General features: G+C 41.6%; 31 protein-coding genes, 1 pseudogene and 1 riboswitch (1 of these 33 running past the window's edge). Of the genes and pseudogenes, 19 read left to right on the forward strand and 13 right to left on the reverse strand.

The window, feature by feature from the left end; all coding sequences use genetic code 11:
* Positions 1 to 132 precede the first annotated feature (132 nt).
* Positions 133 to 1,467 (reverse strand): voltage-gated chloride channel family protein, encoded by a 1,335-nt coding sequence (locus HWQ44_RS16325; protein ID WP_292720392.1) that lies wholly within the window; start codon positions 1,465 to 1,467, stop codon positions 133 to 135.
* Between the two features lie 113 nt (positions 1,468 to 1,580).
* A riboswitch (Fluoride riboswitch) is annotated at positions 1,581 to 1,664 on the reverse strand.
* 27 nt (positions 1,665 to 1,691) lie between these two features.
* Positions 1,692 to 2,879 (reverse strand): MFS transporter, encoded by a 1,188-nt coding sequence (locus tag HWQ44_RS16330; RefSeq protein WP_292720395.1) that lies wholly within the window; start codon positions 2,877 to 2,879, stop codon positions 1,692 to 1,694.
* Between the two features lie 378 nt (positions 2,880 to 3,257).
* On the opposite strand from HWQ44_RS16330, the gene HWQ44_RS16335 reads away from it, so the two are divergent.
* The 4 genes from HWQ44_RS16335 to HWQ44_RS16350 all read left to right on the forward strand — a co-directional run bounded on the left by HWQ44_RS16335 (position 3,258) and on the right by HWQ44_RS16350 (position 6,191).
* Positions 3,258 to 3,770: a Chromate resistance protein ChrB gene (locus HWQ44_RS16335; RefSeq protein ID WP_292720397.1), complete on the forward strand. Its 513-nt coding sequence runs from the start codon at positions 3,258 to 3,260 to the stop codon at positions 3,768 to 3,770.
* Positions 3,771 to 4,045: 275 nt separating this feature from the next.
* Complete coding sequence (locus tag HWQ44_RS16340; RefSeq protein ID WP_292720399.1) at positions 4,046 to 4,915, forward strand: zinc metalloprotease HtpX; 870 nt, start codon at positions 4,046 to 4,048, stop codon at positions 4,913 to 4,915.
* 116 nt (positions 4,916 to 5,031) lie between these two features.
* On the forward strand, positions 5,032 to 5,460 hold the full coding sequence (locus tag HWQ44_RS16345; protein ID WP_292720400.1) for a hypothetical protein: 429 nt from the start codon (positions 5,032 to 5,034) through the stop codon (positions 5,458 to 5,460).
* A 35-nt stretch (positions 5,461 to 5,495) separates the two neighbouring features.
* Positions 5,496 to 6,191 (forward strand): DUF305 domain-containing protein, encoded by a 696-nt coding sequence (locus tag HWQ44_RS16350; protein ID WP_292720402.1) that lies wholly within the window; start codon positions 5,496 to 5,498, stop codon positions 6,189 to 6,191.
* A gap of 133 nt (positions 6,192 to 6,324) precedes the next feature.
* On the opposite strand, the gene HWQ44_RS16355 is transcribed toward HWQ44_RS16350, so the two are convergent.
* The gene (locus HWQ44_RS16355; protein ID WP_292720404.1) at positions 6,325 to 6,918 is read right to left on the reverse strand and encodes a hypothetical protein; all 594 of its coding nucleotides are present in this window, start codon (positions 6,916 to 6,918) and stop codon (positions 6,325 to 6,327) included.
* Positions 6,919 to 7,693: 775 nt separating this feature from the next.
* On the opposite strand from HWQ44_RS16355, the gene HWQ44_RS33590 reads away from it, so the two are divergent.
* The 5 genes from HWQ44_RS33590 to HWQ44_RS16375 all read left to right on the forward strand — a co-directional run bounded on the left by HWQ44_RS33590 (position 7,694) and on the right by HWQ44_RS16375 (position 14,380).
* Positions 7,694 to 7,885 carry a phage integrase N-terminal SAM-like domain-containing protein gene (locus HWQ44_RS33590; RefSeq protein WP_366931387.1) on the forward strand — a complete coding sequence of 64 codons (192 nt, stop codon included), beginning with the start codon at positions 7,694 to 7,696 and terminating at the stop codon, positions 7,883 to 7,885.
* A gap of 129 nt (positions 7,886 to 8,014) precedes the next feature.
* Positions 8,015 to 10,840 carry a DUF3131 domain-containing protein gene (locus HWQ44_RS16360; protein ID WP_292720406.1) on the forward strand — a complete coding sequence of 942 codons (2,826 nt, stop codon included), beginning with the start codon at positions 8,015 to 8,017 and terminating at the stop codon, positions 10,838 to 10,840.
* Positions 10,841 to 11,096: 256 nt separating this feature from the next.
* On the forward strand, positions 11,097 to 13,097 hold the full coding sequence (locus HWQ44_RS16365) for a glycosyltransferase (protein ID WP_292720409.1): 2,001 nt from the start codon (positions 11,097 to 11,099) through the stop codon (positions 13,095 to 13,097).
* 135 nt (positions 13,098 to 13,232) lie between these two features.
* A complete protein-coding gene (locus HWQ44_RS16370) occupies positions 13,233 to 13,946 on the forward strand; it encodes a PIG-L deacetylase family protein (protein ID WP_292720411.1) in 714 nt (237 codons plus the stop codon).
* A gap of 107 nt (positions 13,947 to 14,053) precedes the next feature.
* Positions 14,054 to 14,380: an STAS domain-containing protein gene (locus HWQ44_RS16375; protein WP_292720412.1), complete on the forward strand. Its 327-nt coding sequence runs from the start codon at positions 14,054 to 14,056 to the stop codon at positions 14,378 to 14,380.
* A 42-nt stretch (positions 14,381 to 14,422) separates the two neighbouring features.
* On the opposite strand, the gene HWQ44_RS16380 is transcribed toward HWQ44_RS16375, so the two are convergent.
* Positions 14,423 to 15,613: a SpoIIE family protein phosphatase gene (locus HWQ44_RS16380; RefSeq protein WP_292720414.1), complete on the reverse strand. Its 1,191-nt coding sequence runs from the start codon at positions 15,611 to 15,613 to the stop codon at positions 14,423 to 14,425.
* Between the two features lie 150 nt (positions 15,614 to 15,763).
* On the opposite strand from HWQ44_RS16380, the gene HWQ44_RS16385 reads away from it, so the two are divergent.
* Entirely contained in the window at positions 15,764 to 16,180 is a 417-nt protein-coding gene (locus tag HWQ44_RS16385) for an anti-sigma regulatory factor (RefSeq protein ID WP_292720417.1), read from the forward strand.
* 52 nt (positions 16,181 to 16,232) lie between these two features.
* Here HWQ44_RS16385 and HWQ44_RS16390 read toward each other — a convergent pair whose 3' ends face one another.
* The 8 genes from HWQ44_RS16390 to HWQ44_RS16425 form a co-directional block, all read right to left on the reverse strand.
* Entirely contained in the window at positions 16,233 to 18,662 is a 2,430-nt protein-coding gene (locus HWQ44_RS16390; RefSeq protein WP_292720420.1) for an ATP-binding protein, read from the reverse strand.
* A 5-nt stretch (positions 18,663 to 18,667) separates the two neighbouring features.
* Entirely contained in the window at positions 18,668 to 19,192 is a 525-nt protein-coding gene (locus tag HWQ44_RS16395) for a Rab family GTPase (protein WP_292720422.1), read from the reverse strand.
* Positions 19,193 to 19,242: 50 nt separating this feature from the next.
* Positions 19,243 to 21,435 carry an OmpA family protein gene (locus HWQ44_RS16400; protein WP_292720424.1) on the reverse strand — a complete coding sequence of 731 codons (2,193 nt, stop codon included), beginning with the start codon at positions 21,433 to 21,435 and terminating at the stop codon, positions 19,243 to 19,245.
* A 110-nt stretch (positions 21,436 to 21,545) separates the two neighbouring features.
* Positions 21,546 to 22,181, reverse strand: coding sequence for a hypothetical protein (locus tag HWQ44_RS16405; protein ID WP_292720426.1), 636 nt, complete (start codon positions 22,179 to 22,181; stop codon positions 21,546 to 21,548).
* Positions 22,182 to 22,562: 381 nt separating this feature from the next.
* A complete protein-coding gene (locus HWQ44_RS16410; protein WP_292720428.1) occupies positions 22,563 to 27,311 on the reverse strand; it encodes a response regulator in 4,749 nt (1,582 codons plus the stop codon).
* Between the two features lie 85 nt (positions 27,312 to 27,396).
* Positions 27,397 to 28,929, reverse strand: coding sequence for a hypothetical protein (locus HWQ44_RS16415; protein WP_292720430.1), 1,533 nt, complete (start codon positions 28,927 to 28,929; stop codon positions 27,397 to 27,399).
* Between the two features lie 808 nt (positions 28,930 to 29,737).
* Positions 29,738 to 29,950: a CopG family transcriptional regulator gene (locus HWQ44_RS16420; RefSeq protein WP_292720433.1), complete on the reverse strand. Its 213-nt coding sequence runs from the start codon at positions 29,948 to 29,950 to the stop codon at positions 29,738 to 29,740.
* A 56-nt stretch (positions 29,951 to 30,006) separates the two neighbouring features.
* The gene (locus HWQ44_RS16425) at positions 30,007 to 30,681 is read right to left on the reverse strand and encodes a response regulator transcription factor (protein WP_292720435.1); all 675 of its coding nucleotides are present in this window, start codon (positions 30,679 to 30,681) and stop codon (positions 30,007 to 30,009) included.
* A gap of 421 nt (positions 30,682 to 31,102) precedes the next feature.
* Here HWQ44_RS16425 and HWQ44_RS16430 point away from each other — a divergent pair, with 421 nt between their 5' ends.
* Positions 31,103 to 31,426 carry a hypothetical protein gene (locus tag HWQ44_RS16430; RefSeq protein WP_292720437.1) on the forward strand — a complete coding sequence of 108 codons (324 nt, stop codon included), beginning with the start codon at positions 31,103 to 31,105 and terminating at the stop codon, positions 31,424 to 31,426.
* A gap of 57 nt (positions 31,427 to 31,483) precedes the next feature.
* Here the strand turns inward: HWQ44_RS16430 and HWQ44_RS16435 are convergent.
* Positions 31,484 to 31,735: pseudogene (locus HWQ44_RS16435) on the reverse strand (transposase family protein); the annotation flags it as partial.
* Positions 31,736 to 32,448: 713 nt separating this feature from the next.
* On the opposite strand from HWQ44_RS16435, the gene HWQ44_RS16440 reads away from it, so the two are divergent.
* The 8 genes from HWQ44_RS16440 to HWQ44_RS16475 all read left to right on the forward strand — a co-directional run.
* Positions 32,449 to 34,593 (forward strand): patatin-like phospholipase family protein, encoded by a 2,145-nt coding sequence (locus tag HWQ44_RS16440; RefSeq protein WP_292720438.1) that lies wholly within the window; start codon positions 32,449 to 32,451, stop codon positions 34,591 to 34,593.
* Between the two features lie 55 nt (positions 34,594 to 34,648).
* Entirely contained in the window at positions 34,649 to 35,740 is a 1,092-nt protein-coding gene (gene leuB / locus HWQ44_RS16445; protein ID WP_292720440.1) for an isocitrate/isopropylmalate dehydrogenase family protein, read from the forward strand.
* Complete coding sequence (locus tag HWQ44_RS16450; protein ID WP_292720442.1) at positions 35,724 to 37,433, forward strand: aconitase/3-isopropylmalate dehydratase large subunit family protein; 1,710 nt, start codon at positions 35,724 to 35,726, stop codon at positions 37,431 to 37,433. The genes leuB and HWQ44_RS16450 overlap by 17 nt, the downstream gene beginning before the upstream one ends.
* A gap of 223 nt (positions 37,434 to 37,656) precedes the next feature.
* Positions 37,657 to 38,049, forward strand: a complete 393-nt coding sequence (locus HWQ44_RS16455) for a hypothetical protein (protein WP_292720445.1) — start codon at positions 37,657 to 37,659, stop codon at positions 38,047 to 38,049.
* A 314-nt stretch (positions 38,050 to 38,363) separates the two neighbouring features.
* A complete protein-coding gene (locus HWQ44_RS16460; RefSeq protein WP_292720448.1) occupies positions 38,364 to 45,017 on the forward strand; it encodes a non-ribosomal peptide synthetase in 6,654 nt (2,217 codons plus the stop codon).
* Between the two features lie 39 nt (positions 45,018 to 45,056).
* A complete protein-coding gene (locus HWQ44_RS16465) occupies positions 45,057 to 48,266 on the forward strand; it encodes an amino acid adenylation domain-containing protein (protein WP_292720451.1) in 3,210 nt (1,069 codons plus the stop codon).
* 84 nt (positions 48,267 to 48,350) lie between these two features.
* On the forward strand, positions 48,351 to 56,066 hold the full coding sequence (locus HWQ44_RS16470; protein WP_292720455.1) for a non-ribosomal peptide synthetase: 7,716 nt from the start codon (positions 48,351 to 48,353) through the stop codon (positions 56,064 to 56,066).
* Positions 56,063 to 57,671, forward strand: the 5' portion of a protein-coding gene (locus tag HWQ44_RS16475; protein WP_292720458.1) for an amino acid adenylation domain-containing protein. The gene runs 2,612 nt beyond the window's last position; only the first 1,609 of its 4,221 coding nucleotides appear in the window; its start codon is at positions 56,063 to 56,065; its stop codon lies off the right edge, out of view. The genes HWQ44_RS16470 and HWQ44_RS16475 overlap by 4 nt, the downstream gene beginning before the upstream one ends.

Here is a 57,671-nt window from a genome sequence, read left to right on the forward strand (position 1 = left end):
ATGCTCAAAAGACTAGCTGCTAGCTAGCTAAAAAAGATATCAAATGGGTTCTATACAATAGTGATCGCGCATACATGACTGGTAAAATACGCACTTTCACAATTATTCATGCATTGCATCAAAAAATTATTCCTAAGAATTATTTCCTCCTTCTTCGCCATCATTACGTAAACCAATTTTTGGCTCAACTTTTTCTAGTCCATAATTAGCCAAAGTCACCCCTTCTTCTAAAGATACAGTAGAGTATTTACTCAACCCAATACGCTGTGATGAGTAAATTCCAGAATGACCTGAGAATAAATAGCTTACTATACAGCCAATACCAATAAATATCCCCGATTCCAGACCAAATAATTCAATTCCCATTAAGGTGGATGCCAAAGGTGTATTTGCTGCACCCGCAAACACACCCACAAATCCCATTCCTGCTAACAGTGGTGCAGGTAATGCTAAAAGCAACGACAAAGCATTACCTAAAGTTGCACCAATAAAAAACAAAGGGGTCACTTCCCCACCCTTAAAACCCGCTCCTAAAGTTAAAGCAGTCAGACCCAATTTGGCTGCAAAATCCCAAGGAGGTAGCTGAGTGAAAAAAGAATCAACGATAGTAGGGATACCAAGCCCGATGTATTTAGTTGTACCACTCAACCCAACAATTACTGCTATCATTGCACCGCCTATAAAAGGACGCATTGGAGGATAAGATATTTTTGCTTTAAAGAAGTGGCTAATTTGGTGAGTTAATTTAGCAAAAAATCTTGCTACAATTCCAAAAATTGCACCTGCGATAATGGCAGAAATCAATCCCCAAATTGTGAGCGTCGGTATAGAGGGAGCGTGTCGATATGCTGTATGATGTAAATCAAATAGTAATGTGACTTGATTCCCAACGATCGCAGCAATTAAAGAAGGGAAAAGGGCATTATAATGAATCTTTCCAATGGCTAAAACTTCTAGTCCAAATACGGTTCCAGCTAAGGGAGTACCGAAAACTGAAGCAAATCCCCCACTGATACCCGCCGTTAATAAAATTCGCCGATTAGCCCCTTGAAAATGTAATATTTTAGTTAACTGGTCTGCTAGAGAAGCACCCATTTGCAGCGCTGTACCTTCACGACCGGCTGAACCTCCAAAGAAATGTGTAAGGTCTGTTCCTAGCAAAACAAGAGGAGCCATCCGAAAGGGAATAACACTTTTGGGATTATGGATTTCTTCAAGTAAAAGGTTATTTCCGCCTTCTACAGTCCGACCAAATTGATGATAAATCCAACCACTCAAGAAGCCACCAAGGGGAAGCAAGGCAACAATCCATTGATGCGATTCTCGCCAATCAGTTGCCCATTCTAATGATGCTAAAAGAGCGGCAGAGGCAGTTCCAGCAAGAATGCCAACCACAATGGAAATAGGCAACCACTTAATTAGGTGTGGTAATGCGATAAACGGTTCAAAATGACGAAACTGTTTCATGAATACACTGGCGAACATCCCATGACTCCTTAAAGCGCGACTTGTAGATTTAAACTTTCTACAGGAGAGTCAGGTGATGCGTTTAGCCAAGTCCTACTCTCTTGCAGTCAGCGAAGAAAGTAGGAGCCATCAGCCTTTCAGTGATGATTTTGAGGACTGAAAAGGCGGTTTTGGCGAGCTCCATCGCCATTGATTTAAGGATACCATTTTTGCTTTTAGTGGAATTAATATTTGTTTTTTTGAGCGATTAATAATAATACAGATGCGATCGCAAATAAGCTCCCAGCAATAAATGTCGCCTCTGCTCCCAGTGTTTGCCACAACCCACCAGCTAGCAAACTCGCAGGTAAAAGCGCTAATCCTACAGCTAAGTTAAGGAATCCAAAAGCAGTGCCGCGCAGATTTGCAGGTATACTATTTGCCACTAGCGCTAACAGCAATCCTTTACTCATACCTAAATAAAGACCATAAAGGGTAAACAATCCCCAAATTTGCCAAGGTGTCTGCACGAAAGCAAAGCCTAGATACACTAGAGCGTATAGGAAAAATCCGCCTACTAGTAACCCAAATTTGCCCACGCGATCAGAAAGTATTCCTATTGGGTAGGCACTGAATGAGTAGGCGATGTTCATCATTATTAATGTCAATGGGATAAGTGAGGCAGAAATACCTGTTTGTTCAGCTCGCAGCAACAAAAAAGCATTGCTGGAGTTGCCTAAATTGAATAGCAGCGCCACTGCTACAAGTACCCAGTATCCTTGACCCAAACTGCGTAAAGTTTGCCATTGCAGAGGGTTGCTTCGGCTTTCTTGAGTTTCACTTATTGTTGGTTCGCGCACTCCCACTGTTAATAAAGCCACTGCGAAGAATCCAGGGATGAGTGCTAGCCAAAAAATGAGGCGGAAGTTGTTTTCCGAAGCAGCCATCACGGCAAATGCTGCCAAAGGCCCTAAAAATGCTCCGATAGTATCGAGAGATTGACGCAATCCATAAGCTGCACCGCGTACCTCTGGATTAGTGGAATCGGCAACTAAGGCATCGCGGGGCGCTACCCGAATACCTTTGCCAATGCGATCGCCAAATCGAGCTATTAACACCCCAGTTGGACTGGTAGCTATAGCGAATAGTGGTTTCACAAAGGTAGATAAGCCATACCCAAACACCGCTAATCCCTTACGATGTCCCAGATAATCACTCAACGCTCCCGAAAAAATTTTTAAAACTGAAGCTGTTGCTTCTGCAATGCCTTCGATAATACCTACAGTCAATACATTCGCCCCTAAAACTGACACCAAAAATAAGGGCAATACAGAATGGATCATCTCAGAGCTAATATCTGTCAGCAGACTGACAAATCCCAACACCCAAACAGTGCGGGGAATCGTCTGGAAAAATTTGTTTTGTAGTTGCATATTTCCTATTTATCTGACTGGTCTTTACTACATCAACTCTGTAATTCTTGAGAACCAATAGGTGATTTCTGGATCGCTGAAAGTAGTCAACCTAGCAATTTCTCTGGCAAGTTGGTAAGCTTTCTCACCTTGAAGATGTTGAGCCAAGCCAGCATGATTCAGCAGAACGTCCTTTAAATCCTCTGGATATGCGGGTAAGTGACAATTCCCCCCATACTACGGATAATGGGACTCCAATCAATGCTTCCAACTTTATGATTCAGACTCATAATTTTTCTGAAATGTAACAGGTGTTTCATTAGTAAACTAGCAACAAAATAAATTTAATGCAACACCTGTTACAATCTATCTATGCATAGAAAGTGTTGGAACTTATTAGTGTACAAAGTACCCGCACAGCCTTCAACGCAGCGCGTGTATGTTTGGCGTAAACTCAAGGGGTGGGGCGCACTTTACCTACAGCAGTCGGTGTGTGTGCTACCGCATAGAGAAGACTTGCAACAACATTTGGCAGAATTGAAGGCAGACATTACAGCAGGTGGCGGTGAAGCAGATTTATTGACTATTTGGATTGATCAGCCTGAGCAAAACGCTATGTTAATAGAGCGTTTTCAACAGCAGGCAGATCAAGAGTATCAAGAGTTTTTAGGTCAATGTCGGGATTTGCATCGCGAATTGAGCGAGGAACGGAAAATAAGTAATTTCACCTTCGCAGAATTAGAAGAAAATGAGGCAGAACTCACTAAACTACGTTCTTGGTTGCCTAAAATCCGCGATCGCGATTTGTTTGATACACAAGGATATTCCCAAGCTATTGAAGCCTTGAAGGCGTGCGAATTAGATTTTCAGCTATTTAGCGAACAGGTATATAAAGCAGAAGGTATAGACTAATAAACTTATTTTTTTGAAAATACCTAATGGCGTAGGTGTAGCCACCCATAGGCATTACACTTGTAATTTATATCTAGAATAAACATTTTATTCCTCCTATAGATAGATAACAATAATAAATAAATTAGTATTCGTAAAACTTAAGTGAGAAAACCGTACTTCTCTGAGAGGTTTTCTGTACCATATATCTAAGTTTAGCTGGATAAAATCAAAATGTAGCTGAAGTAATCCTGTTTTCTAAAAAATTTATCCAGCATTAGCAGGAGAGCAAAAATATGACAAATCAATTGAAAACGGCTGCTTTGCTAGCCGCGCTAAGTGGTCTTTTGATTGCAATTAGTTACTGGGTAATTGGCGGTTCTAGTGGTTTGATTATCGGAATTGGCTTGGCAGCAGCAACAAACCTGTTTTCCTGGTATCAATCAGATAAGATTGCTCTAGCAGTATACCAGGCCCAGCCTGTGAGTGAAGGAGAAGCACCAGGACTCTATCAGATGGTGCAGAGATTGAGCGATCGCGCTAACATTCCCATGCCTAGAGTTTATATTGTTCCAAGCCTTGGTGCTAACGCTTTCGCTACAGGGCGCGATCCAGAACACGCTGCTGTAGCTGTCACCGAAGGTATTTTAAATATATTGCCAGAGGATGAACTTGAAGGTGTTATCGCCCACGAACTCACCCATATTATTAATCGTGACACCCTCACACAAGCTGTTGCTGCTACTGTTGCTGGTGCTATCTCATTTCTAGCGCAAATGGTTAGTTACAGCCTATGGTTTGGCGGTGGTTCACGAAATGACAACAGAGGTGGAAATCCAATAGGAATTTTATTAACAGTAATCCTTGCACCGGTAGCTGCGACAATTATTCAGTTAGCAATTTCGCGCACACGAGAATTCTCTGCTGATGCGGGTTCTGCTAGATTAACTGGTAATCCCCGCGCCTTAGCTAGGGCGTTACAACGGTTAGAAGCCTCAGCAAAGCAGATACCTTTAAATGCCAATCCAGCTTATGAGCCGTTATTAATTATCAATTCTATCTCTGGACAGTTTTTGGGTAACTTATTCTCCAGTCACCCTCCTACAGAGGTGCGAGTTGCAGCATTGCTAAAATTAGAGCAACAACTGCCAACAAAAGCTTATTAATTTGTCATTTGTCATTGGTCATTGGTCATTTGGGAAATTTACAATGACTCATGACTAGTATTACAGGGTGCAGTTTTCATCCGAGAGTCAGTTTTGTAATTAAGGATGTTTTAACTATGAATACTAACAACATCGAATCCATTGAAACCACAGCAATTGAATCTACCGAATCCATAGTAATTGTAGAAATCAGTTCTGAAACTGAGGAATTAGTGGAAACCGAAATGACTGGTGAAACTGATGAGGTGAAGCGCGAAACCAAAGCGCTGATTGAGGCGCTAAAAAGACGCGCTCAAGCTGAGGCTGATTCAGCAGGTACTCTCACCCGTGAAACCTATTTAAAAGTTGTGCGCCAAGCACGAGAATTAATTGAAGGAAGGAAACTGATGGAACGCGATCGCTTAGAAGACTCTTGGGCGGTAATTCAGGATGAAGCTGAGAGAAACTGGCACTTATTGATGAAAGATGTAGTAGATTTCAGCTTTCGCCTGCAAAAGGCGGCTATTGCTGCTTGGGAAACCTTCAATAACCCTTATTCATCCTAATTTGATTAGAATTAGGAAACTGTTAGGTGAGACTTATGCAACTGCTATCTTTGAGGAATGGCTTTTTGGCGTTAACCTTGACTGCGATCGCTTCAGGCGGTGGGTTAATCACAGGTTGTACTAATGCTGCTTTCCAGAACCAAAGCCAATCCCCAAATGCAACCGCTACCAATGCTAACGACAAGCAACAGATGATGAATCACGGTGGTGGCATGAATCACAGCATGGCAATGGATTTAGGCCCAGCCGATACTGATTTTGATTTACGGTTTATCGACGCTATGATACCGCACCATCAAGGGGCTGTGGAAATGGCTAAAGAAGCGCAGCAGAAATCAAAACGCTCTGAAATCAAAAAACTAGCAGACGATATCATCAAATCGCAAAACCAAGAAATCACTCAGATGAAGCAGTGGCGACAAGCTTGGTATCCCAGCGCCGGAGATAAACCAATGGCTTATAACAGTCAAATGGGTCACATGATGGAGATGTCATCTGACCAAATGAAAACCATGATGATGAGTCAAGACTTAGGTGCAGCTGATGCTGAATTTGATCTGCGCTTTATCAATGCGATGATTCCTCACCATGAAGGCGCTGTAACAATGGCAAAAGATGTCTTGAGTAAATCTAAGCGCCCTGAAGTCAAGCAATTAGCCCAAGAAATTATCAAGGCACAAAATACAGAGATTAAGCAAATGCAGCAGTGGCGAAAAACTTGGTATAATTAGCGATCAACCTCACCGGACGGAGATAACTTTTGCATCCCACCCAACTGAGTTGGAGGCGTTCTGGTGCAGTGCGATTGTTAGGTTGCTAAACACGAAACTGTCACTTATTTGTGTCAATATTCTACTATTTTTATTATAAAGACAACTCACTTTTAAGAGTTTTGTGAAGCGTTTCCTCAAAATCTTTCATTCCTCTTGGCGTGTAGGTATAAATAATTGATCGCCGATGGCGAATATCAAATGGAATATCATCAATAGATTGTGCAAGTAAAATAACTGGTCGTCCAATTGTATGTGCTACTCCTAACTCGTAAAAAACATTAGGATTACGCCCAGTGCAATCAGCAATACATAACTTTGAAAAATAAGTTGCTGCCCAAATTTCATCAACTATTGTGTGAGTGGAAAAGAAGTCGTCACCTCTTTCGCATGATAAGCCCATCTCACTAGCTACTTTACGTATATGGTCTGTGTAGACTGGCTTTAAGTCATCTCGAAATGGCATTATTACAAATAAATCTGCCCATACATTCTTTAACGATTTTTTTGGTTCTCCAAATATTGGAGATAAATCTAACTGAGTTTCTTTATTCTCTAATTCTTTAATATAGTCTAGACTAGATGAAAGATATTCTAATATTTTATTTTCTTTTTGATAGTTTGTATCTCGAAGCTTTCTAAACTCCTCAAAAAACGATAATACATCCATCGCTTCAATTTGTTCCAAACGGTTAGCAATTTCTGCAATCTCTGCCTCTGTTTCTGTTATACGGTACTCTAATTCAAATCTCTGTACGACACTTGAAGAAATTGCATATCCTTTTGAAATGCTCTCAGTCTTTTCAATAATAAATCGTGTGTTTCTTCAATCTCCTTCTTTTTAGGCATCCAATCTTTATTCATTCAATATCCTCCTGAAATAAATCAATTTAATACTGAGCGTGAATAGATAGATATCCGCAAGCTCGATAATATGGTATTCATCTCCGACTATAGACTCGTTATTATCAGATGATGCATCCATAATTAACTCACGCTTGGAAATCGCACAAGGATTTCCAGAACGTCCTCACGACATTTTCCGAATTTTGTCTGAAATGCTCATGTGCAGAATTATTAGACGGAAATTTTCTGTCTAATAATCTTGTGGATAACCACATGTAATACTTACAGGTATTTATTTTCATGTTATGTAGAATTTTTCTATATAATATCGATATCCGTGTATTATACAGAATTTTTCCGTATAACTATCCGATTTGGCGTCGTAGTTATACAGAATTTTTACAAAAAATACCCTATTTTAGATATTAGACCGAAATTTTCCGTGTAAATACCTTATTTTGGTTTTAAACACCTGATTTTCAGTATATTCCTTGGTGATATCCAGAAATTTTCCAGATACTATCCGATTCAGGACATTATATGGATGGAAATTTTCTAGATATTACTATATGCAAGAACGCCCAAAAAAGCTGCTAGAACAGGTTTAGCATACAATTATTCGGCTTAAGCATTATTCTTACAAAAGAGAAAAAAGTTACATTGACTGGATTAGGCGTTACATCTTTTTTCATGATAAGCGCCATCCTAAAGATATGGGGAGTGCGGAAATAGAAGCATTTCTAACACATTTAGCTGTTAAAAAAACGTCGCTGCGTCAACTCAAAATCCATCATGAATGCAAGATTTGATTTTGTTCGCTGACGCTACTCAACTGAATTGATAAAGCCATTACAAAAAGAATAGACCTGAATAAAACTCGATTTATGAAATATAACTGTACAGACGGGCTATGACGCTCCTAACTTATTCTTTGCATTATGATATACAAGCACCATCAACAAAAGGTGTTGAGATGGATTGCATTGTTCCTAATTGGAACATTTCTGCAATTGTTGTTTTACATCCCGACACCAGTCTTATCCCAAAATTCCAATAGCTGTAGCAATATTACAGCCCCGCTCACATCTGAAGAACAAACTTATGCTCGTGCTGCTTGGCAGTATTTTGTCAAAAATTATCAGCCAGCAACGGGATTTACCAATTCTACTGGGGGTTATCCTTCGGGTACACTCTGGGATATGGGTAACTACTTGATGGCATTGAATGCTGCACGCTGGTTGAATCTTACTGATCAAGCAGACTTTGATTCCCGCCTCAACAAGTTTTTGACGACTCTCAACGGCCTGAAATTATTTGAAGATGCGTTGCCCAATAAAGTTTATAATGCAGCCACCGCACAGATGGTTGATTATGGCAATAATCCAATAGAGCGGGGTATTGGTTGGTCTGCTTTGGATGTTGGGCGAATCCTGGCTGCGTTTGATGTCATCCGCACCTGTCATCCTCAATATAATGAGTGGCTCAAAGGAATTGTAGCAAAGTGGCAGGTGGCGCGATCGCTCAAAGATGGACAACTTTTTGGCGCTACTGTTCTCCCTGACAACAAAACGTTACTGGTGCAAGAAGGACGACTCGGCTACGAAGAATACGGCGCTAGGGGTTATCAACTTTGGGGTTTCTCTGCACCCAAGGCTATTGCTTTAGAACCGTTCAAGTTAGTCGAAATTAATGGTGTGCAAATTCCCGTTGATACCCGTGACTTTAAAAGCACCAACGCGAATAATTATGTTGTTAGTGAGTCTTATATCCTTGATGGGATTGAATTTGGCTTGCAAGGTGAGTTAGCTGATTTTGCGGCCAGGGTTTTAGATGTGCAAAAACGGCGTTTTGATACCACAGGTCAGTTAACTGCGGTAACAGAAGATAATATCGACCAAGCACCTTATTTTCTCTACAACACCGTCTACGCCAACGGTGCAAACTGGGCAACTATTACCGATGCCAACCAGCCTTACCCACAGTTTCGCAGCATCAGCACCAAAGCTGCTTTTGGTTGGCGCTATCTGTTTCCAGATAATGCCTATGCCCAAAAAGTTTTTGATGCAGTCAAGGATCTCCGCAGTCCTGATGATGGTGGTTACTATGCTGGTATCTATGAAGAATCAAAACAACCCAATAAGGCTTTGACAGGCAATACTAATGGGTTAATTTTGGAGATTTTATACTACAAATCTAAGGGAAATCACCCTTTAATTGCCTCCACTTCTGCAAGTGTGTCTACTGGCAAGCCCAGTGAGAATGCTTCTCCAGCAACACCCTCAAATCAATCAAATTCTCCTGACAAGCCCAGTGAAAATACTTCTCCAGCAACACCCTCAAATCAACCGAATGCTACTGTTACGACTCCGATCGCAACCCCTGCGGATACTTCTAAACCTACAGAAGTCGCTGTTGCACCTATCCCACCAGTAGATAGTCCCCAACCATCATCTAACCTGAAACTAGATCGACCTCTAACGGTTATTGAACGGCGTTATGCAGAAGCGGCTTGGCGATACTTCCAAGCCAATTATCACTCCAAGAGTGGGCTGATAGACGATCGCAGTGATTTCAAAGGCGCAACCCTCTGGGGATTGGGAGATTATCTCGCAGCCCTCCATGCAGCGCGATCGCTCGATATCATTACCCCCAAAGAATTTGACCAGCGCACCCGTCATCTGTTAGCAGCCTTGACAAAGTTACCGTTATTTGCTGGAGAATTGCCGAGTCGGGGTTATGATACGCGATCGCTCCAACCAGTAGATTATGGTGGAAATCCAGCCCCAGAAGGAAACGGTTGGTCAGCTTTAGATTTAGGCAGGATACTAGCAGCGCTTTACAACTTAAAAACCTGTCATCCACAATACACGGCTGCCGTAGATAAAATTGTGCTGGATTGGTCATATTTGCGTGTGGTACGCGAAGGGATTCTCTCCAGTGCTACAACCGCCAAAGAGCAAGATGGGCGATATCTTACGCGTGTCAACCCTGTAACTCGCTTGGGTTATGAGGAATATGCCGCTCGTGCTTTTCAATTATGGGGGTTTAATGTTGATGGTTCTACTGTTGGAGGTGAATACCAAACTACCTTAGTCGAGGGAGTGAAAGTGCCAATTGGGCGCCGTCGAAAGGATACTAACTCCAAAGTTAACCAATACACAGTTAGCAATCCTTTTGTACTCTATGCTCTGGAGTTTGGACTAGATCCACAAATGCGACCGCTCTTTGAGCCAATTTTCCAGGCGCAAGCTGAACGTTACCGTCGCACTGACACCCTCACAGCCTCAGCTACTACTTTGATTGATCGTAAACCTTACACTGTCCACAGCACAATTACTGGGCAGGGTGAGTCTTGGGTAGCTTTAGGAGATGATGGTCAACCTGTACCAAAGGGGCGATTGGTAAGTACAGCAGTAGCTTTTGCCTATCATGCCCTGCTTCCAGAAAACAAGTATAGTCAACAATTACTGCAAGGAACGACTGACTTATACAATCCATTAACTGGATTTTATGAGGGCTTCTACGAAACTACAGGTAAAACAGCAGTTGGTTTCACCAGCAGCACCAACAGTATGATTTTGCAATCATTGCTATACAAGCTGATGAATCGGCAACCCCTAATTCGTCCGACTACCACCATGAAATCTCCTTGGTGGCAGGCTATTGCTCAAGGAGATTCTGGGCGAGGTCTACCCAATACTGCCATCCAAAGAACCAGGTTAATGTCTGATACTTCAGGAAGTTACTGGGTTTCAGGTAGCTAACGAAGACGTGGGGACGCGTCCCCACATCTTCCCCTACCCAGTAATGTCGAGTCAGAGGTTGTTAGTAATGAATTCAACTTGGGAATACTTATTTTGAGAGTATGCAGATGATTTAAATGGAGATGACAGGGATAAAAAATGTGATTTTGCAATCGGTAATTGCGACAGATGGAATACTCACAAGCCTATCCAGTAACTCTTTATCTTGTCTAAAAGAGGCTGCTTTAACACAATCCCAAATCTAACATTGTATAAGATGACTTCAATTTCTATTAATGAAACCTCCTCAAATTTTGCCGGTAACAGTCGCTCGTCACTCAAAAAAAGAACGCTGTTATTTCGGTATCTGGCAGAAATCAATTTAATTTTTGGTATCTGGTATTTGCAATGGCGCATCACCCATTCCATCAATTTTGACGCGCTCTGGATCTCAATTCCTTTGCTAATAGCAGAAATTTATAGCTATTTCGGTGGCGTGATGTTTGTGATTGGATTGTGGCGTCCCTTAGTTCGACAGATTAAGTCTCTCGACCAAATGATCCCACCTATACCTAAATCCGACTGGCCAACAGTGGATGTGTTTGTAACGTGCTACAACGAGCCACCAGAAATTGTCGAAGAAACTGCCAAAGCTGCGCTGGCAATGGATTATCCACCAATAAAGTTACGGGTTTATGTGCTGGATGATGGTAACTCGCCTGCGATGCGAGCGATGACAGAAAGATTGTGTATTGAGGATTTGCAATCACCACAACTACAGCTAGAAGCGGAACGGATTGATGCAGAACACTCTTGTTTGTTGGAGCGTCTGAAGCAACTAGAAAATCTGACACCTAACACTCAAGCCGCTGAACAATGGCTGCAAGCATCATCAGAATCAGTGGTTAACAAGTCTGCGGCTGGATTTGTGCAAAGTTTGCGATCGCTTATCCTTTGGCTACCTCCGGCTGATCAAAGCTATTCTCCTGCAAAGACGTTACGCGATCGCCTAATTAGCGAACGCAAAGCTTTAGAAGAAGCTATTCGCAAGAAAGAACTAGAATTAGTTGAACTCGCTCGTTTTCGCTACATTGCTCGTCCCAAACCTGCTGGTATACCCCACCACGCTAAAGCAGGTAACTTGAATTACGCGATTTTTTCTGGAGAAACTTCAGGACAGTTTATTCTTACCCTAGATGCTGACCATATTCCCAAACCCCAATTTATTAAGCGAGTTCTGCCTTATTTCTACACCTATAATCTTTTCACAGGAAAATACGACCATAATCAAATTGCTTTTGTTCAGACCCGCCAGGATTTTTACAATATTCCTCCGGGCGATCCCTTTGGACATCGAGCAAATTTGTTTTATGGGCCACTTCAACAAGGCAAAGATGGTATGAATGCCGCTTTTTATACAGGTACAAATGCTATTCTGAGGCGGGAAGCATTGATTAGTGTTGGACTACAACATTTTGCTGATGAGTTTGCCAAAGATGAAAAACGTTTAGATGAATTTCAACTAATTGGTGGTGTATCTAGTAACAGTATTACAGAAGATATGAATACAGCAATGCGTCTGCATGGTGCTGGATGGAAATCTATTTATCACAATGAACTTTTGGCAGAAGGTTTAGCACCAGATGACCTGAGTTCTACTCTGAAACAGCGGCTACGCTGGGCACAAGGAACTATTCAAGTACTACTGAGAGAAAATCCGCTCACCAAATCAGGGCTAACGTTTTGGCAGAGATTGCACTATTTTAAGACAATGTATAGCTATTTCTCTGGTTTTGCAACTCTGGTTTTTATTTCTTGCCCAATTATCTATTTTTTTACAGATATTATTCCAGTTAAAACCTACGGCCCTGACTTTGCCCTACACTTTTTTCCAGCTTTTATTGTCAACCGTCTGACTTTTATAGCAGCTACCTGGGGCATTCCAGCTAGAGAAGTTTGGCGCTCCGAACAATATGCGATCGCTTTATTTCCACTGATGATCCAAGCTGTATTGAGTGTGTTCACAGGACAAAAACTCAATTTCCAAGTAACACCTAAGCAGCGGCAATCTGGAATTTATCTCCGACTGGTTTGGCCACAGATGGTTGTTTTTGGACTGACCATTTTGGGGATATTATGGAGCCTTTACCAATTAGCTATCGGTCATCTAAATTATCCTGGGGTTCACTTACTCAATGGTGCATGGGCTATCTATAACTTATTGCTTTTGTCAGCTATCATCCGCGCCTCTGTTTGGCAACCTCCAAAAGAGGTCTAAGAGGGGAGTATAGGATCAGAAGAAAAACTACTGACTCCTAACTATACCAATTTTGGATTGAAGGAAAAATCTAAAATTTAAAATCCAAAATTGAATAACTCCTTGTTAATAAATGCAATCTAGAAAAAAACAGCTATGAACACTTATTCAGACTCAAACAACTTTGGTCAGCGAACTGTCTTAACAATTTATGCTCACGCTGATGATGAAGTTCTACCTGCTGCTGGTACTCTCAGTCTGATGTCTCAAGCAGGATGGAATGTTCGTTGCTTAATTTTGACTGATGGTGGTCTTTCTAGTTCGCCTATTAAAGGTACACGTCATCAAGAAGCAGATGCAGCTGGTAAAATCATCGGTGCAACTTATGAGTTTCATGCACTTGAGGAGTGCAATTTCTCAACACAAGCAGTAATTAAAGTTACTGAAGAAGCTCTGGGACGTTGGCAACCGGATTTGATTATTACTCACGCACCACAACCGGAAAAATATGGACATAGAGATCATGAAGTGTGTGCGATCGCAGTTTCTAATGTTGCTACCCGGAAAAACATCCCTTTATGGTATTCAGCCCCACCTGTTTTTTTGCGCGGTTTTGAACCCAACTTTTTTGTAGATATTACCTCGGTAATTGAAGAAAAAGTTGCAGCTATTGGATGTTATGAATCAGAGTTGAATAAGGCATTTATGCAACTTGATGCCATACTTGTTTTATCTCGTTTTTGGGCCAGAGAGCTAGGTCAAAAAGATGGCTATTTTGAAGCTTTTGAAATTTCTCGACAATGGGTTGATGCTAGCTTTTTTACTGCCATAGCAAATAATAGTAATCAGCAAGTAGTAAAACAAAGCTAATTACATCCACAACAGAAAAGCATTGCTTTATCTATTGCGGTTTGCATTAGATCAATGCCAAAATATAAATACATAGTTTTCAAGTAAAATAATCGGAAAATAAAACCATGAGTTTGAGTGTAAAAGTGCTGGAACTATCGGGAATTTTAGATGGGATTAGAGGTAATGATCTACGTCGTGAAGTTAGCGGTATTCTGGCAAACGGAGCCAATATTTTGTTGCTTGACATGAAAGAAGTAAAGTTTATTGATAGCTCTGGTTTAGGTGCTTTAGTATCAGCAATGCAAATGGTACGAGCTGCTAATGGCAAAATGTTTGTTTGCTCTATAAGCGATCAAGTCAGAATGTTATTTGAACTGACTAAAATGGATAGAATTTTTCAAACATTTGCTGATCAAGAAGAATTCAATCGCCAAGTATTGGCAACACAATAAGGTGTTAGGGAATCACAAATTGAATATGCACATTTGACTATCCTAACCAAAGTTAACTTTTATTAAAGATAAGTCATCGTCAAGATGATCTTGAGCATTTAAGGTGATAATCTTCGCTAATAGTTGATTTAGGTTACAGGTATCTTTCTGACTATATTTAGTTAGTAAGTCAATGAAAGCATCTATACCCCAAATTTTACCATCTGACTGATTAATTTCATAAGCACCATCACTAAAAATGTATAAAGTGCTGTTTTCTTCGACCTCAAAAACAGCATCTTCAAATTTGACTTCAGGCAAAAAACCAATTGGTAAATCTAAGGAAGTTAGCTGTTTAATTTCGATGCTGTTTATAGAGGTATTAGATAATAATAAAGCTGGTGGATGTCCGGCGTTGGCATAAATGAGTTGACGTTTAAGGCGGTGATAAACTCCATACCAGATTGTGAAGTATTTATCACCGTGCTTACTCATTTGGAAGGCGTGATTTAGAGCTTTGAGGACTTCACTGGGTTGACAAAAGTTAGTGTTTGGTAGAGATTGCGATCGCAAAACATTCAGTACCGATACAGATAGGAGGGCTGAACCCACACCATGACCTGATACATCCAACAAATAAATTGCCAAATGATCCTCGTCAATCCAATGATGGTCGAAGCAATCGCCTCCTAGCTGCGCTGAAGGAATAAACAGATTTTCTGTAGTTACTGATCCTACAAGCGGTGAGGGTAGAAGCGATCGCACATAAGCAGCAGCCTCAGACAATTCTGCTTCCAAAATTTGCTTTTGGGTTTGCAAATCCTGATTTAGTGTCTCTAAAGCTTGCTTTTGACTTTGTAAATCCTGATTTAGCTGGTGTAATCTTAATCCTGCTCTTACCCGTGCTTTCAATTCATTCATCTCTATTGGTTTAGAGATAAACTCATCAGCTCCAGCGTCAAGTCCCCTAACTCTATCTTCCTCCTCTCCTCTAGCTGCTCCCCTAGCCGTCAATAGAATAAAAAAAGTAGTTGCCAACTCTGGATCTGTTCTAATTCGACGACACACTTCTAGCCCATCTACCTGAGACATCATCCAGTCACAGATAATCAGAGCCGGATGTAGCAGTTGCGCTTGGATAATTCCTTCTTCGCCATTGCTAGCCACAGTAGTCTCATAACCCTGCCTTTGGAGTGTGCTTTTCAGTACTGCTCGCACTGTCGGATCATCATCAATAACCAGAATCTTAAACATGAATTACAGTTTTTTCAGTAAAATGATCGGTAAATAGTTGCTTTCATTTAAGTTATATGCAATTTAGTTTTTAATGTATAGTAAAAATACTCAAATTAAATAAACTAATTAACGAATATGATGATTTCAAAATATTTTCTTAGTTAAGAAGTGAATAATAAAATTTATCTCAAAGTTAACACAGACCTGACAGCTTCACCTCAAGTTTTGTCTTGGTTCGAGCAAATGAATCAACCACCTATTTCCGATAAACAAATTTGGTGGCAATGTCAAACGCTGATGATAGAAGGATTTACGAACATTGTTGAACATGCCCACAAAAATTTACCTATTGAGACTCCGATTGAGATAGAAGCTGTGCGGTTAGATGAACACATAGAAATTCGCATCTGGTCTCTAGGTGAACCCTTTGACTTAGAGCAGCAATTGCGGCAAACATCTGAATTTGAAGATAACGATCAAGAGCGTGGGCGTGGTTTAAAAATCATGTCTGCCATTGCCGATAAGTTTAGTTATGAGCGGGCGGTAGATAATCGTTACTGTTTATTTATTAGTAAATATTATTAAAAATGCCTATGAGAGGAGCAGGGAATGGGGAAATTGTTATAACTCCTAACTTTTAACTCCTAATTAAAAATTCTTGGATGCGTTTCACAAATTCTTCTAACTCTACGATTAAGTCAGTTGTACCTCGACGCTCTTGGTCGTAAGCTAGTTGTTCTAGTTTTTCTGCCGCTAGATGCATAGGTGTAACTCCCATATTGGCACTAGCACCTTTAATTTGATGGGTTTGGAGCGTTAGTTGCTCAAAGTCATGAGTTGCGATCGCTATTTTTATCACCTCTAAACGAGGTTGAATATCTTCAACAAATATTTGCAGTAGTTCCAATTCAAATTCTGGGTTGTTTTCTGAGAGTTGATGCAAACGTTCCCAATCAATTGGGAGGTCAACGGAATCTACATCTGTTGTAGAAACTGTCTGCTCTGTGGCAGCTATTTCTTTTGTTCTGAATATCACATTTTTCCAATGCTCTAGCATCGCTGCTAAATTTTCTTTCATCACCGGCTTGCTCAAGTAGTCGTCCATGCCGGCATCTAGACACATTTGTTTGTCTTGTTTCATTGCATTAGCTGTCATCGCAATTACTACAGGACGACGACCACTAGCAAAGCTGCTTTCTTGCCAACGATGAATTTGTTTTGTGGTTTCCAAACCGTCGAGAATCGGCATTTGGCAATCCATCAGAATCAAATCATAGGGAATTTTTTCTAATAGCTGCAACGCTTCTTTTCCATTATTAGCGATATCAGCACTGTAGCCCAGACTTTTGAGTTGCTTCAAGGCTATTTTCTGATTCACCAGATTATCTTCAGTTAAAAGAATTCTTAATTTATGGAAGTCAGGAGACGGGGAAGAAGATTCAGGGACACTGAATAACTCCTGACTCTTGAACGCCAGTTGCTCCACTTGGGGAGACTCGCTCGCTTTTGGTATCTCCTGTTGGGAGAAGACTGCACTGGCTCCTGCTGACTCCTCTGAAATAACAGAAGCGGCAATCGTAAAGTAAAATGTACTACCTACATTAAGTTCACTTTCAACCCAAATTCTGCCACCCATTAACTCGCACAATTGCTTGCAGATGGCGAGACCTAAGCCAGTACCGCCATACTGTCGAGTAATGGAGGAGTTAACTTGACTGAAGGCTTTAAACAAACGCTCTAAGCGATCGCGTGGAATTCCGATGCCTGTATCTTTAACACTAAACTGAATTTCCTCAGTACTTACAACAGAAGAATGATTAATATCGCTATTCTTGCGGGTTATAACTGAAACCTCTATACTTCCCGTTTCGGTAAATTTAATTGCATTACTGAGTAAATTAATCAAGACTTGGCGCAGTCGGGTGATATCCCCCACTATCGTAGTAGCAAGTTCAGGAGTCTCTAAAAATGTGAGTTTTAAACCTTTTTCTCTAGCTGTAGGCGCAAGCATATAAAGAGCCTCATGAATGCAATTTCGTAAAGGAAAAGGTTCTTCTTCTAGTTCTAAGTTTCCTGATTGTATTTTGGAGAAGTCCAGGAAATCGTTAATAATTTTGAGTAAAGAATTTCCACTGGTGTAAATGGTTTCAACAAAATCTTGCTGTTCAGGAGTTAGTTCAGTGTATAGCAACAAACTGGCCATACCAATTACCGATGCGATCGGAGTCCGAACCTCATGGCTAATCATCGCTAAGAATTCCTGTTTAGCAAGTTCTGCCTGTTTTCGTTCAGTCATGTCTCGCAAAATGTAAACATAACCTTGAAAATGTTCAATTTCTGTTTTTACTATTGAGGATGAAAAAGCTATGGGAATTGTTTTACCACTTTTGGTATAACAAACGGTTTCTATTTCTTTTACTAAAGGATTTATGTCTTGACTGTGGGATATATCAGTATCATCAATTGTCAATGGATACTTATTGACTTCTCTAATAATTTTTGCGATCGGTTGACCGATGAGTTCTATTTCGTTATATTGCAATAAAATTTGTGCGGCATAATTCATTTTTTTGATCTCGCCTGATAGCGTTGTCACTAACAAGGCGTCCGCCATTGATGTCACAATTTGGTCAATATATTGTTTAGAAGCCTTTAAGTTACGTAGCAAAAGATTTGCTTCATTTGCACCTTGAAATAAAGATTGCTCAAGCACCATCCGCTCTGTCGCATCTTCGACAACAATGGTTAGTCGATTGCTATAATGGTCTTCTTGGAGATTATTAGTAATACGAATATCAATATATAAAGGAGAAGTCGGATCTTGCGATCGCATAATTCCTTTTAATTCAAAATTATCTTGTTCCCCCTGTAAAATTGCATCAAAAATATCTTCAAGTCCCTCTAATTCGGGAAACACAATCCGAACATCTTGACCTGGCTTAGCTTCATTAGGAATATCGGCAAAATGATTTAGTCCCAAAGACATCTCTATAATTTTTAATTTTTCATCAATTATTAAATATTCAATACCACATACAGATAATAAATTTGTCAAAAATGAGTTCATCTTAATTAAATTAAACGAGTGGCTAAAGTTTGAAATATTTTATCAACATTATTGCCAGTTTTTGCTGAAGTTATATATGTGTCTAAGATATTAGGTCGGTCAGGGTATTGATACATTTGACGAATTTTTTCTAAATATTCGGCTGCAATCATATCTGATTTGTTCAGTGCAACAACAATATAGCTGTTAGGATTAACAGCTAAAAAAGTTTGAATATGCTCCTGGATATGATGGAGCGTTTCTGCTTGTGTCACATCACCAACTATCACAGCACCTTTAGAACCTTGAAAATAATTATTAGCAACTGCTTTAAACTTATTACTGCCTTCAATATCCCAAATTATCATTTGTAAGTTTTGTTCGCTAAGTAGATTTTTTTCAGAAACACTAACCAATTTACGAGATATTTTTACTCCTACAGTTGAAAGGTATTCGTCACTAAATCTACACTCGACAAATTGGCGAATTAAACTAGTTTTACCAACACCAAAGTCACCGAATAAGCATATTTTTTTAGAGATTGTAGACATAGTTGGGGAAAAGTAGGGAATATTTTATCCGAATCATAGCTACTATAAACTTAAAATTGCTTGTTTATCGCTTCTAGAATGACACAGCGGCTTAACCACAAGGGGTGAGTTACATCAAGTCCTGGTGGTAAATTTGTCCTCCCAATGACCTGTAAACGAGATGGCTCAATACCTAATTTAATCAGTGCTTGTTGTACAGCCTTTGCTCGCGTCAGTGCAAATTTTTGAGATTTGTTCACGCCACTACGGTCACTATAACCAATGATTTTTAAATGCTTATTTGGGTGCTGATTAAGGAAAAAGTTGACCTGTTGAACCTTGTACGCTAAATCTGCTTTCATTAAACTTGCTGAGTCGGGTTGAAAGTAAAATCGAACTTCAATTTGTAGGGGTTGTACTCGCACTGCGCTAGACACAGATTTTACGCCTGGAATTTGTTCAAATGCATTAGCAATAATCTGAGCATCTGCAATGCGGTTGACAGTTCCTTCAACAGCTACTTTACCAGCGATGTATTTAGCAGAAATTGCTATATCGTCAGTCTGATTTAAAACTGCTGTGACTCGTTTGACTTCAGCAGCAGCTAATACGGGGTCTGCTGGTACTTCTACTAATAAAATTTGATTATCAATCAACCAATTAGGAGAGGTTATTTTGACAATTTGCTCGGCTTTCTGGCGCAGAAGTTGATTAGGTAATCGTCCTGTTAATTTTAATTTATTGTGTTCTACTTGTACAGTGAGCCGATATACGGCTAGTTCTGGAACAGAAGTTAGAGCTAACAAAGTTTGATTTTCAATGAAATGTATAACTCCACTACGGTATTGCCAAATGCCCCAAGGAATGAAAATGGTGCTGATAACTGTTAAACCTAATATCAGTAGCGGTGAGATTTTTGTTTTCTTTTTCTCCTGAATATCTGTATCTTTCAGTTCTTCTAGAAGTGTATGAACTTCAATAGGAATTAAATCTGGGTCGCCGTCAAACTTTTCAATAAAATCACCATATTGTTTAATAATTATGCTGAATAATTGTCGCATTTTCCAAATAAAACTTTTGCTTGGCTCTCCTTGCATAACAATTGCTAAATAACAGTATCCTGCAACTTCTAAAATTATTTTGGATGTCCCATATTCAATTGCATCTAATTCTGTCATGCTTCCAGATTGATTGATGCAATCATTGGCAAAGCTACGAATTGCTGTCAGCATTCCTGCTACCATTTCAGCCTCTAGCTGCTCTACATGAGAGTGCTGAATATCTGAGATGACTAAACCAGATGCTTTATGAATCAAGAAAATGGCTTGAATTTTAAATGGTAGAGCTTCTTTAAGAATTAATTCTGCTTCCGAAACTCCCTGTAGCTTGGCACGAATTTTACGTTTGACGCCTTCAACACTGAGGGTTTCTTCAACTTGTCGGTTAATGGCACGGATTGTCTCTGCCATATATTTGGCTATGGTACTACCAATAATTGGGTAGAGTGCATCCACTACAATATTTTGTTCAATTTCAATTTGCTTTTTTATGGCTCGTCCCATTGCCGGAGCGATCGCATCTGATACTTCTTCTGGAGCTATAATAATTTGCTGGGAAATAGCCAGAGGAATAACAGGCGCGATCGCTGTACTCATGCTAACTTTATCTTGTTCAGTGCGACTGCGGATAGTCTCATCAATAATAGGAGCAATTATCTCGACAATTTCCTCTCTCGACTCTGTAATCTTCAGCCTCAAAAGCTCAGAAATCCACGGTAGTAGTAGATTTATTAGCTCTTTAGGGTCGTAAATTTGATTTTCAATTTTTGTTAATTTTTGTTCAATTTTAGCTGTAATATTATCTATCTCTGCTAATTCATATCCGACCAATATCTCCCGTAATTTTTGCAATGCATCCTCTGAATTGTCTAACTTTTCCTCAAATTCTGCAAATATTTCAATAGATTCTTCTAATTCTTCTTGAATAGTTTGTGAGTAATTAGATATATTTTGAGAAAACTTAAAATCTGACTCTAAATAAGCTTCACATACTTCTAATGTCACTGGAGGAAGTTGCAATAATTCAATTTTTTCTGTAATATTTCCATTACTATTATTAGTTTCTGATAGTAATAAAGAAAAAGACTGCTCAGGTGATTCGATAATTTTTAGTTCGATCAGTAAATGCAGCAAATTGTCAAGCTGCACAGCTTTTTCTGGCTCCAACTCAACAGATTGAGAAATCGAATTTTCCACCTGAGTCATCCTTTTAAGAGTGCTGTTAGCGGTAGCGGGGCGTTTAGCCCGTGCTGAGTTAGGAGTTATTCTTGCCTTCTACTTTGATTAGTAATTACAAACGTAATTTTGCCGTACTGTTAGAGTGAGTTAACACTTACTTTTGACAACTTTGTAGTTTCTAGAAGTGGTACAGCAGTATATTCGTCGCCGCGTTCATCGGCTGCTTCTCGCAATTTAGGAATAAATTCAGTTTCTTTCAGACGCATTCCCAAGGCAAATAAAGTTTCAGCCATATCGTCTTTAGAAACTTTAGTGTCTGTCAACTGTGAGAAGCGTCGATCTATTTCTTCTAAAATCAGATCCCGTAATGCCGTGACATCATCTTGTAATTGGACTTTAGTCTGAAAGATTTCATCTCGAATCGAGGTAGTTTGGCTATCTAAGGTTTCATCAAGCGACTGGACGCTGCTAGAAAACTTTTTATTAAGTCTATCAACCTGTTGCCGTAAGTCAAGAGTTTCCTCTTGAGTTGCCAAGTTGAGTGATTTCAGCTTTTTATCCAGCGCTTCAAACCCCGCTTTTAGTTCCGCCGAAAAGTTGGACTTGAGTTGATCGACATGCGATCGCATCTGTTGTTGCAGGAGAGATATATCTGACTCCAGCTTGCTAAATCGATTTTCGTACTCTCTTAGCTGTGTTCCAAGAATAATATCGCGGATCTGATCGATATTGCCAAGTCTTTCTCGTACATCGTCTCTACTCATCTGACTCATTAGGAAAACCTCGCTTTTCGGGAATCAATTGGGAATAGGAGGTGATGCATTTAACTGACATTTCGGCTAAAAATTCTTAGCTTTTGATGCAGCCAACTCACCAAATATACTTTTATATCATGTTCGGGTAAAGATTTATCATTTAGACCGCAGGGGTGCAGGGGGCAGGGAGAAAGAGGTTTTCCTGATTTTTGCACGGATGCGGTAATCATAAGTAATTAACCGGACTTGATATTAGTACATCAAAGTTATTATTCCCAATTGTTCACAAGTTCTATCGAAAAAGGAGAAATGAGTCATGAGAAATGGAAAATCAGGATTTTTCATGCTTACTCAGAAAAAATAGTCCCTATTAATTTATTAATAAATATTATTGATCGCTCAGATTTTGGCGTTACTATCTTGACAGGTTAAAAACTCTTGGATGAGTTTAACAAACTCTTCTAACTCGGATATAAAGTTAGTACTACCTCGACGCTCTTGATTGTGAGCTAGTTGTTCTAGTTTCTCTGCTGCCAGATGCATGGTTGTCGCTCCAACATTGGCACTAGCACCTTTAATTTGATGGGCTTCGTGCGCTAGTTTCTCAAAGTCATAAGCTGCGATCGCTATTTTAATTACCTCTAGACGAGGTTGAATATCTTCAACAAATATTTGCAGTAGTTCTAATTCAAATTCTGGGTTGTTTTCCGAGAGTTGATGCAAGCGTTCCCAATCAATTGGAAGGTCAACTGAACCTACATCTGTTGTAACAACTGTCTGCTCTGTAGCAACTGTTTCTTTTGCCTTGAAGATCGCATTTCCCCAACGCTCTAGCGCCACTGCCAATTTTTCTTTTATTACTGGCTTGCTTAAATAGTCATCCATTCCGGCATCTAGACACATTTGTTGGTCTTCTTTCATGGCATTAGCTGTCATTGCAATTACCACAGGACGATAACCACTGACGAAGTTACTTTCTTGCCAACGATGAATTTCTTTTGTAGTTTCTAAACCATCAAGAACTGGCATTTGGCAATCCATCAAAATTAAATCGTAAGGAATTTTTTCTAATAATTGCAATACTTCTTTCCCATTACCAGCGACATCAGCGCTATAACCCAGGCTTTGGAGTTGCTTCAAGGCAACTTTTTGATTCACCAAATTATCTTCAGCTAAGAGAATTCTAAGTTTGGGGAAGTTAGGGGAAGAAAACACAGGGATGCTCTGACGTGGAGACACGGAGAATGGACTAGGTAAATTCTCCTCATCTTTGCGTCTTTGCGTTTCCCACTCTCTCCGATGACTCCTGACTCCTGTCTCTTCTTCTGGCTGCGTTCCTAAGATAGTCATGATGGTATCGAGGAGTCGGGACGACTTAACAGGTTTGACTAAATAAGCCGCAAATCCTATTTTTAGCGCTCGTTGGATTTCATCGCGTTGATTAGTAGAGGTAAGCATAATCAAAGGTAGCCCAGCGATCGCTGAATTTGCCTTAATTTGCTCTCCTAAAGTCATACCATCTATTTCTGGCATCTGCATATCAACCACAGCTATATCATAGAGATTTTTTTGCTTGGCAGCCTCCTGAATAGCTTTCAGGGCAGTAGTAGCCGAAGCCGCTTGATCCACCAGCATCCCCCAACGGGTAGCTTGATGGTAGATGATTTTGCGATTGGTGGCATTATCATCCACTACTAACAAGCGCCGATTCAGCAAAAGTTCGCGTTCGCCCTTGGCGTTGGCGAAGCCATCACCTTCTGAGGAAATAGGGTAAAGTTGCTTGGCGAGAGTTACTTCAAACCAAAACTTAGATCCTTTCCCCAAGCGACTTTCTACGCCCATTTCTCCTCCCATCAAGCTCACCAGTTGCTTACAGATGGCTAATCCCAAACCTGTACCGCCATATTTCCGGGTGGTGGAAGCATCAACTTGGGTAAATGGCTTAAAGAGTTTGCATTGGTCTTCAGGGGTAATACCAAGACCAGTATCTGTGATGGCAAAATAGATGGTGGCTGTAGTAGAGGTTTGCGATCGCAATTCTGCTCGTAATACTACCTCTCCATTGCTGGTGAACTTAATCGCATTACTAATCAGGTTCATCAGAATTTGCCGCAGGCGGCCAGCATCGCCTTGGAGATGGGTGGGGACGTTGGGATAAATTAACGCTGCAATTTCTAATCCCTTATTATGGGCTGGGGGAGCCAATAATTCCAACACCTCTTCTACACAGATCGATAAGTTAAAATCTAGAGTTTCTAGCATCATCTCCCCAGCCTCAAGTTTGGAAAGATCCAAAATTTCATTGATCAGGCTTAAGAGGGCATCTCCACTAATGCGAATTGTTTCGATAAAATCTTGTTGCTCCGAGTTGAGGGGAGTTTCTAACATTAAGCCTGTCATCCCCAACACAGCATTCATCGGAGTCCGAATTTCATGGCTCATGTTGGCCAAAAAGGCACTTTTAGTTTGAGAAGCTAATTCAGCTTGCTGACGGGCAATTTCAAGTTCTCGTCGCTGTTGAGTTTCTGCATTTAACATTTGGGCTTGGGCTAAGGCAATACCTACTTGGTCAGCTATTTGCCGTAAAAGATGAGTTTCAAAGCTAGACCAGTGGCGAGAACTACCACACTCATGAACAATCAATAAACCGCAGAGTTCTTCTTTGACAAGAAGGGGTATGACCAAATTGGACTTGACTCCAAATTGTTGCAGTAATTCGATATGGTTTTTTTGGGCTTCAACTATATCCAATTCAGCAAGCCCCAGATTCCGTTTTTGACGGTACTGCTGTAAATAGTACTGCTGGATGTATTCGGCTTGAAAGTAAGCATCAGTAAACTTTTTCTCTTTAATTGCCAGCCAGCCAGAAACTACTGCCTCAACGATGGTGGCTCCAGATCCATCAGCCAAAGGTTGATAAATCAAAACTCGATCGCTATGGAGGATTTTTTGTACCTCCGTAACAGTGATTTGGAGAATTTCTTTGATTTGCAAAGACTGACGAATTTTGAGGGTGATTTCAGTAAATAGTTGCGATCGCAAATTTTGGCGTTGGAGTTCTTCTTCTGCCTGCTTGCGCTCGATAAACTGCCCTACTTGCTCACCAATCGAATTCATGACTTTTGCCAAATCTGGGTCAGCTTGCTGGATCTCATGGCTAAAGCAAGTAATGACACCAATGACTTTTTTACCACTACGGATCGGAAAACCGAAAGCTCCGTGCAGTTCTGCTTGGGCTGCGATTTGAGAGCGGATGAAATTCTGATCTTTAACGACATCAGCGATCCAAACAGGTTCAACACTAGCCCAGACACGACCAGGCAGCCCAATTCCTGGTGCAAACGTGGTCTGCTGACTGAGGATGTCAAATTCTTGCATTTTTAAGGATATTTTATACCATGTATTTAGTAGGGACAGTAAATTTGCTCGCTGATCTGCGATCCAAAATTCACTTAAATCCCATCCCAAACTTTCACAGATTCCTTGGAGAATTTGGGGCATAGCTTCGTTGATGGTAGTTGACTCCGCTAAGACGCGGGTTGTAGCATACTCTGCTTTCAGATGCTGTTCAGTTCGTTTGCGTAAGCGAAGTTCCTCGGAGACATCGCTGATGTCAATACCCGTGGCAACAATGTATTCAACGTAGCCCTCATGGTCTTGCAAGGTAGTGTTAGTCCAGGCAATGCGCCGCCGACTGCCATCTTTTGTTACCCAATAGTTTTCGTATTCTTTGGGTGCTTCACCAATTCGCAACTGCTCAAAAACTGCTTTAACCGGCTCCATCTCTTCAGGAAGTAGAAATAGGTTCCAGACATGCCTTCCTCTCACTTCATCAAATGAGTAACCACTAATTTGTTCACAAGCTTGATTGAAGCGAACGATTTGCCCTTGTGTGTCAAGAACTATTACCAAAGCGCTGGCTGTGTCAAGGACTGCTGAAATAAAGTTGCGTTCTGTGTTTAGTGTTTCCTCTGTGAATTTACGCTCTCTGACCTCACGAGAAATGAAGTAGTAGACTATAGACAGAATCAGAAAACTTAGGCAAATAGCGATCGCCAGTGTCAAAACCGTATTATTAGCACTAGCTTTTGCAGCTTGTGACTGCTGTTTAAGCAACCCTTTATCCTCATTCTCTATCTCTTTGATGATCTTACGGATATCATCCATGAGATGTTTTCCCTGATTTGTCTGGATTACCTGCAACGCCGCCTCGAATCCCTGATTTTGACGCAGGTATATAGTCTGCTTGAGTATGGCAAGTTTTGCAGCTATCAGAGATTCAAGGGTTGCAAACTGCTTTTGTTGGCTAGGTTGATCTGCGATTAAATTCTTCAGTTCTACAATTTTTTGATCGATGTTTCCAACTACTGCTTGATAAGGTTCTAGATAACTTTCTTGTCCAGTGAGGATGTAACCGCCTTGTCCAGTCTCAGCATCCTTGATCTCGGACAGTAATTCTTCTAGTTTATTGATTTTCTCTTGGGTTTTTTGTACCTGATTACTAGTATCAATCAATATACGTGTATTTTGATAAGAAATCACACCAATCAAAACTAAAATTGCCGATGCTAACCCAAACCCTCCAGCTATTCTTTTAAAAAATTGTTTCCGTCCCTTCTGTGCCTGTTTGCGTGTATCACTCGCCAAAACTAAACTTGCTAAAGTGCGCCGCATTTCTAGTTGTTTAATTACCTGGCGACCTAGAATTCGTAATGCTTCCAATTGTTCTGGGGAGAGGTTTCTTGGTACATGGTCAATTACACAAAGTGTTCCTAATGCATATCCTTCAGGATTAGTCAACGGTACACCAGCATAAAACCGAACATTTGGGTCAGAAGTGACTAGCGGGTTTGTCGCAAACCTTTCGTCAACTGTGGCATCAGGCACAACAAAAACTTCAGGTTGCATAATAGCATGGGCGCAGAATGCCAGATCCCGTGGTGTTTCTAGGGCATCCAAACCAACTTTTGACTTGAACCACTGGCGATCGCTATCAATTAAGCTGATTAAGCCAATGGGAGTTCCACAAATATATGAGGCTAAACGGGTCAGATCGTCAAAGGCAGCATCCGTTGGAGTATCGAGAATCTTATACTCCAAAAGAGATTCGATTCGCTGTGTTTCGTTATCAGGTAATGGTGCTTTCATTCTTCAGCCTTATACCATTTGAGATTTTGGATTTGAGATTTCGGATTTGAGATTATTTATAGGGTTTACCTCTGCCCCCTGCCTCCTAAAATTTGACCCGCAACTGTCCTGTGAAGGAATTACCACCGTATGCACTTCCCCCGGTTTCTTGATTTCGGACATTACTAAAGCTATAGCCCAAGTCTGCTTCTATATTCGGCGACAGCTTTACCGTACAGCGCGTTTGATAGGTATTAGCATTGTCAAATTCTCCTTTAAGTCGCTGCTGTCCTAAGTTGGCTGCAAGGCGACAGCGTAAGAAATTAGCAATGTCTCCCTCCCAAGCCACCTCACCGTTGTAAACTAGGAAATCTGGTGGAGAAAAATAGCCACTTGTGCGTTCTAAATCGCGATCGTAACTCCAAGTAAATAAGTTAGCTGCCAAAGAAAATTGTCCGAACTTGCGCTCTAACCTACTAAAAGACTGCACATCGGAATTACCATCGTTGTAACTACCCAAACGCAATGACGAAAACAAACTGGTATCACGATCAATCTGCCAGTATAAATCAGGGCCAAATCGCCAAACAGTAATTTGATTGTCTAAAGTTCGAGCATTGGATTTATAGGGCCCTTGTTCTAAATTACCTGATAGTACTACTACCGATAGCAATCTACCTGATGACGAAACTCGCGGCGGCGAAATGGGAGCCTCCACCTTAGCATTGAGATTGATAGCTGTGGGTAAACGATTGAACACATCGACTCCGGCTGCTGTTTGGAGAGTCACTTGCCCAATTTTTCCTTGCCATCCAATTTGCAAAGGAAAATTGGTTACTGATTCAACACCACGTTGCTCAAAGAAGTTAAAACCTGTCTTGAAAAATATTTTATTGCCATTACTCAATCGAAATTGAACCGTTGGTTCAAGGAAAAAATTGGTTTGGCCAAAGTTGTCTGTCTCATAATGATAGTCGGTATCAATACTTTCCAAAACTGCATTCGGCGTTCCTGGTTTAGTGGAAGTTGTGGGCGGGCTAGAATTCTGCGGTGGTTCAGTAAAAGTTGTAGGCGGGCTAGAATTCTGCGGTGATTCAGTGGAAGTTGTGGGCGGGCTAGAATTCTGCGGTGATTCAGTGGAAGTTGTGGGTGGGCTAGAATTCTGCGGTGGTTCAGGTAATACTGGCGGTAATCGCAGATCGGGATTGAAGTTTTCGGGGGCCGCCATCAAAATAGGTGTTGGCTTTAATCGATAGGGGAACGGCATCGAAAGTTCTAAATTATCGAAGTTCAGTTCGCCCTTAGCAAAGTTGTTGCGCCTAGCTTGTTTAAGAGTAGAGGTACGCAAACTCAGCTTATTTGTGCTATCAATCCAAGCCGCCGCTCTGATTTCTCTGTGAGTTCCCAATTCTGAGTATTGCTCTGCTGACTCAGGATTTACTGTGGTGACTCGCTCAGTCAATTCTGAAGGTGAATTCCAAGTCTGATGTGCTTGAGCAGCTTGTAACTTAGCTTCTGAGAATGTCCAAATACCTACGCTACAGATTACTCCCAATTGAATCTGTAGGCATCCCACAATAAACTCAGTGTACAAACTATATCGAGAAACAAAGAGATCGCGTCTAAAACTATCTGCCATCGGTCGATACTATAGTTGTAAATAAAAAACTTGCTGCCAAAAAGTTTTCTGGCTGCTAGCTGATGTATTCGGCTTGGGATTATGATGCCCACAATAGATGCTTGTTAAGACATGGGAAAGGAAAAAGGCGTTACTAAACGAAGGGATGATTCGATAATAGGCAAGTGGAATGCTTTTTTTCATGCTTAACAAGCACCCCGTTACACCAGGCTTAATCCCAAATCCGGCTAATCACTGATCGTTAAAATCTCTGTGCCTCAGCCTAAACAATAAGTCTTTAAATGAGGGAGCATTGAAGTTCCTTACTTGTCCCGCAATTAAGAGTCAATACCACACTGAAAGGGTTGGTGGGAGTGCTTTTGTGGATATCTAGATGGAATAACAAAAACTATACCAAAAGAATAGAATACCCAACTTTCTAGTGCCCGATCATTTTTTAGTCTCTATATGCTTGGTGTTAGTGATATTTTGCCTCGGAATATCCCCAAACCATGCCAGTCTCTCATATCATGTCCGCCTAATTAGTTATAATTCCCGCATCTGTGCAAAAACCAGGAAACCCTCTTTCCCCCTGCCCCCTGCTCCCCTGCCGTCTTAATGATAAGTCTTGAACCAGACACGATATCATGGGGAGCCATTCCGTTGGATGAGTTTTCCAACTAGCTTTCTTTAAAAAAGCTTGCTCTAATTCTCTCTTTAAAAAGAGGGAATTAGAGCAAGCCTTAACGCCAAGCGTATTGCCTTTAGTCCTATCGTTGGCGCATCAAGTAGCAGATTTCTGAGATTTGGCGGATATTCGAGTGAATAGTTACTGTAATTTTGACAAACTACCAACAGTTCTTGTTGAATCTACTGCTTTCATCTCAGAGTTTTCAGCATTGTCAACCTGAAGAGTTCGGAGCAATTCTCGAATTACATCTGTTGCTGGCCTTCCTGTGGAAGCACAGTAGCATTCCAGTTTTTTCATTTCCTCGGTTGTGAGATTTACTGTCAGTCGTTTAACAGCCCATTTTTTATTCATGATCCTCTTTTGTCTTTAATATGTTGCTTTTTGTCGAAATTCCCAAGTCATTACGATTACTCCCGCAGTGCATAGCCTACACCACGGACTGTATGAATCAAACGCTTTTCATTATTTTCTTCTAACTTGAGTCGCAAATAACGAATGTAAACCTCAATAATATTAGAATCGCCCATGAAGTCGTAACCCCAAACTTTCTCTAAAATTTGGTCTCTAGTAAACACTTGACGGGGATATGAAAGAAGATATTCTAATAAGTCAAACTCTTTTGCTGTTAACTCAATGCTTCGTTTTACCCGAAAAACTTCACGGGTGCGGCGATTTAAGCTTAAATCTTCAAATTGCAACAAATCCTCGTCTGTTTCTTGCGTGCGGCGGAGATGAGCGCGAATTCTAGCTAGTAGTTCCTCAATACTGAAGGGCTTAACTACATAATCATCGGCTCCTGCATCTAATCCGGCGACGCGATCGCTCACTTCATCTTTTGCTGTCAATAAAATCACTGGGACTGTACTACCTGTTGCTCGCAAACGGCGACAAATTTCCAAACCCGTCAGTCCTGGTAGCATCCAATCCAGAATCGCTAAATCTGGTAATGAGTCTCGCGCCAGGGTTAAACCAGTGATGCCATCATGGGCTACACTTACTTGGTATCCTTCACTACTAAGTTCTAATTCGACAAATCGCGCCAGTTTGACTTCATCTTCCACCAAAAGGATATGTGCTGTCATATTTTTGCTCCTAAAGCAGGTAATGTCAGATAGAAGGAGGCAGGAAGCAGGAGGAAAGACTGAGCCAACAACAGAATGCCATGAGCGCGATCGCTAACTTGAATCACTGCTCAACCATTAGCCTGAGTCAGTTTCAAGTTAACTAGCTCGCCCGCATCCGAGTATTTAACTGCATTACCAATCAAATGGCTTGATACCTGCATGAGTTGATTCTAGCTGCCTTTATTCTCACAATAAACGGGGCGACTTCCAAATGGATGACCCGATGCTCAAATTTCTCTGTCATCTGCATTATGTCTGCAACCAAATCTTTTCTAACCTATGGCCGCTGTTGGAATTGGTGAAAAATCTGAGATTTTTCCGGTTGAGCCAAAATATAACTGAATAATTACTTTACATTGAATATGTATAGCTAAAACTCATGGAAATACCCCAACGCGTATCAGTCCGCTACAAAGACGCGTCCTACAACAGTAATGAAATCCGCTTGAGAACTTTTCGGCTTGGGTTGCAAATATGGGATGAACAAACCAAACCTAGAAAAACAGAGCTTTATCAGTTTATATCGTCTTGCTTGAAACAAGTTGACCGCCAAGATCGTTTTATGTTTTCTCTGCTGTTCATAGAATTAACAGACCTCATACGCAATTCTTCGCTGGAAAGGGGAACAAAAGAGGTTCTGATTAAAACAGCTTTTAGAGAATTTGCTTGTGCGATCGCAGACTTTGAAGATGTTGCCAAATAAACTTGCTTTTAGGGGTGCTAGAATTACGTAGGTGTAGCCTAACCAGTATGGCAGCCGCTAGAATTGAGCAGGTGAAATAGAGGGGGGGAAAGTTGCTTTCATGAAAATGCCGTATTCACCAAGCAGTCGACGCAAATCTTGATATTTTTGGCTATCTCTTTCTACTTCTTCTATTTGAGATGCTGGTAAGATGTATCTTAAAACTTCTAGCCAATAATTAAAAGCATCATTGGCTTTTGTTTTGGAGAAATCAAAGAGTAAGCCTAATATTTCAAAAATTGGTTTTTGTCGAAGATAAACTAGGCATAAGCATACCCCTTCTTTTTAGCCTGTTGCTAAAAAGTCTTCAATTATACCAAGTAGTCCATTTTGTTGCCAAGTCAATTGAAATGGTAGAATATCAACGCTTTCACTGCCAATACACTGACTGGGGTATTGTTTGTGGGATTGACTGGAGCCATGAAATAATACCTGGGTATTTCAGCGTTTCATGTTGATTCATCTGAAGTGCGATCGCCCACTTTAAACAGATTGCCAATCGTGTATCTCTCTAAATACAAAGAAGTTACCGTTGGTAATTATTCTTTATTTAGTGTTTTAAATATTTTAATTAACTGTCTTAACTGTCTTAACTGTCCACTTAACTGTCTTAACTGTCTTAACTGTCCACTTAATTCTTTAATTAACTGTCTTAACTGTCTTATTTCTTGTTTTACCTGCTATTGCATTTTCTTGATAAAGCTGAGATTATTTGAAAGACTGGGTTAAGCACGTTGGGTTTCAAAAAACTAGTTTATTTCATCAAAAAACTAATTTTGGGCTAGAACAGATGCATTCTAATTTACTATAATTTTTTTTGATGTCTACAATCAATTTGTTAACTAATGATAATTCTTGCAAAAAATGTGTTTATCAGAGGTCGTCCAACATATTTACCAACAAGCTATAGTTACTAGAATTTAAAAATAACTTGCTATTGCATTTATTAATTACGGATTATCCTATTTGGAGATTAAAATCTCGTGACAAACCAGCTATATAGCCAGTCAGTTCTGACATTTGATGGTCAAGATGATTACATAGATTTTGGCAAAAATAATTTTGCTGGTGTTTTTGCTCAGGGAAGTTCAGCCTTTACGATTTCAGGATGGGTGAATCCTCATCAGCTAAAAGATCAAGCCACTAATTATGGCACACGCAATGTTTTTTTTGCTCGTTCTTCAGATCGATATAGTGATAATTTTGAGTTCGGCATCAGTGAATCAGGGAGCCTAGATGTATTCATTGATGAAAATCTGGAAAAGAAAATTACAACTTTTGGCAATGGAGAATTAACTATCGGACAATGGCACTTCTTTGCCATTGTTTTTAATAAAGGTCAACTGAGCATATATCTTGATGAACATGAGTATTTTGGCCACTTTACAGGTGACTCTTTAAACAAAGCAACAAGTTCTGTGACTCTGGGTGCGACTTTACACAACAATATCTTTTTCACAGGTCAATTAGCTAACATTAGCGTCTGGAATTACCCCTGTCCCCCAGTGGACATCCAAAGGCATCGCTATCAGCCTCTAGTTGGCAATGAACAAGGATTAGTCGCTTACTGGGCATTAAACGAAGGACAAGGAACAACTGTAAAAGACCAGACTATAAATGGTCATGATGGAAAATTGCGTGGCAATCCTAATTGGGATGTAGCACAACTTCCATTTGGAATTACACAATCATCGAACGAGAGCGAGAGACAAGATGTGACAGCGAGTAGTTCCGAGGAGGAAAAACTTGCAAAACCTGTGGTGCTGGAAGAAGAAAGCCAGTTGATTGCAGAGATTGTCTCTGTTGAAGTAACTGCGATCGCGGAAGGTGAGTTGCAGAAAGAGTCAGTTGAAGTTCCCCCAATCGTGGAAGCTAGCGTCCCGACTGTGAGTCCAAAGGGAAAAAAAGGGACAAAAAAACAGAGCGAAAAATCTACGAACATTCAAACTCCCCCACCAAAACAGGAGAAAGCCGAAACAGTCCAAACAAAGGAAAGTCAAGTTGGAGTCAATATCCAACAGCAAGAACCAGAAACATTAACTCAGGAGCGATCGCCAAAAACTATGAACACTAAAGCCAATCCCAAATATAAAATACTTGCCATTGATGGCGGCGGTATTCGCGGCATAATTCCCACAATGATCCTGGCAGAAATTGAAAAGCGGACACAAAAGCCGATTTTTAGTTTGTTCGATTTAATTTCTGGCACTTCTAGTGGTGGAATTTTGGCACTCGGATTAACTAAACCCCGATTAGATTTAGAGGTAACTGACAGCTCGCCTGTCGCCCAATATAGTGCTGAGGATCTCCTGCAAATATATCTTGAGTATGGGGCTGAGATATTTTATGAGCCATTTTGGGAACAAGTACTCGGTCAGCTAGAGGATATATTCGTTCAACCAAAATATTCTTCTGAAGGTAGAGAGGAAATTATCAGGCAATATTTCGGTGATACTCCTCTAGAAAATAATCTCAAAGAAGTTTTCGTAACTAGCTACGATATCGAGCAGCGAATCCCGATATTTTTTACAAATAAACTGGAAAAACAACAGACAGAATCGAAAAAGTTTCGCAAGTTGTGTGCAGGTTTTACGCTTACAGATGCGGCACTAGCAACTAGTGCAACTCCAACTTATTTTTCTCCCTATCGGGTTGGGAGTTCCCATAATAGTAATGGCTTCTACACTTTAGTTGATGGCGGAGTAGTTGCTAATAATCCAGCTAATTTGGCTATTTTAGAAGCGCAAATTAGTAGACAAGAAAACAAACAAGTCCTGAATACAGACGATATCTTATTAGTATCCTTGGGTACTGGTTCACTCACAAGTGTCTATCCTTATGACGAAGTTAAAAAATGGGGACTATTGCAATGGGCAAAACCTCTGTTAAATATTGTGCTTGACGGTGGCAGTGAAGTAGTAGCTGGAGAATTAGAACGGTTGTTTGAGTCTAATAATAAAGGTAATAAAACTTCTTATTACCGATTTCAAACATTCTTAAAAAGTGAACTCGAAGAAATAGATAATGCCAAGCCAGATAATCTGCGGCAGTTACAAACTTTAGGGAATACGCTGATTCAAGAAAAAAGCAAACAAATTGATGAATTATGTAGTATTCTATCAACCTAAATTTGATATTTCTGAATGAGAATGAACTGGAGCCAGTAATTTTCTATAGGTCGAAATGGGGTCTTTAAGTAAGCCATCTTATCGGATCGTCGCCATTCCTGGGGAAGGGATTGGGCCAGAAGTTGTGGAAGCTGCTTTAAAAATTCTGCAACACGTCGCTAAAATTGAAGGATTTACCTTGCAGGTAGACTATGGCTGGCTAGGTGCAACGGCTTTTGAAAAACTGGGTAGTTACTTCCCTCTAGCCACCGCCAAACTGGGCGATGGAGCCGATGGAATTGTATTTGGTGCGGTTACTCAAGGGGGACTGCTAGAACTCCGAAAGCACTTCGACTTTTTTTGTAATCTTCGCCCGATCCGTGTTGTTGATAGTCTCCTGCATAAATCTAGCCTTCGACCAGAAAAAATTCAAGGACTTGATATTCTCATCGTCCGAGAATTAGTCAGTGGGATTTATTTTGGGTCATCTGGACGTTCCTCAGACGAAGCAGGAAATTATGGATACCATACGATGCGCTATTACGATGAAGAAATTCGTCGAATAGCTCGTAAGGCTTTAGAGCAAGCCCAATACCGCCGAGGATTACTCACCGTAGCCCACAAAGAAAACGCCTTACCTCATTTGCCTTGGACTCGTCTAGTGCAAGAAGAAGCCACAGAGTTTCCTGGTGTTATCGTCGAACTAATGCTGGTGGATAACTTAGCTATGCAAATGGTTCTTAATCCGCAGCGGTTTGATGTAATTTTGGCGGGGAATCTGTTTGGAGATATTCTCAGCGATATTGGTGGTGCATTAGTTGGCTCAATTGGCTTGTTAGGATCAGCGAGTCTTAACGCTAATGGATTTGGTTTGTACGAAGCGATTCATGGTACAGCCCCAGACATTGCAGGGAAGGGAATTGCTAATCCTCTTGGAACCCTTGGAGCCTGTATTTTAATGCTTCAGCAATGGGGAGAAGTGCAGGCTGCCCAACTGATTATTGCAGCACAAGACCGAGTTTTAGCTAAGGGATACCGAACAGCTGATTTATTTACCCAAGGAGAAGAAATTTTAGTCAATACTGCAACCTTAGTTGACCTTTTGCTTGAAGAAATTTCAGCGGTGCAACATTCTCAATTAGGAGTGCTTCATGAGTCACGGAAATAATGTTTTGCACCTTGGAGATGATATCAATACCGATGATATTATTCCTGCGAATCGGGCAACAAACGATCACCCTGATAGCTTAAAACACTATGCTTTAGAACATGTTATTGGCGAAGGTGAACTGCTAAAATACAATGTGATTGAAGCCGGAGAAAATTTCGGCTGTGGTTCCAGTCGAGAAGTTGCCCCCATTGCCCTGCAAGCTGCGGGAATTGAAAAGATTCGGGCGCGATCGTTTGCGGAAATTTTTTATCGCAATAGCATCAATATTGGACTTTCCCTAGAAATTTTAGGGGAAAAACAGGAGAATCCTGTAGTTGATGCGATCGCAGCAGCCGGTGGGCTAATGTCTTTTAATCAGATGCGTCGTCAAGGTCAGATCACCATTCCTCGCAGTCTGACGCCAACCCGACCAATGACTTTAGTCGAAAAACTCTTGGCCAAAGCCTCTGGTAATACCTACGTCCAGCCGGGAGAAGTGGTTTTTGCTCAGGTCGATTTAGCCTTATCTCATGATGCTGTGGCCGGGCCTGTGGCCAAGACATTTTATAAACAGTATGGAGAAGGAGCAAAATTATGGGACTCCCAAAAGGTGGTTTTGGTAGCCGATCACTTTATCCAAGTTAACGACATCCGTGCTGATGACAAAGCATATCTGATGTATGACCAGATGATTCAGTTTGCCCAAGACCAAGGATGCCACTTATTTGATATGGTTTCCCCAGGTGAAGCAGCAGGCATCTGTCACGTTTTACTCCCAGAAAAAGGGTTTGTCCGACCAGGAATGATAATTGCCGGTACAGATTCCCATACCTGCACCTACGGGGCATTGGGAGCCTTTTCCACGGGGGTAGGAACCACTGATATGGCTAATATTTATGCCACAGGAGATATGTGGATTCGTGTTCCTCCAACTATAGTATTTGAGTTGTCTGGAACCTTGCCTTCTAAAATCAGTGCCAAAGATATTATCCTATTTATCCTGGGACAAATCGGCTGTGCTGGCGCTACCAGTAAGGTAATGGAGTTTAGAGGGTCAATCCTCGCCCAACTGCCCTTTGATGAACGGTTGACCCTAGCTAATATGGCTGTGGAGTGTGGTGCAATCTGTGGTTTGATTGTTCCTGATGAGGTGACACGTGAATATGTAAAAAACCGAGCTTCAGAAAAATTTGTAGAGATTATCGGCGATGCTGATGCTGAGTACGAAAGAGTTTATCAATTTGACCTTAGTGATTTAGAAGCGCAAGTTGCACGTCCTCCAAAACCCGATCAAGTAGTTGCCATTAGTCAGTTAGAAGATATTCCGATTACCAAAGCCTTTATTGGCTCTTGTACTGGAGGTAAACTCTACGATTTAGCTCAGGCCGCTGAAGTTTTGAAGGGTCGCCAACTAGCAGACGGTGTAAACTTGTTTATTGTCCCTGCAAGCATTGAAATCCGAGAACAAGCCCAGGAATTAGGTTATCTCGACATTTTTGAACAAGCAGGGGCACAGATTCTCAAGATAGGTTGTGGGGCTTGTATCAATTCTGGGCTTGGGGTTTTGGCAAAAGAAGAAACAGGGATTTATGCAACCAATCGCAATTTTAAAGGCCGTAGCGGCGATCCAACGGGCAAAAATTATTTAGCCTCACCAAGAACAGTTGCTATCTCTGCTGTAAATGGAAAAATTAGCGATCGCTTTGATTGAATTGTGAGTGGGGATTGGGGACTTGGCGATTGGAACCCCAACCAAATCGAACTATCAGATCGGGGTAAATAGAGAAACAACTCAAAAAATATTAACCCAATCTGAGCAGGAATGACTCTTATTTAGTTTAGTCTGGTTTTGAGATAGGTTTCTTTATTTACAAAGGCTCAACTCTCGTACCCTTAGTAATGTTTTAACCAACAAAGGATTTTAGGTAATTAAAATGGACGAAATCGTTAAAAAACTTGCTGGTCTGGGTCTTCCTGGCGTATTTCTCGTGATTCTAACAGTCACAACAGGGGGTAGTTCTGCCGCTATTGCAGCTGCCATCACAGCGTTAGGAGGGCCGTTTGGCATTGTCGGAGGGATAGCACTGCTTGGTCTAATAACGGTTGTAGGGGATACTGTCGCGGGATATGGAATTGAAGCTGTTCTCAAGGCCGTCTATACAGAACGTAGCAAAACCGAATCTGTGAGATTCCTCTTGAAAGAAATTAAAGATTTACCCATTTCAGAGGAGCTAAAACTCAAACTGAAAAATGAACTGAGTCCAGAAGTGATTATTGATACTGAAGAGATTCAGCCACCAAAAACAATTGAAATCGTCGAGGAATAATTTCACTGTTAAATTCCTTGAGATTTCAAATCGAACGGCACTAATTTAGATTTTAAATTGGGAATTTAGGATGATTAAAAGCTAACTGTATTTTGCTTTGAGATATCCATTCGCATTTTATTTTCAAATTTGTGTCGGTTCAGTAATCGCACCAAATTGCCCTCAGCAAAAAAAATGGCCTCTGAGTCTGAATCTCACCGGATTAAGCCCTCAAAGGCCGATTATTTTCCCAACGAATTAGTAATTATTTGGTCAAGCATATATACAAGAGTTATAGCTTTCCTAAAATTTTCAATTTTTGTACTAAATTTATTATGGAAGAAATTATCATTAACTCTACTCAGGATATTGATGCTTTTTCTGCTTTAACTGAGCAGGAACGACATAAAATATTGGTGGAATGGAATGATACAGCGGTAGATTATCCCAAACATCTATGCATACATCAGTTATTTGAAGTACAAGTAGAAAAAACTCCAGACAATATTTCTGTCGTTTTTAAAGATGAACAACTAACTTACCAAGAGTTGAACCACCGAGCCAACAAAATAGCAGATTATTTGCGTTCAGCTTTGCTGTCGCGTAGCGATTCGCTAGGAGTAGGGCCAGAAGTTCTGGTAGGTATTTGCGTTGAACGCTCTTGGGAAATGGTAGTGGCTAGCTTGGGCATCCTCAAGGCGGGTGGAGCTTATGTGCCATTAGATCCGACATATCCCAAAGAGCGTCTAGCGTTCATGCTCTCAGATTCTCAAGTGCAGGTGCTATTAACCCAGCAAAAGTTTGTTGAAAGCTTTGCTGGGAGCGGAGTACAGGTGGTTTGTCTGGATACTGATTGGGAATTCATCAACCAACACAGCCAAGAGAATGCGACTAGTAACGTCACGGCTGAAAATCTGGCTTACGTGATCTACACCTCCGGTTCTACAGGAACACCAAAGGGAGTAGCTGTGCCGCATCGGGCTGTGAATCGGTTAGTATGCAACACCAACTATATAAATTTTGTGCCAAACGATGCCGAAGGCGGTCAACTACGCGTTGCTCAAGCCTCAAATACTTCCTTTGACGCAGCTACATTTGAAATCTGGGGATCTCTCCTGCACGGGGCTACGCTGGTAGTAATTCCTCACAATGTTGTGCTTTCGCCCCAGCATTTCGCAGCGTACATCCGCGAACAAGGGATTAGCGTATTGTTTTTGACGACAGCCTTATTTAATCAGTTAGCCAGCATTGTTCCCCAGGCATTTAAAGACCTGCGACACTTGCTATTTGGAGGCGAGGCTGTAGATCCCAAGTCAGTCAAAGCGGTTCTGAGAAATGGGTCGCCACAGCAATTGGTGCATGTTTATGGGCCAACTGAGAGTACAACATTCTCTTGTTGGTATCTAGTGGAGGATATTGCCGAAGAGGCAACAAACGTGCCGATTGGTCGCCCACTCTCCAATACACAAATTTATATCCTGGACTCCCAACTTCAACCAGTTGTCATTGGTACTCCTGGTGAATTATATATTGGTGGCGACGGATTGGCACGAGGCTATCTGAACCGCCCAGAATTAACCGAGGAAAAATTTATCCCCAATCCTTTCGAGAAGGCAGAAGGGAGTAGATTATACAAAACCGGGGACTTAGCCCGTTTCTTACCAGACGGCAATATTGAGTTTATTGGGCGAGTCGATCATCAGGTGAAGATTCGCGGCTTCCGTATTGAACTGGGAGAAATTGAAGCGCTTTTGAGTCAACACCCGGATGTACAGCAAGCAGTAGCGATCGCCCGTGAAGACATCCCTGGCGATCAGCGCCTTGTCGCCTATATTGTGCTTAAGCAAAAGCTTGATACGAGCGTCACTACCCTCAAACGCTTCCTTCAAGAAAGGCTGCCTAACTATATGGTGCCAGCAGTCTTTGTGATTCTCGACTCCTTGCCCCTGACTCCCAATGGTAAAGTGGATCGTCAGAATCTTCCAGCTGGCGATCGCACACGCCCCGATCTCGAAGAAACCTTTGTCGCGCCTCGGAACCCAATTGAGGAGAAGTTAGCAGTCATCTGGGCTGAGTTAATAGCACTTGAGCAGATTGGAGTCAATGACAATTTTTTCCAACTGGGTGGTCATTCCCTAATTGCAACTCAACTCCTTTCCCGCGTGCGCGAAGTTTTCCAAGTCGAGTTGTCCTATCACCACATTTTTGAAAAACCCACCATAGCCGGTCTGGCTCAACTAATCGAACAGTACAGCCGCATAGAACCGCAGTTGCAGCGTCCTACCATCCAACGAATTGGGCGTGAAGGACTCTTGCCAGTTTCCTTTGCTCAAGAGCGAGTGTACTTCATCCAGCAATTGGCCCCTGAAAGTAGTGCCTACCAATTCCAGGCAACTATGCGATTTAAGGGTCAGCTAAATGTGGCAGTCTTACAACAGTGCCTCAACGAGATTGTGCAGCGTCATGAAATCTTTCGCACGACTTATCCGGCGGTGAATGGACGCCTATTTCAGGTAATCCACCCAGCGCAACCAATCAGCTTCAGAGTAGTTGATCTCCAGACATTCCCTGAATCGGAGCGAGAAACAGAAGCTCAACGCCTAGTTGAGATAGAAGTGCAAAAGCCGTTTGACCTGAATCAACTACCATTAGTTAAGTGGGTTTTGTTGAGGTTGAGCGACCAAGAACATTTGTTGATCCACATTGAGCATCACATGGCTCATGATGGTTGGTCATTCAATGTGTTTCTGGATGAACTGCTGAAACTTTATCAAGCATTCTCGCTGGGAGATTCTGCTATCCTTCCTAAACCACTGCTTCAGTTTGTGGATTTTGCCCATTGGCAGCGACAGTGGGTCAAAAGCCAGGAAGCACAAGCACAATTGGCCTATTGGCAGCAGAAGTTATCTGGTAGTTCACCGTTGTTGGAATTACCCTACGATCGCCCGCGACCGACAGAGCAAACTTACAATGGTGATCAAATTAGGCTAGAACTTCCGATTGACTTGTGCGAATCCCTGAGAGTTCTGAGTCGTCAAGAGGGTGTCACCTTATTTATGACGATGCTAGGAGCTTTCCTGGTAATATTGCACCGATACACTGGCCAGGACGACCTGAGCGTGGGCACTGCTGTTGCTAATCGGCGGATGCAGGAGGTAGAAAAGCTAATTGGCATGATCGTCAATAACCTGGTTCTACGCACTGATTTGTCTGGCAATCCCACATTTAGAGAATTACTCGGTCGAGTGCGTCAAGTGACTCTGGAAGCATACACCAACGAAGATTTACCCTTCGATAAGGTAGTGGAGGTGCTGAAGCCAATACGGAATTTGAGTCACAATCCTCTATTTCAAGTGATGTTCAGCTTCCATGATTCTCCCATGCCAGACTTGAGTCTTCCTGGTTTAGACATCAGTTTGCATGAACCTATCAGTAATAAATCAGCAAAGTTTGATTTAGATTTTTTGGTCATACCGCGTTCAGAGCAACGCGTGCAGAACGGGTCTAAAAGCGGAGCCAAGGGAATCACGCTAATTTTAGAATACAACAGTGACCTCTTCGATGCTGCCACAATTCAACAAATATTAGAGCAGTATCAAAATTTACTAAATGCGATTATTGCTAACCCGGAGCAGCAAGTTTCGCAATTACCATTGCTAACGCCGACTCAGCAAGAGTTACTGGTGGAATGGAATCAGACTCACAGAGAATATCCCGCTAAAGAGTGTATCCATAAGTTATTTGCGGCTCAGGTGGAGCGATCGCCTGATGCCGTGGCTATTCAGCAAGAAGGACAACAGCTAACTTACCGCCAATTGAGCGATCGCGCCAATCAATTAGCCCACCATCTGCAAAGTTTGGGAGTCAAACCAGAAACCCTCGTCGGTATCTGCGTTGAGCGTTCCCTAGAGATGATTGTTGGCTTACTTGGCATTCTCAAAGCAGGGGGTGCATATATTCCCCTTGACCCTGCCTATCCCAAAGAGCGACTAGCTGACATTCTCGAAGATACGCAACTGAGCATTCTGCTGACTCAAGAAAGATTCTCAGCCAAACTACCAGATTATGCCGGAAAAACGATCTGTTTAGATACGGACTGGTTACAAATTGCTCAACACAGTACAGCTAATCCGATTAGCGAAGTTCAACTCCATAACCTCGCCTACATTATTTACACTTCTGGTTCTACAGGTAAACCCAAAGGGGTGATGATTGAACAGCGATCGCTGTTCAATTTTGCCCTCACCGCTATGCATGAATATGGAATTAATGCAAGCGATAATATTCTGCAATTTGCATCTATCTGTTTTGATGCCTCAGTTGAAGAAATCTTTCCTTGTCTTGTAGTCGGTGCAACATTAGTGTTGCGAACCGAACAGATGTTGCACTCCAGCGATGAATTTTGGCGGTGTTGTCGAGAATGGCAGTTAACTGTTTTGGATCTTCCTACAGCCTATTGGCATCAGTTGGCGGCGGAACTTACCTCTGAAGACTCCCGAATTCCCGAAAGTCTGAGAATGCTGATTATTGGCGGAGAAGAAGCTCAACTCGAAAAAGTGAAGCGTTGGCACAGTAGTATTGCTCACTTCTCCCATCCACCCCAATTACTTAATAGTTACGGGCCAACGGAAGCAACGGTTATAACTACCTTAGAGCGCTTAACTCCAGCCGCCACGTCTGTTGCAATTGGACGACCTGTAAGCAATGCTCAAGTTTATATTCTGGATCAATATCTGCAATCAGTGCCTATAGGAGTTTCCGGAGAACTACACATTGGCGGAGCCGGATTAGCCAGAGGGTATTGGCAACGTCCAGAGTTAACCGAGGAAAAATTCATCTCCCATCCCTTCGATCGAAGCACGGGAGATTCTGATCGCCTTTATAAAACAGGGGACTTAGCACGATTTCGGGCAGATGGCAACCTGGAATATCTCGGTCGGATTGACGATCAGGTGAAGATTCGGGGCTTCCGCATTGAGTTGGGAGAAATCGAAACGGTGCTGAGACAACATTCACAGGTGTTTCAAGCTGTGGTCATTGCTCGTGAAGATATTCCCGGACAAAAACGGCTAGTGGCTTATGTTGTGCCTAAAGAGTCGCAACCAACCACCGAGGAATTGCGGCATTTCCTGAAGCAGAAACTACCTAATTACATGATTCCGTCGGCTTTCATGTTGCTGAAAGCCCTGCCAATGACTCCGAATCAGAAGGTAGACTACCGCGCCCTACCAGCCCCCGACCTTTCCCGCAGTGTAGAAGATAAATTTGTTGCGCCTCAAACCCCTACAGAAGAAAGATTAGCGGCAATTTGGTCAGAAATTTTAAGATTAAAACAAGTCGGTATTCACGATAACTTCTTTGAATTGGGCGGAGACTCCATCCTCAGCATTCAGATAATTTCCCGCGCCAATCAAGCGGGTATCCAAATTGCCCCTAAACAGCTATTTCAGTACCAAACTATTGCTGAGTTAGCTGCCGTGGCAGGGATTACTCGCTCTGTCAAAGCGGAACAAGGGTTAGTGACTGGTTTTGTGGCACTGACACCCATCCAACAGTGGTTTTTCGAGCAGAAATTGCCCGAACCTGATTACTTTAACCAATCAGCCTTGCTAGAAGTGCCCCCAGACTTGCAACCAGAACTATTACAGCAAGTTGTACAACAATTGTTACTGCATCACGATGCTTTGCGATCGCGCTTTGCACGTCTCCCAAGGGGAGAATCGCAGTTTGTGCAACAAGAGGAAAACTGGCAGCAGTTTAACGTCCCGGCTCAAGAATCTGTACCATTTAGCGTCATCAATTTGTCGCACCTGTCACCAGAAGAACAACAAACAGCAATGAAAGCTGCTGATGCTGAACTTCAAGCTAGTTTGAATCTATCTATTGGAGCGATGGCTACGCCCGCCGCAGGCATCGCACGAGTAGCATTGTTTCAATTAGGCAACAATCAACCTGGTCGGTTACTGTTCATCATCCATCACTTAGCAGTAGATGGCATTTCCTGGCGGATTTTGCTCGAAGATTTGGCTACTGGTTATCAGCAAATCAGTCGTGGTGAAGTTATTAAATTACCACCTAAAACAACTTCTTTTCAATATTGGAGCGATCGCCTCACAGAATACGCCCAATCATCAGATGAGTTGAATTACTGGCTAAGTGAGTCTAGTTTTAAAGTTACCGCCTTGCCAGTAGATTATCCTTTAGGTAAAGAAAATAACACCTTAGCCTCAACCGCTTCTGTGTCGCTTTCTTTAACTGAAGAACAAACCCGCGCCCTCTTGCAGGATGTACCCTCGGCCTACAACACTCAAATAAACGATGTGCTATTAACTGCCCTGGTGCAAAGCTTTGCCCAATGGACGGGAGAACGTTCCCTACTCGTTGATTTAGAGGGACATGGACGGGAAGACTTATTTGAGGATGTAGATTTGTCCCGCACTGTGGGTTGGTTTACCACCTTATTCCCCGTTCATTTACACCTAGAAGAAGTTGACCATCCAGGAGAGGTTTTAAAGTTAGTTAAAGAACAACTGCGGCGCATCCCTAATCGAGGCATCGGTTATGGCGTGTTGAGATATTTGCAGCCGGATAACGCAATACGCACCAGACTAGAAAGTTTCCCTCAAGCACAAGTAAGTTTTAACTATCTTGGTCAGTTCGATCAGGTACTTAGGGCATCTGCTGTGTTGGGTTTGGCTGAAGAATTCAAAGCTGAACAGAGTTTACTTAATCAGCGCAGCCACCTATTAGGAGTAAGCGGATTTATTCGTGCCGGAAGGCTGGAAATGACTTGGACTTACAGTGAGAAAATTCATAAACGAGATACCATTGAGGGTTTGGCCTTTGGGTTCATGGAGGCATTGCGATCGCTGATTACCCACTGTCAATCCCCTGATGCGATCGGTCATACACCTTCAGACTTCTCAGCAGCCAGACTCAGCCAAAAACAGCTTGACAAATTCCTAGCCAAAATCAACAAAAACAAGTAGTCATTTGTCATTCTCCCAATCCCACTCCGAGGTAGTTTCATGAATAATATCGACGATCTTTATGAACTTTCACCCATGCAGCAGGGGATGCTTTTTCATACCCTTTATGCGCCAGAATCGGAAGTTTATTTTGAGCAGTTGGTTTGCATCCTCCAAGGAGAATTAAATTTTATTGGGTTTGTCCAAGCTTGGCAGCAGATTGTGGCACGGCATCCAGTTTTACGCAGTGCTTTTTATTGGGAAGAGATAGAAAAACCCTTGCAAATGGTGAGTAAGCAAGTGGATCTCCCGTGGGAGCAATTGGATTGGCAAAATTTCACACCAGATGAACAACAACACTACTTAGGGGATTTTTTGAAATGCGATCGCCAAAAACGATTTGATCTATCTCAAGCTCCTCTGATGCGCTTCACTGTCATCCAGCTAGAGGAGTATACTTACCAATTTATTTGGAGTCATCATCATATCCTTTTTGATGGCTGGTCAATGCAGATTATCCTCAAAGAAGTTTTAGCTTTTTATGAAGCTAATCAGCGAGGCGAACATTTACGCCTGATACCCTCTCGCCCCTATCGGGAGTATATTGAGTGGTTACAGCAACAGGATATTACTCAGGCAAATAACTTCTGGCAAAAAAACCTCCAGGGGTTTGAAACTCCTATTTCTTTAACAGGGAATAGGGAAGAAGGAATATACAATGAGCAAACTTTTCAATTATCTCAAACGGTAACTGAGAAACTGCAATATGCGGCACGACAGCACCATTTAACTCTGAATAATTTGGTGCAAGGAGCTTATACATTGCTGCTTTCCCGCTACAGTGGGGAAAGTGATGTAATTTTTGGTGCAACTGTATCCGGCCGTCCACCAACCCTTGCGGGAGTGGATTCAATGGTTGGCTTACTGATCAACACCCTTCCCATCCGGGTACAAGTCAATGGAAAAGCGGAATTATTACCCTGGCTCAAGCAATTACAAAGCCAAGCATTTCAACAGGAACAGTATGCTTATTATTCCCTGGCAGAAATTCAACGATTGAGTGATGTTCCCCCAGGAATGCCGCTGTTCGAGAGCCTTTTAGTGTTTGAAAATTATCCGCTAGATTCTGCTGAACAGAAAACCAAAAAAACTTTAGACATTAGTCATCTTCGTTGTTTTGAACGCACCAATTACCCGTTAACGGTTGTGGTTAATCCTCAATCACAATTGTCTGGAAGGATTGTCTATGATGCCAGTCGTTTTGAGCAAGAGACAATTGCCCGTATGATTGGACATTTCCAAACATTGCTAGCAGGAATGGCAACTAATCTACAACAAGAGATTTCCCAATTATCTCTGCTCAGTGCAGCCGAAGAGAAAGAATTAATTCTCCAAGAAAATAATCAAAACATAGATTCTATTCATTACAAATGTATTCATCGTTTATTTGAAGAACAGGTAGAAAAAACTCCTGATGCAGTAGCACTGGTATACGAAAAGCAAAATTTAAGTTATCGGGAGTTGAATAACCGCGCCAATCAATTAGCTCATTATTTACAAGCGTTGGGAGTTAAACCCGAAGTACGGGTAGGAATTTGTGTCGAGCGATCGCCATTTCTAGCGATCGGAATACTGGCTATCCTGAAAGCTGGTGGGGCATACATTCCACTAGATCCAGCTTATCCTTCAGAAAGACTGACTTTCATGATGGAAGATGTCCAGACAACGATTTTACTAACGCATAATCATTTGTGCGATCGCTTGCCAGTCCATAATCAAATTGTGGTGAATCTTCACTCAGATTGGGAAATAATTACTCAACATAGTGAAGACAATTTGCTCAGTGAAGTTAATCCAGAAAACTTAGCTTATATCATTTATACCTCTGGCTCGACGGGAACACCAAAGGGAACAGAAGTTACCCATCGTAGCATCATTGGTTTTATGTTTGGGGTTGATTATATTCACCTTGATGCAGAACAGATTTGGCTACAACATTCATCAATTTCTTGGGATGCACTAACCCTAGAACTTTGGCCGCCCTTACTTTATGGTGGGCGTTGTGTGCTTTACCCAGGCAAAATTCCCACACCTGAAGACTTAAGCCGCATCATCCAAGAACAAGGGGTTAACACTCTGTTTCTGACTACTGCTTTATTCAATCTCATAATTGACACGATGCCTGAAGCGTTATCAGAGGTGAAACAACTGCTATTTGGCGGAGAATCTGTTTCTGTACCTCATGTTCGTCGCGCCTTAAAACTACTGCCAAGAACGCAATTAATTCATGCTTATGGCCCTTCAGAATGTACCGTTTTTACTTGTTGTTACCCGATTCCTCAACAACTTGCTGAAAATGTCCAGTCAATTCCCATTGGAAAACCCATCGGTGACAGAAGAGTTTATCTACTAGATAAAGATTTACACAGAGTTCCGATTGGTGTTCCTGGGGAACTTTATGTGGGTGGGGCGAGTGTTGCTAGAGGTTACTTAAATCAACCAACATTAACCAGTGAAAAATTTATTCCTAATCCTTTTCTTGAGGGCGATACACTTTACAAAACTGGAGATTTAATTCGCCGTCTCCCTGATGGAAATCTGGAATTTCTGGAGCGAATTGATATACAGGTGAAAATTCGTGGTTTCCGCATTGAATTAGGAGAAATTGAGGCAGTTCTAAATCAACACCCTGATATAAAGCAAGTCATAGTTATTGCACGGGAAAATGAACCTGGGAATAAATCTTTAGTTGCCTATCTCATTGCCAAAGATCATCCCCCAACTTCTAGCACTCTGCGAAACTTCCTCAAGACAAAGCTGCCTGACTATATGATTCCCGGCGCTTTCGTGTTTCTGGAGGCATTTCCCCTAACACCTAATGGTAAAATCAATCGCCGTGCTTTGCCCGCCCCAGATGCCGACCAAAGAAATCTAGAGGTTGATTTTGTTGCTCCTCGCACGCCTACCGAACAAGAATTAGCCACGATTTGGGTTGAAGTTCTTAAACTAAAACAGGTGGGAATTCACGATAACTTTTTTGAGTTAGGAGGACATTCTTTACTGGCAACACAAGTGATTTCTCGATTAAGAGAAGCCTTTTATCTAAATTTTCCTCTGCGTTATTTGTTTGAAAATCCCACCATTGCTGAACTTGCTCAAAAAGTGAACGCTCAACAGATTGAACAAGCAGAAAATGATGCAATAGCACAAATTTTAGGGGAAGTTGCTCAGTTATCAGAAGAAGAAGTAACGCAACAATTGCTTTTTTAAAGGTTAAATTAATTTAAAAAAATAATTTTAATTCTCATCCAAAGGGTCACGATAAGTGTTTTTAATTACGAATTACGAATTATTATGAGCGATATACTAAAACGTCTAGAAGCCCTTTCTCCAGAAAAGCGAGAATTAGTCCTACAAAAACTTAAAAAGCAACAGCAATCTCCACAACATAATGGCAAGCTAACTCCACCCCTAACATTGGTATCAAGAGAACAATCTCTTCCCCTCTCCTTTGCCCAACAAAGATTGTGGTTTCTCGACCAACTAGAAGGCGAAAATTGTGTCTACAACGTCCCCTTTTTCTGGCAGATTAACGGATTTCTGAATATAAGTGCTTTAGAACAAGCTATTACAGAAATTGTTCAACGTCATGAAGTCTTACGTACTAGCTTTTGTGTTGTCGATGAGTCGCCGATACAGGTGATTCACGCTCATCCGCAACTGACAATGCAAGTACGAGATTGGCGACAATTGACTGAAGAAAACCAGTTAAGCAAAGCCACGCAGTTAGCGACAGAAGAATTGCAACAGCCCTTTGACTTATCAAACCCACCTTTGCTGCGGGTAAAATTGTTGCAACTGAGTGACCAATCTTATCTTTTGTTGCTCGTCATCCATCATATCGTTTGCGATGGCTGGTCAATGGACATATTCCGCCGTGAATTGTTCAGCCTCTATACCGCATTTTGCGCCAGAAAATCTTCTCCTTTAACTGAATTAGCCCTGCAATATGCCGATTTCGCCCACTGGCAAAGACAATGGCTACAGGGAAAGGTACTCGAAACCCAACTTAATTACTGGCAAAAACAATTAGCCGCAGTCCCGCCTCTATTAGAATTGCCCACAGATAAAACCCGCCCTTCGGTTCAAAGTTTCAGAGGGCGTAGCGAGTTTTTGGAACTCAATCAGGATTTAACACAGAAGTTGAAGCGTTTGAGTCAAGAGTCAGGAACAACTCTGTTTATGACTTTGCTGACGGTATTTACGCTCTTACTTTCGCGCTACAGTGGTCAAGAGGATATTATTATTGGTTCTGCGATCGCTAATCGCAATCGTCGTGAAACTGAAACATTAATTGGCTTTTTTGTCAATACCTTAGCATTACGCACCAATCTGCAAGGAAATCCAACTTTCTTAGAATTACTTGAACGAGTCAAGCAAGTAACCCTAGATGCTTATGACCATCAAGATTTACCCTTTGAGAAACTAGTTGATGAATTGGGATTAGAGCGATCGCTTTCTCATCATCCCCTATTTCAAGTGGCGTTTGGTTTGCAAAATGAAACCCAGCAACAACTAGAAATCAATGGATTAACCCTTACCCGTTTCACGTGGGAAAACACGACGACTCTATTTGATTTGTCGTTGATTTTCCGAGAAACTCCTCAAGGATTGACAGGAGAATGGGAATATGCGACAGATTTGTTTGCAGCCAAAACTATCCAAAAGATGGCGGAACATTTTGCAGTTTTAATTAAGGAAATTGTTGATAACCCTCAACAAAAGATTAATACTCTGACATTAATCACAGAGGACGAACGTCAGCAACTCCAAAACTGGAATCAAACTCAAACTGATTATCCCCTCAATCAAACTTTGGTGGAACTGTTTGAAACTCAAGTTGCCAAAAACCCGAATAATCTCGCTTTGGTGTTTGAATCCCAAAGCCTAACTTACCAACAACTGAATCAAAAAGCGAACCAACTAGCTCATTATTTAATTCAAAATCACCAAATCCAGCCAGACACTTTAATTGGTATCTGCGTTGAACGATCTTTAGAAATGATTATTGGTGTACTCGGTATCCTCAAAGCGGGTGGGGCTTATGTGCCGATTGACCCCAATTATCCCAAAGAACGGATTGAGTTCATGCTAGAAGATTCTGGGATCTCGGTATTGCTGACCCAAAGTTTTCTATTAAACCAATTACCCTTAGCTAAACTGAAACACCAGATCATTTGTTTGGATGAGGAAACTTTTGCCGAAGAATTAATAGATAATCCTCATCCTCAAAGTACTGTTGATAATTTAGCTTATATAATTTATACCTCTGGTTCGACAGGACGACCCAAAGGAGTGATGATTGAGCATCGTGCAATTGTCAACTTAAGTTTAGCTTGGGCTGAAACTTTTCAAGTTAAACACCACAGCCGTTGGCTTCAGTTTGGTTCTTTTAGTTTCGATTTATCTATTGGTGAAATTGCCACTGCTTTGTCCGCAGGTGCTTGTTTGTATCTGGCCAATAAAGAAACTTTGTTACCAAGTCAAACTTTAGTTGACTTGTTGTGCGATCGCAAAATTTCCCATTTCACGTTATCTCCTTCGGCTTTATCTGTATTACCTCAAGCCTCATTACCTGATTTGCAAGCTGTAATCGTTGGTGGTGAAGCTTGTTCAGCAGAATTGGTGGCAGAGTGGGGAGCAAAACGACGTTTTTTCAACTGCTATGGCCCGACGGAATCGACGGTTATCGCCAGTATATCTAGTTGTAAACCGAATGGGAAAAAACCCTCTATCGGTCAACCGTTATCTAATATCCGCATTTACATTTTAGATGCTCACAATCAACCGTTACCACCTGGCATTCCTGGGGAATTGTGTATCGCGGGAGTCGGTTTAGCACGAGGCTATCTCAACCGTCCCGATTTAACCGCGGACAAATTTATTGAAGTTAAATTATTCGCCAAAACTGAGCGAATTTACAAAACTGGCGACTTAGCAAGATGGAACTATGATGGCAATCTTGAGTATCTAGGTCGCATTGATGCTCAAGTTAAATTACGGGGCTTTCGGGTTGAGCTAGGTGAAATTGAATCGCTATTATTACAACACCCTTTAGTTAAAGAAGCGGTTGTTATTTTAGATGAAACTGATAATAATCCCAAGTTAGTAGCATATCTCACGGCGACAGAAAAATCTATCAATTTAGGTGGTCAACTCAAAGACTACCTGAAAATTCGCCTGCCGAATTATATGGTTCCTAGCCAGATTATGGTATTGGATCAGTTGCCCCTTACCCCTAACGGGAAGCTAGATCGCAGAGCATTACCAGCACCAGATACAGCCACTTCTACTGATTTTGAAATGCCAGTTACACCAACTGAAGAACTGCTGGCTACCTTATGGCAAACTCTCCTGAAAGCTAAGTCTGTTGGTCGCCGAGATAACTTCTTTGAATTGGGTGGACATTCCCTGTTAGCAACTCAACTGGTTGCCCGGATTCGTGACACTTTTAAGGTAGAAATGGCTGTCCGCAAGGTATTTGAGCAGAGCGTTTTATCTGAGTTGGCAACAGAAATTGATCAAGCGGCTGGCGCGATGGCTTTACCTGCGATCGCACCACAACCTGAAAATGCTCCTAAAACTCTATCTTTTGCCCAATCAAGACTCTGGTTTTTAGACCAACTTGAAGGTACTGGAACCTCGGCTACTTACAATATGTCAACGGCCTTGCAACTTGACGGCAAGTTGAATATAGAAGCGTTGCGTGCAAGTTTTGATTATCTCCTCGATCGCCATGCCATTCTCCGTACTTATTTCCCCGCACTAGTAGGAGAGGCGCAAGTAATCGTTCAAAATCTAGAGGATATAGAAGTACTGGCGATCGTAAATCTGCGTTCGCTCGATCCCCAGACTCAAGCGGAAACTGGACAACAGTTAGCCAATACTCATGCCCAAGAACCCTTTGACTTAAATACAGGCCCCCTGTTCAAAGCGAAACTGCTGCAACTTAGCGAACAGAAAAATGTCCTGCTGATTAATATGCACCACATTATTAGTGATGGCTGGTCAATGGGGGTGTTTAAGCGCGAATGGGAACAGGCTTTTGCTGCTTTTGCTGCGGGATATGCTCCAAATTTGCCCCCGTTGCCAATTCAGTATAGTGATTATGCAGCTTGGCAGCGCAGTTGGTTACAAGGGGAGATTTTAGAAACTCAGGAAAATTACTGGAAACGACAACTAGGCGATGCTCCCCGATTCCTGGATTTGCCTACCGATCATCCCCGTCCAGCGCAACAAAGTTACCAAGGTGGGCGTGAGGAATATCGTTTGAGCCATGAACTGACTCAGAAACTCAAAGCTATTAGTCAACAACACGGGGTTAGTTTGTTTATGACTCTGTTGACGGCTTTTAGTATTTTACTATCTCGTTACAGCCGTCAAGAGGATTTATGTATTGGTTCTGCGATCGCTAACCGCACCCATAGCAATACAGAATCACTAATCGGTTTTTTTGTCAATACTTTAGTGTTGCGGAGTAAAATCAAGCCAGAACAAAGTTTTAGCGAGTTACTCCAACAAACCCGTCAAACTTGCCTAGATGCCTACGCTCATCAAGATATTCCCTTTGAGTATTTGGTAGAACAGTTACAACCAGAACGCAGTCTGAGCCATAATCCCTTATTCCAAGTGATGATGGTGTTGCAAAATACTCAAGAAGCGGGGAAAAATGTTAGTTTACCAGGGATTGATATTCAATATTTAGAGCAAAGTCTCCCATTTGCCAAGTTTGACCTAACACTGGATTTTTGCGAAAGGGGCGACCAACTGCATTGTATGTGGGAATATGCCACAGATTTATTTGAAGCAGAAACGATTCAACGCATGGCGGGACACTTTGAAATCTTGCTGGAAGCAATTATCCAAAATTCCCAACAGCCCATCAGTACGCTCCCCTTAATCACAACAGCAGAAATTCAACAACTGCAAGTTTGGAATCAAACTAATATCAATTATCTCAAAAATCAGACTTTGGTGAGTCTGTTTGAAGAACAGGTAGCACAAACGCCTGATAACATTGCGGTGGTGTTTGAAGACAAAAGCCTGAGTTATCAAGAACTCAACCAAAAAGCCAATCAGCTAGCGCATTATTTGTTGGAACTCAAAAAAGAGCAACAATTACCTGATAATCCCTTGATCGCGATTTGTGTGGAGCGATCGCTATCAATGCTCATCGGTATATTTGCTATCCTCAAAGCAGGTGGAGCTTATGTACCAATTGATCCGAGTTATCCCCAAGAACGCATTTATTTAATGCTCGAAGATAGTAATGCTTGTGTATTACTAACAACAAACCCTATCAAAAAGCAACTTCCCCTAGAAAAACTAAAAAATCCCTGTCAAGTAGTATTTCTGGAGCCAGAAACATGGGTCAATCAGCTAACAAATAATCCCAATCTGCAAAGTAGCCCTGATGATTTGGCTTATATAATTTATACTTCTGGTTCCACAGGGCGACCTAAAGGTGTTGCCATTGCCCAATCTAGCCCAGTAGCTCTGATAAAATGGGCACATTCAATCTACAGTGCAGAACAGCTTGCAGGTGTCTTAGCATCAACCTCAATTTGTTTCGATCTCTCCGTTTTTGAAATTTTTGTCCCTCTGACTCAAGGTGGTAGTGTGATTGTGGTGGAAAATGCACTCTACATTGAGCAAGCACGCAACAGTATTGTACCGATGACATTGGTTAATACTGTACCGAGTGCTGCTGTAGAACTACTCAATATGAATGTTATACCGGCAAGTGTTCAAATCATCAACTTAGCTGGCGAACCATTAAAAAATCGTCTAGTACAGGCTTTATATCAAACCACATCAGTGACAGGGGTTTATAACCTCTATGGCCCTTCTGAAGACACAACTTACTCGACTTTTACCAAAGTTGCCAAAAATGCCCAGCATGAACCAACTATTGGAAAGGCGATCGCTAATACCCGCATTTACATTCTAGACAGCTACAACCAACCCCTTCCCCCAGCAATACCAGGGGAACTCTGCATTGCAGGTGCGGGTTTAGCACAGGGTTATTTGAATCGTCCCGATCTGAGTGCTGAAAAATTCATTGACATTAAACTGTTCAACCAAACTGAGCGGATTTATAAAACTGGTGATTTAGCCCGTTGGCTACCTGACGGCAATTTACAATATTTAGGACGCATTGATCATCAGGTCAAACTTCGAGGTTTTCGGATTGAATTGGGTGAAATTGAGGCATCTTTACTCAAACACCCAAAAATTCAGGAAGCAGTCGTCATTGTTCGGGAAGAAACTGATCTCGATCAACGTCTGGTAGCTTATATCGTCCCAACAACGACAGATGAGCGCACAAACCAAGGTGAACAGGTAGAATTGTGGGAACAAGTTTTTAATAACAGCTACTCTCAGCAACAAATCCCAACCGATGACCCAACTCTCAATCTAGCCGGGTGGAATGATAGCTACACAGGAGAACCAATTCCCCAAGCGGCGATGCAGGAATGGCGAGATACAACAGTTGCCCAAATTCTGGAATTTGAACCCAAACGGATTTGGGAAATTGGTTGTGGGACAGGAATGTTATTGTTTAAAATTGCGCCCCATTGTCAGCATTATCTGGGTACAGATTTTTCACCGGAAGCATTGCAGTATATTGAACAACATCTAAAACAGCAGTCTCTCAACGACAGAGTTACTTTAAAAACCAATGCAGCTAACCAATTTGATGGCATAGAGACAAATGCTTATGACTTGGTAATCATAAATTCTGTCATCCAGTATTTTCCCTCTCTGGATTACTTTTTGTCAGTGTTAGAGAGAGCTATCAAAGCTGTAAAAACTCAGGGATCAATCTTTATTGGCGATGTGCGAAATCTCCATTTGTTAGAAGCTTTCCACACCGCAGTCGAGTTTTATCATGCCCCCGATGAGTTATCAATTAAAGACTTGCATCAACGGATTCAAAAAAGTATTCGCAACGAAGGTGAATTACTGATTGATCCTAATTTATTTATCGCTTTAAAACAAAGATTTCCTCGGATTAGTCATGTAGAAATCCAATTGAAACAGGGTTATGCTCAAACGGAAATGAGCCGTTTTCGTTATGACGTTATTTTACACTTAGATCAGACAGATACCCTAATCGCAGAATCACAATGGTTAGATTGGCAAACTGAGCAACTTAATTTAGAAACAATCGAGCGAATTTTAACAACTCAGCAACCAGATTTGTTATGTATTAAGAATATTCCGAATGCGCGTCTAACTTCTGAAATAGCGCTGTTAGAAGAAATCGCCCAATTAGATGGTGCTGTTTCAGATTTAAAAGCAGCAGTTGCCCAAGCCAAATTGGGGCTAGAACCCGAAGCCTTCCGAACTTTAGCGCCAGATTTACCCTATAGACCTTTTATCCAATATAGTTCCACAGGATTTTCTAATTACGATATTGTTTTTCAACGGAATATACCTGGACAGACGACACTAACACGATTTAATCACGAGGATAATTTGCGGCTGAAACCTTGGCAACATTATGCAAATCAACCGTTACAATATCGCACCAATCAAGTTGATCCAACAATATTCGCCGAATGGCGGGAATTTATCGGAAAAACTCTGCCTGATTATATGATTCCTAGCCATTTCACTGTCTTAGAAAAACTGCCGCTCACACCGAATGGAAAAGTAGACCGTAAAGCTTTACCTGCACCAAATGCAACCGTTTTATCAACAGACATTGAATTGCCTGTAACCTCGACAGAAAAACTGCTTGCCGAATTGTGGGTGAAGCTGCTTAAATATGAAGCTATCGCCCGTCATGACAACTTCTTCAACTTGGGAGGACATTCATTATTAGCAACCCAATTAATTGCCCGCATCCGTGATAAATTCAAAGTGGAATTGCCCCTGCGGAAGATATTTGAATTTCCCACCCTCACTGAATTAGCGAATTATCTCGATACCTGCATTTGGGTTAATTCCACTGACGAAAATATGCAGCCTCTCAACTCAGACGAAGAGGAAATTGAACTATGACCATGACACAAAATCAGCAAGTAGTTTCTTTAATGCTGCGTTTGCAAAACATGGGATGTCGAATTTGGGCTGAAGATGATAAGTTACGAATTCGTACAACCAAAAACGCCTTAACCTCTGAACTAAAGCAGGAAATTCAAGCCCATAAAGCAGACATATTAGCATTCTTAAATTCTGTCAAAGCCACAAATGTCATAGCAGAGGAAATTCCGACCTTATCAGATGATGCCCCGAAGCCCCTTTCCTTTGCTCAACAACGCCTCTGGCTGTTAGCGCAACTTCAAGGGCCATCAGCTAGTTACAATATGCCGATGGCTTTGCAACTGGATGGAAAGCTCAATATTGATGCTCTGCATTCTAGTTTGGCTTATCTGCTTAATCGGCATGACAGTCTGAGGATGTATTTTCCCACAGTGGCGGGACAACCTGAAGTTGCGATCGCAAATTTAGACGACATCGAAGTTTTAAGGGACTGGGGACTGGGGATTGGGGACTGGGAAAGAGTTTTACCAATAGCGATTTCCGACTCCCCAAATATCCAGCGTTTGATTGATGCTCATGTTCAAGAACCGTTTGACTTAAATACTGGGCCTTTGTTTAAAGCAAAACTGCTGCAATTGAAGGAGCATAAATATGTGTTGCTCATCAATATGCACCATATTATTAGTGATGGCTGGTCGATGGGGGTGTTTGTCCGTGAGTTGCGACAAGTTTATACCGCTTTTGCCCAAGGTCAAACCCCAAACCTGCCTCCCTTACCCATTCAATACAGCGACTACGCAAACTGGCAACGAAATTGGTTACAAGGGGAAGTATTAGAAACTCAGATCGACTACTGGAAAAATCAACTCAAAGATGCTCCCCCATTATTGGAGTTACCAACCGATTATCCCCGTCCAGCATTGCAAAGCTATCGAGGCGATCGCGATCGCTATTCCCTCTCACCTGACTTAACTCTTGCCATTAAAACTTTAAGTCAACAGCAAGGGGCAAGTTTGTTTATGATTTTGTTGGCGGCTTTCAGTATTCTGCTTTCTCGTTACAGTCGCCAAGAAGACTTATGTATTGGTTCTCCGATCGCTAACCGCACTCACAGCCACACGGAAGGGTTAATCGGCTTTTTTGTCAATACCTTGATACTGCGTAATCAAATCAAGCCTAAACAAAGCTTTATCGATTTCCTGCAACAAACTCGCCAAACTTGTTTAGATGCATACTCTCATCAAGACATTCCCTTTGAGTATCTGGTAGAACAGTTGCAACCAGAACGTAGTATGAGCCATAATCCTTTATTCCAGGTAATGTTAGCACTGGAAAATAATGAAAGTCCCGACCTAAGTTTACCAGGACTAGATATTGAATGGCTCCCATTAACCTATCCGTTTGCTAAATTTGACCTAGCACTTCTAGTCATAGAATCTGATAACCAGTTAAATCTCAGTTGGGAATACGCCACCGATCTCTTTGAGAAGAATACTATACAAAGGATGGCGGAACAGTTTGAAGTTTTGCTGAAGGGAATTGTTGATAACCCTCAGCAACCTATTAATACTCTGCCTTTGATGACAGCGCCCGAACTTCTGCAACTACAACGCTGGAATCAAA

Origin of the sequence: Nostoc sp. JL34, from assembly GCF_017114945.1 — a bacterium.
GTDB lineage: Bacteria > Cyanobacteriota > Cyanobacteriia > Cyanobacteriales > Nostocaceae > Nostoc.

What these genes read in the sequence shown, in the direction of transcription:
- HWQ44_RS16460 (WP_292720448.1), top strand. Translation starts at nt 38,364, where the DNA reads ATGGAAGAAATTATCATTAACTCTACTCAGGATATTGATGCTTTTTCT.
- HWQ44_RS16365 (WP_292720409.1), top strand. Translation starts at nt 11,097, where the DNA reads ATGACTTCAATTTCTATTAATGAAACCTCCTCAAATTTTGCCGGTAAC.
- leuB (WP_292720440.1), top strand. Translation starts at nt 34,649, where the DNA reads ATGGGGTCTTTAAGTAAGCCATCTTATCGGATCGTCGCCATTCCTGGG.
- HWQ44_RS16400 (WP_292720424.1), bottom strand. Translation starts at nt 21,435, where the DNA reads ATGACTCAGGTGGAAAATTCGATTTCTCAATCTGTTGAGTTGGAGCCA.
- HWQ44_RS16470 (WP_292720455.1), top strand. Translation starts at nt 48,351, where the DNA reads ATGAGCGATATACTAAAACGTCTAGAAGCCCTTTCTCCAGAAAAGCGA.
- HWQ44_RS16450 (WP_292720442.1), top strand. Translation starts at nt 35,724, where the DNA reads ATGAGTCACGGAAATAATGTTTTGCACCTTGGAGATGATATCAATACC.
- HWQ44_RS16425 (WP_292720435.1), bottom strand. Translation starts at nt 30,681, where the DNA reads ATGACAGCACATATCCTTTTGGTGGAAGATGAAGTCAAACTGGCGCGA.
- HWQ44_RS16325 (WP_292720392.1), bottom strand. Translation starts at nt 1,467, where the DNA reads ATGAAACAGTTTCGTCATTTTGAACCGTTTATCGCATTACCACACCTA.
- HWQ44_RS16350 (WP_292720402.1), top strand. Translation starts at nt 5,496, where the DNA reads ATGCAACTGCTATCTTTGAGGAATGGCTTTTTGGCGTTAACCTTGACT.
- HWQ44_RS16380 (WP_292720414.1), bottom strand. Translation starts at nt 15,613, where the DNA reads ATGTTTAAGATTCTGGTTATTGATGATGATCCGACAGTGCGAGCAGTA.
- HWQ44_RS16340 (WP_292720399.1), top strand. Translation starts at nt 4,046, where the DNA reads ATGACAAATCAATTGAAAACGGCTGCTTTGCTAGCCGCGCTAAGTGGT.
- HWQ44_RS16345 (WP_292720400.1), top strand. Translation starts at nt 5,032, where the DNA reads ATGAATACTAACAACATCGAATCCATTGAAACCACAGCAATTGAATCT.
- HWQ44_RS16405 (WP_292720426.1), bottom strand. Translation starts at nt 22,181, where the DNA reads ATGAGTCAGATGAGTAGAGACGATGTACGAGAAAGACTTGGCAATATC.
- HWQ44_RS16430 (WP_292720437.1), top strand. Translation starts at nt 31,103, where the DNA reads ATGGAAATACCCCAACGCGTATCAGTCCGCTACAAAGACGCGTCCTAC.
- HWQ44_RS16330 (WP_292720395.1), bottom strand. Translation starts at nt 2,879, where the DNA reads ATGCAACTACAAAACAAATTTTTCCAGACGATTCCCCGCACTGTTTGG.
- HWQ44_RS16415 (WP_292720430.1), bottom strand. Translation starts at nt 28,929, where the DNA reads ATGGCAGATAGTTTTAGACGCGATCTCTTTGTTTCTCGATATAGTTTG.
- HWQ44_RS16455 (WP_292720445.1), top strand. Translation starts at nt 37,657, where the DNA reads ATGGACGAAATCGTTAAAAAACTTGCTGGTCTGGGTCTTCCTGGCGTA.
- HWQ44_RS16360 (WP_292720406.1), top strand. Translation starts at nt 8,015, where the DNA reads ATGATATACAAGCACCATCAACAAAAGGTGTTGAGATGGATTGCATTG.
- HWQ44_RS16395 (WP_292720422.1), bottom strand. Translation starts at nt 19,192, where the DNA reads ATGTCTACAATCTCTAAAAAAATATGCTTATTCGGTGACTTTGGTGTT.
- HWQ44_RS16375 (WP_292720412.1), top strand. Translation starts at nt 14,054, where the DNA reads ATGAGTTTGAGTGTAAAAGTGCTGGAACTATCGGGAATTTTAGATGGG.
- HWQ44_RS16410 (WP_292720428.1), bottom strand. Translation starts at nt 27,311, where the DNA reads ATGAAAGCACCATTACCTGATAACGAAACACAGCGAATCGAATCTCTT.
- HWQ44_RS16420 (WP_292720433.1), bottom strand. Translation starts at nt 29,950, where the DNA reads ATGAATAAAAAATGGGCTGTTAAACGACTGACAGTAAATCTCACAACC.
- HWQ44_RS16390 (WP_292720420.1), bottom strand. Translation starts at nt 18,662, where the DNA reads ATGAACTCATTTTTGACAAATTTATTATCTGTATGTGGTATTGAATAT.
- HWQ44_RS16465 (WP_292720451.1), top strand. Translation starts at nt 45,057, where the DNA reads ATGAATAATATCGACGATCTTTATGAACTTTCACCCATGCAGCAGGGG.
- HWQ44_RS16370 (WP_292720411.1), top strand. Translation starts at nt 13,233, where the DNA reads ATGAACACTTATTCAGACTCAAACAACTTTGGTCAGCGAACTGTCTTA.